Origin of the sequence: Spirosoma panaciterrae DSM 21099, assembly GCF_000374025.1 — a bacterium.
Lineage (GTDB): Bacteria > Bacteroidota > Bacteroidia > Cytophagales > Spirosomataceae > Spirosoma > Spirosoma panaciterrae.
Genome location: NZ_KB893200.1, coordinates 1 through 57671, shown reverse-complemented (window position 1 = coordinate 57671; position 57671 = coordinate 1). Strand labels below are relative to the sequence as shown.

The window sequence follows — 57671 nt, the reverse complement described above, 5'->3', positions numbered from 1 at the left end:
TTCATCTTTCTCCCGGCTCCAGGGCGAATCGCTGGCCCGAAACAATACCTCACTTTTGCCAACAGTCCCGCTTAAATCGGGCTTTAGTTCAATCTTTTCGATAGTCCCATTCAGGTTCTGTAACCATTCATAGCAATACACCAGATAGGGTTTCCTGTTTTTATCGACCCATAGCGTCCCGTCAAGCGTAGGCATGCTGGCAGGCAGATAGGTAGCATCCTGCATGGGCACATACGGCCCATCGGGTTTGTCGCTGACCAGCACATGGCAGGCCCGTCGTTCAATAGCCCTGCCTTTTACGGTATCAATCCTGACGGCCCGGTTGGTGAACGTAGCAAAATAATAGTACTTGTTCTGATACGGGTGAAGTTCGGCAGCCCAGATCATTGGATTAGGTCCCATCCAGGAGTTCGGGTCGGTTTGGGTAACCTTATAAGGCCCATCCCAAAGCTTCAGATTTCTACTTTTCCAAAGCAAGCCTCCGGTTCCCGTCATGTAGTACATTTTGGTTTGGCGATCGGCCAGAATAGCGGGATCACTCAGCCGAATGGAATCCAGCGGTACATTGGTTCTGACTTCCCGAGCCGGATTCACCTGTGCGTTTAGCGTCAGCGAAATCAATAAAAAGCCTGCAAAAACCAACCGGCTCGTTTTCATACATCAGTAAAACGGTTAAAATCAATTATCGCTAATAAAACAATCAGGGTGCCATTTTCTAACAATACACCCGTTTGTAGGCTTTAGATAATACGGATTCAATGCGTGGGCATTCTGTAGGTATCATCCTCCAATTTATTCTATATTCAAGAAATTTTTGACTCATAACGTTTTCTACCACTAGGCTGCTGGCCTGGCAAACGCGATGTAGACCTACCTATGATGAGTATGCAAAACCCCATAAGCACCCCGACCAGTTGGTCTGAAACGGTTTCTGACGCAGATTTCTGGTCGACGCTGGCCCAAACGGTACTGCCTCCCTATGTGAACACCTGCCGATGGTTTGCGGGGAAAGCCCGGCCCCAAACCGGATTTTCCGTAAAAACCCTTCACACCCTTCCGCTCGCCGATGGTGATGTGGCGTACCTGCTGATTCTGGAAGCTATGTATGCCGATGGTGTGCCCGAAAATTACCTGCTTCCGCTTTCCTTTATCCCCGATCAGTCTGTCCCACAACTCGCCGTGCAGCTCGCCGATATACCCGAAAAAGGCCGTGTGGGGGAGATCACGCTAAACGGACAATCAGGGCAGTTAATCGATGCTATTTACGATGAACGGTTCCGGCAGGTATTGTTTGCGTCCATTTACCAGAATCAGACCATTCCTCAGCCTGTTGGGCAGGTAAGCTTTCACCGGGGTAAAGGGCTGGACGAGGGCGACGATACCCTTCGCTCGCGTGTGTTACCCGTCGACTCAAGCAATTCGGCCATGACGTTTGGGGATAAATACTTCCTGAAACTGTATCGCAAACTTTTTGAGGAAACGAACCCTGAAGTGGATATGGTCGCGTTTCTGACGGACGAAAGCAATTTTCCGAACATTCCGGCCTTTGGCGGCAGCATCATCTGGCAACAACCCGGCCGCCCCGACGTTACGCTCGGTATGGTGCAACGCATGGTTCCGAACGATAAGGATTCGTGGATGCAAACCGGCGACTACCTGAATGATTTCCTGTATGGCGTACCGAACCGGATGTTTGCCATTCGGGAAGATGTGTTCGATAAAGTAGAACTGCTGGGCCGACGAACGGGCGAACTCCACTGTGCGCTTTACAAACCAGGAGCCGATCCTGCCTTTGCGCCCGAACCCTTTACGGATGAATACCGCCAGTTTCTTATCAAGCGATTCGAAGACCTGCTCGAACGTCGGTACACCCTCCTGATCGACAACTACACCAAACTCGACCCACAGGCCCAACGGCTGGCCTGGGTGTTTATGGAAGCCAAGGAAATGATCGATACCTTCATTGCCGACTTCCGTACCCGACCGCTTCACTCGCTGCGCATCCGTATTCATGGCGATTACCATTTGGGGCAGGTACTGGCTGTCACCAACAGCCAGACCGGGTCCGATTTTGTGATGATCGACTTTGAAGGTGAACCCGAAAGCACCATTGCCGAGCGTAAGATCAAACACTCTCCGCTGAAAGATGTGGCGGGTATGATTCGGTCGTATCACTACGCGGTTTCGGCCAAGCTTTTCAATTCGACCGAAACGGCCGGAATTGAACCCGACCATTTACAGCGCGTATCGGATCGTTGGTTTTACCTCATTCGCGATACGTTTCTGGATGCCTATCTGGATGTATTCGGCACTCCGCATCCGTTGTTCAAAAACAACAGCGAGATCAATTTCCTGCTCCTGATTTACCTGCTCGAAAAAGCCGTTTACGAATTGGGCTATGAAATTAGCTATCGCCCTTCCTGGGTGAAAATTCCACTGAAAGGCATCATCGACGTAGTGCGTGAGATCGAAAAAATTCGATTGAGCGACGGGGATGTGGTGCACGACGTGCCCATGCTGCAAACGGGATTGCTGCAAGTGAAACTGATCGAATAGGCCACCTTGTCTTTTGGGCTGACCTCTGAATCGTTTACAATCTGAACCAAGACCTTTGCGCATCCCACTTTTTTTCTAACTTTCCGACTCTGATTACGTTCACTAACGGAAGCTTATCAGGTTTAACCTATGGCAAAACGAAAAACTTCGACGGACTCGTCGCCTATACCCGACATTAACCAACCGGAAACTCCCATTCCCCCAAAAGCACCCAAACCCAAAAAAGCGCAGGCCGCCCCTACGCCACCTGTTGAAATCGAACAACCCGTCTCGACAGGGCCTTACTCCCGCTTTACTGAGTTCGATATTTACTTGTTTCGGTCAGGGAAGCACACCCGACTGTATGAGAAATTTGGCTCACATGTAGTGGATTATAATGGTGTAACGGGCACCTATTTCGCGGTCTGGGCCCCCTCGGCCCGGTATGTTGCGGTTATTGGCAATTTCAACGGCTGGGATAAAGGCAGCCACCCCATGAATGTTCGCTGGGACTCGTCGGGCATCTGGGAGGTATTTATTCCGCATATTGGCCGGGGCGAAACCTATAAATATTTTATCGTTCACGAAAGCGGTCGTGAGCTGGAAAAAGGCGACCCCTACGCCCACCAGTGGGAAGTCCCCCCCAAAACCGCTTCGGTTGTTTGGGATACTTATTACGAGTGGCAGGATCAGGACTGGATGGCCAATCGCCATACAAAAAACGCACTCGACGCACCCGTTTCGGTTTATGAAGTGCACCTATCCTCCTGGCGACGTGACCCTGGCAATCCCGACCGTGAGCTGAGTTACGGTGAAATTGCCGATGCACTGGTTCCCTATGTGCAGGAAATGGGCTTCACGCACGTGGAGTTTATGCCCGTTATGCAGTACCCCTACGCGCCATCCTGGGGGTATCAGATCACGGGGTACTACGCCCCCAGCAGCCGATTCGGTACGGCCCAGGATTTTATGCGGCTCATTGAACGACTGCATCAGGCGGGTATCGGTGTACTGCTCGACTGGGTTCCCTCGCACTTTCCGGGCGATGCGCATGGGCTGTACGAATTCGACGGCTCGCATCTGTACGAACACCCGGATATGCGGAAAGGCTACCATCCCGACTGGAAAAGCTACGTATTCAACTACACCCGGCCCGAAGTACGCTCATTCCTGCTCAGTAATGCCCTGTTCTGGCTCGACCGTTGCCATGCCGACGGCCTTCGGGTAGATGCCGTAGCATCGATGCTGTATCTGGATTACTCACGCAATGCGGGCGAATGGGAGCCGAATATGTTTGGCGGACGCGAAAATCTGGAAGCCATTTCGCTCTTTAAGGAACTGAATGAAGCAGTCTATAAAGAATTTCCGGATACACAGACGATTGCCGAAGAATCGACTGCCTTCCCGGGTGTATCGCGTCCGGTGTATACGGGTGGTTTAGGGTTCGGTATGAAATGGATGATGGGCTGGATGAACGATACGCTTCGGTATTTTGAACGCGACCCAAGCTACCGCAAATTCCACCAGGATGAGCTGACGTTCAGTACCATTTATGCCTTCACCGAAAACTTTATGCTGCCCTTGTCGCACGATGAGGTTGTGTACGGCAAACATTCGCTGGTGAGTAAAATGCCGGGCGACGAATGGCAGCGGTTTGCCAATTTGCGCTTGCTGTTTTCGTATATGTTTACGCACTCGGGCACCAAATTGCTGTTTATGGGTGGCGAATTTGGTCAAACGGCTGAGTGGAAGTTTGACACCAGTCTCGACTGGCACCTGCTCGAATATGCCCCTCATAAAGGCATGGCCGCCTGTGTAAAAGCCCTCAATCAGCTTTATAAAACCGAACCTGCTCTGTACGAACGGAACTTCTCCGCCGACGGCTTTGAGTGGATCGATACAACCGACCGCGAAAACAGCGTGATTACCTATTGCCGGAAAGGGAACAATCCCGACGATACGGTACTGATCGTTTTGAATATGACTCCCATTCCGCGTGCTCACTATCGGATAGGTGTCCCAGCGGCAGGTTCTTATAAGGAAATTTTCAATAGCGACGCAACGGAGTTTCATGGCAGCGGTGTGCTGAACGCAACGCCTATTGCCACCGAACAGGAAGCCTGGCATGGTCGCCCACAATCGATCCAGTTGAACGTTCCTCCACTAGGTGCTGTGGTGCTGAAAGCGTTGAAATAGGCTCTAAAATGGAGTGAAGAACAGGGCTTCACTCCATTTTTTTGTGCTCAGCCAATCATTTTGAACGTTCCCAGGTACATAGTTTGCGGAACTGACCACGCGAAGAAAAACAACAGAGCCTTAAGTCGGGTTAGGAAATACAGCGGTTCGCAGCTCAAAATAGTTGGTCTGTCAAAAGCCAGTTAGTAACAGATTAACCTGATAATGTCGAATCCATATAACTTTGCCTGCTCGAACAGCCTGATTTGTCTGCATGAAGAAAGTTCTGATTCCGTTTTTGCTCCTTATTTCGACGTATAGCTTTGCCCAATCGCCGGTAGCGGCCCGCCTTAGTAGTGGCTATGATTTGGGAATGGCTTATTCCACCGATCATTATCACCCATCCATTGCCTACTACCAAATGCTTAATGTAGGCGAACGAAAATTGTTCTCATTGGGTTGGACCCTGCGACTGGGTGCCTTTTACGGCGATAATCTGGATTATTACACAGCCCCGGCCCGCCTTACCCGCGAAAAATCGGGCTTTGCGGCCCTCGGCGCTCCACTTGTCGTCAAGAATATCGATACCATCCGGTACGATTATGTAACCATGACGTCGCTCAATGTTGGTGTTCGGGCGCAAATCAATCTGGGTAAGGTTGAAATTGGGGCCAGTGCCGATTTGTTAGGGTTAACCATCGGAAAATCGCGTACAGGTCGCTATAAATCCTCGACGGGACAATTTACCCTTCATTCGGCATCGGGTGCCGATTCGATCAACGTCTACTTCCAGGGGAACAATGTTTTTCAAAAAGCATCGCCCAGCCGCTTCAATGTACGTCTGTTAGGTGATAACGACATTGGTACACTGGCAACCGAAATCTATGCCCGTATTCATGTTTCGCAACGTCTGGCGGTCAAGGCAGGCTATCAATGGCTGGTTACCGAAACAACGGTATCCAACCGCGACGTTATTGCCAACAACAATCGGTTCCGCCACCGAGCCGGTATGGCGTATCTAGCCCTAACGTTTCCCATATTTTACTAAAGCGTAAACGTGCGAAAGAGAGAAAGCGTGAAATGCTGATGCAAGCTATTATCACGCTTTCTCTCTTTCGCACGTTTACACTTTAGATTAGACCTCGATCGGCTTTAAATCGAAGTAAGTTTGGAAAATAGCATCTCCAACGCTGTTGGTACGCGTCTGGAAATTATCGAGGTATTGGTGCAGCCCTGTTTTGAAGATATCGGCCGTTTCAGTGAACTCAATATCGGTTCTTAATTTCGACAACATCCGCTCGGCTGAATTCCCAAAACCCTGTGTGATGTTATTGCCCGAAATTTCATAGAGAGACAACTCGGCCTGCCGAATGCAATGAGCCACAGCCCGTGGAAACATTTTATCTAAAATCAGAAACTCGACAATGCTGGCTGGGGTCAGTGACCGATATTGCTGACGATGCATGTTATACGCACTAACGGATTTTAAAACTGCCGACCAGAGCATTAAATCAATGGTTGATCCAACCAGTTCTATTTCAGGCAAAAGGGTGAAATACTTCACATCCAGAAACCGGGATGTTTTATCGGCGCGCTCCAAAAAACGCCCCAAACGCCCGAAGTGCCAGGCCTCATTGCGGGTAATCGTTGCATCAATGATTCCGTAAAAAAGCTGTATGCTGTTTCGTATTTCCGTGAAAAAATTTTGCGTCTGGGTCTGTTCCCACTGCTGCTTGGGCGACGTATCACGCACCATCAGGTAGAACGTATTAAGGTGTTCCCACATCTCCTTAGAAATAACCTCCCGAATGGTACGAGCGTTTTCGCGGGCATCACTCAGGCAGGATACGATCGAGTTAGGATTGCGCTTATCGAATGTCATAAAATGGATGACATTCTCACGTGTAGGGTCTGAATAATATTTTTTAAACCGCTCATTATCAGCCGTAGCAGTCAGTAACGGTTCCCATTGCTGATCAACATTTGGCGGTAAATCGAGAGCCAGATTGAAATTCACACTCATGAAACGAGCATAATTTTCGGCCCGTTCAATATAGCGGTGCATCCAATAAACTGAGTTAGCAACGCGACTTAGCATAAAATATAAAGTTGGGGTAAAACCGGGTATTGCCAACAAAAATAGGGATTATAGCCGATTAACCAAGACGTTTTCATAAACGAAAATGGTTTTACCAAATTATTATCTATGCGTGTACATTATCAAATGAAGCTTCGTCTGGAGCAAAATCTGAGTGCCTACGACTCCTCTTAGGCAGTCGTCGCATCACCAGTAAATACCTGAAAGCAATTAACCACAGGTGATCTCAAAACGTACTAATTCATTGGCAAATAAAAATGTTTAGTTTGAAACGAGTGGATGTAGATGATGGAAACAAGCTGCCGCCAGAAGGCCCTTAAAAACCAATGCATGGCTAGATTAGGCTTATGGACTCGCTTAAAACCCGAAATTAATGCTTGATGATTCACCGGATTTGCCTGCTTAACGACAAAAGTCAGGCAAAAATAAATAGCCTCTAACTCTGTCCGACTAAACTCGTTCTCAAACTGCCGTGGGGCAATGCCCGGAAAAATAGCGTCTGGCGCTATTAACGTTTTGATGTACTGTTTAAGTAGTTCTATGTTGGGTTGAGTAGCCATCTTACATACATAAACTGGTGAGGTTAACGGTAAATATACTAAGCCTGGCCCACACATACCAATACGTAAGTACACTGTAAACCAGTTTATTTTCTATTTGGATAGTTATATATATACTATGTTAATCTTTACATACAAAAGAGTAAAGAGGCCACTTTTTAATGTAGATTAAAAAAATATTATACGCGCATTATCTATTCTATTTATTCATCTTTTCAAGGAAATTACAAATACATCAGGGCTGCATTTTTACACTTCCGCAGAAAAGTGTACTTTTGTGGGCTTGGCTTTATGGTGTAATGGATAGCATCACAGTCTTCGGAACTGTTGGTTGGGGTTCGAGTCCCTATAAAGCCACTAAGCACACAAAAAAGCCAGTCCTCAACGTGGGGCTGGCTTTCGCGTTTTCTTAACCTAAACTAAGTCCGTTTTTATGTATGATGCATGAAGTAATTACCCACAAAAATACATCATGTATCATATTTTACATATCAATTCTGTGCTCCTACCCGGTTTTGTTCGGCCGAGGTAGCTGAGTTGCGTTGACGGGCGTTCTTCACGTTCTGATTACCAAATCGATACGAGAAGGTTAGCATGATTCGACGGCTTTCCCAGCGCGATACTACCCGGAAGTTAATGTCCTGAACGACTGCCCGACCATTGAACTGATTCAGCCAGAATGGATCGCTCACGTTCAGCTTCAAACTACCCTTTCCATCCATCATTTTCTTTTGCACGCCTACATTGAAAGCGCCCATGGGCTGTGCCCGATAGAAGCCATATTGCGATGCCGAGTTGTACCATCCCGATACTTCGGCCGATACGCTTTTACTTAGAGTGAAGTTTTGCGAGGTGTATAAATTGTACGCTCCGATCTTCACTTCGTAAGGGGCTCCCGAATAATAGGTCTGGTAGTGCTGGTAATAGGCGTTAATGTTGTTCTGCATCCGCCACCATCTCGTAACCGTTACGGGGAAGCTTACATTCAGGCTCAGATTGTCCATGTTACCCAGGTTTTCGGGAGTCACGTAGGTGATATTCTCCGAAGCAATCTGCCGGGGCGTTTCCCGGTTGATGAAGTCCGATGTACGGCTAAAGCTCAACGAGGTTGTAAAGGCATTTTTGAATACGTGTGTCAGTTCAACCGCGTTGGTATATTGTGGCCGCAGAAACGGATTACCCTGCTGATAGGTGTATGGGTCCAGATAGAACACAAATGGGTTAAGGTTCTGGTAATCCGGACGGTCGATCCGGCGGCTATAGGAGAAGTTCAGGACGTTGTTGGTATCCAGCTGGCGCGATAAAAACAGCGTTGGGAACAGGTTCAGATAGTTCCGATCCACCGTTTGGTTCAGCGTTACCGACGTACCGATTGAGTGGGTATGTTCGGCCCGTAATCCCATCTGAACCTTCGTTTTGCCCACTTTTCCAGCGTAGTTTATATAACCGGCGTTGATATTCTCGTCGTACTTAAACTGATTTGAGCGACTGGCATCGGGCAACCATTTTTTGGTTTCCTGCTGCAAGGTATCATAAAGGCTATTGTTGTCGGCCTTTACATAGCTACTCTTCAGACCCATTTCCCATTTACCTTTCTTCGTCGGTAGTACATAATCCGTTTTGAAAGCCATGATATTGATGGTCGACGGCATGTTGTTCCGAACATCCTGGTTCAACCGGGTGGGAAGGTTGTCCGCATTAGTATAGGCAGTGCTTAAGTTGTTGGTATTCATACCGCCATAATGCACGTAGTCGGCGTCGATGGTCCACTCACGGCCTTTCCCCATGTCATATTTATAGTTGAGGTTCGTGGTGATGTTCGACATTTTGTTGCCCATGCTGGTTTGGGTAATGGCCTTACTGGTCAAGACCCGGTTATCGTCGCTGATCATGGTATTATTCTGGCCACCCGATTGCCAATTGTTCGAGAAACCATTTACCAATACGCCTATCGTGCTTTTCTGGTCGATAAAATAATCCATCCCTGCCTTGTAAGAATACCCTTCAAACTGGTTCGGCCGAAACGAATACTGGTCGAAATAGGTGTTCTTACCATTGAACGGAATCACCCGGTTTAACTCATTGCTTTGTGAGCTTTCACGGTTCACGTAACTATAATTACCAAAGAGATTGACCTTCCCCTCGCGATGGTTCAGGTTGATGGATGTGTTGAATTTCGGCAGATCGTCGCGGGCACCAGCCAGGTTTTTCACCCATCCGTACCCGGTCCCGATAATGAAGTTACCGTTGGTACCGAAGTTCTTATTTTTCTTCATTTTGATGTTGATGATCCCCGAGTTACCGGCCGCATCGTATTTGGAGCCGGGATTCGTGATAATTTCAATCGAGGCAATGTTATCGCTGGGCGTGTTTTTCAGCAGGTTCGATACTTCCTGCTGCGACAGGTACGTTTGCTTCCCGTCGATGTACACGATGACGCCCGCCTTTCCTTTCAACTGTATCTGGTCGTTCTGGCGGTCAATGGTCACACCAGGGGCTTTTTCCAGGACTTCCAGGGCGGTATTGCCACTGGCTACGATGCTGTTTTCAACGTTCATCACCGTTCGGTCTACCTGTTGCTCAATGAACGGCTTTTGAGCTACCACTTTCACTTCGGTCAGGTTTTTGGTCTCATCGACCATAGTCAGCATCGGCAATTCGAGAGCGGGCTGGGCTTCACTAATTTCGAACGGGGCACTATACGTTTTGCGGTATCCGATCTGTTGAGCCGCTACCAGATACCGACCAGCGCCAACATTCTGGAAGGTATATTTCCCGTCAATATCGCTGATCGATCCTTTTACCAGTGTAGAATCTTTCGCTTTTAGCAGCATCAGCGTCGTAAATTCAAGGGCTTTTCCAGCCGATGTCCCAACCTGACCATTGACGGTTCCCCGCGTCAGGGCCTGCCCAAACGTTGTTGTCAGGGTCAGGAGGCTAAGTAAGAGGAAGGAAAATATCGTTTTCATAGTATGTGTTGTTAGAAGGTCGCCTAATTCTTGTGCTTCAGTACATTGCAAAGGTAGGTAGTGGGTATCACAAAGTACCTGTTCTTACACAAGCGGTCTTAACGGCAGGATGAGTGGATTTTAAGGGGGATTGGTGTCCTGAAGAACGATATTCGTCGGAAAGACACACGAAAAGAGGGGTGTGTTGCACGCTAAAGGCAGAATTTAGCGGATTCATGAAACAATCTTCTTTTATTCCTATTCACTCTTGGAATGAGAATTTAACAGCTTCATGAATCCGCTAAACAGACCTTAAAATTTGAGACCGACAGTCCAGACACTGGCATCGGGACCTTCGCCAGCCTTGAAGGGGCTGCCTGGCTCATACCGACCAAATAATTTGGCATGGCCCCGGTAACCCAGCTCGGCGGTCCATCCCCAGCGAACTGGGTTCAGATTGAAGGAATTGTGCGTACGTACTGATGAGCCCCCTACAGGTTTTACTTTTGTGTAGCTGTCGAGACGAAGCCCTGCATACGCGCCTGCTGCAATTGAAAAGCCCGACTTGAAAGACAGGTTCAGCATCATGGGCAGATTAAGCTGCGTGGTTACGAGCTTCGACCGATGCAAATCAACATCCGACTGCTCGATGCCTAACTGGTTGTTCTGCTTGACCAGCATGTTTCGGCCTTCGAACATGAAGTTGTTCCAGGCTACTTCCGGGCCGGTTACCAGACGAAGCTTTGTGGCTCCACTAACCGCTATTGGAATCCGCATCTGCCAACCCAGGGCAATAAAGCGGGAGCCAACAGGACGAAACTCGTAGCCTGCCGGGAGTGTACCGCCCAGGCTATTGAGGCCAACATAGATGCGCAGATCGGAACGAACCCGCTCGTAGGAACGGTACGAGGTTGACTTGATGGTGGGAGTACTTACCGAAGTGGAGTCGGTTTGCGCGAACGAAGCAGTTGACGCAGCAATCAGGGCGGTGGCGAGGAGGTGTTTGAACGTGTTCATAGTGGTTGTATATTAAAGATTCAGGGTTTAGGAACAGAATTGGCTTAAGGGTTCAGGCGGTGGTCCGCGTTAGGTTGTATTCGTTTTGTGGTATTTGACTGGTAGATGTAAGAAACCTGAAGGCAGGTTGCATGAGGCTATAAAATTTTTAGAATTATTTTTTAACCACCGTCGGTCTACTACAATTATTCACTGACAATCAACTAATTAAACGACTAACCAGCCGTATAAATAATTCATTGGCTGCCTGATTGAACCCTACAACTAACTACCCGTCGACATCATCAGAAAGTAGGGCCGGGCTGCATGGACCTGATCGCCCATTAAAAAGCCACCCGCTGCATCGAGGCAAGGGGTGGCTTTTTCAGGCTAAATAACCTATAGAAGGTAGTGGCTAATGCGGCTCCGCAGAGACAATTGGTAAGTAGACAATAAAGGTAGCTCCCTGCCCAGGCTTACTAGTGGCTGTAATCGCTCCACCGTGATTGGTAACAACTTTCTCACAAATCGCTAGTCCGATACCTGTACCTGCAAATTCATTGCGGGTATGTAATCGCTGGAACACCTGAAAAATTCGATCAATGTATTTCTCATCAAAGCCTATCCCATTATCCGACACGTTGATCTGGTGATAATCGGGCACCAATCGTCCTGGCCGAACCGATGCAGACAGTTCCTGCGCTTTCACCCGCTCGGCCTGAATCGTTATGACAGGAACCGTTTCGGCTCTGCGGAATTTAAGCGAGTTGCTAAGCAGATTTTGAAATAGTTGCCGTAGCTGCGATTCATCGCCCGGTATCCTGGGTAGCGTACCTACCTGTATCTGCGCACCCGACTGCTCAATAGCTACTTCGAGCGTGTCGAGTACTTCTGCAACCACCTGATTCAGGCTCACAGACGCGGTCATCTCCTGACGGGTCGATATTCGCGAAAATGTCAACAGGTCTTTAATCAGCAACGACATGCGGGAAGCCGCTGTCTGCATTCGTTCCAGATAATCGACCCCATCGCCCAGTTCGTCTGTATACTGCGCTTTAAGGATGTCGCCAAACGACTGTATTTTCCGAAGCGGTTCCTGCAGGTCATGACTGGCTATATAGGCAAACTTCTCCAAGTTCTCGTTGGAACGTCGTAAGTCATAATTGGAAGCCACCAGTTGCTCGGTACGAGCTTCTATCTGTTCTTCGAGGCTAACGGCCCATTGTTTCTGCTCATGAATATCGGTAGCCGTACCTACCCATAGTACAACGTTACCCGATTCGTCGTGAATGGGGAGGGCTCGATTCAAATGCCAGCGATACATGCTATCGTTTCCACGCCGATACCGATTTTCAAGCGCGAATGTGGTGCCTGTACTCAGGGCCTGCTGGAACGTAGAACGGGTTAGCTCCCAGTCGTCGGGATGCACAGTGGCCTCCCACCCCTGATGCCTAGACTGGTCGAAATTGAGTCCCGTATAATCGTACCACCGCTGGTTGAAAAAGGTAAATTCTCCTTCGGGCGTATTGGTCCAGGTCATCTGCGAAATGGCTTCCAGGAGCGTGCGGAAACGCAGTTCGTTGGCTTCGATAAGTCGGCGGGCTTCTACCTGCTCGGATACGTCGATGGCCATATCCATAATCGCGTAGATTTCTCCGGCAGCATTGCGTAGTGGCTTATAGGTAAAGTTGAAATAGTAGGTTCCCATTTTACCATCGACCAGCAGCTCGGCTTTCGCTTCCTGAGCGCTATATTCAACGCCCGTTTTATACACATTGTCCAGAATATCCAGAAAAGGCTGGCCTTTCAGTTCTGGTAACGCTTCAGCCAAAGGCATTCCCCCTACATCGCCCTTCCCCCAAAGCTTCAACATGGCTTCGTTAGGCATATCGATGATCATATCCGGCCCAACAAATAAGCTGATCGCTACGGGAGCCTGGGCAATCAGATTTCGGAAACGCTGCTCGCTTTCCTGCAAAGCCAGTTTGGCTTTAACCTGATCGGTCACCTCTGTAGCCACCACCATAATGCCGCTCACCTCACCCGCTACATTATGAATGGGCGCGTACACAAAATTGAAATACCCCTGTTCAAGGTTTCCTTTTCGATAGAGTCGTGCCAGGGTTTCTGTGCCATAATGAGCAATCCCTGAGTCATATACCTGTTCGAGAAGCTCAATGAACCCCTGCCCTTCCAGTTCGGGGAGCGCCTTGATAAGCGGTAAACCAATGATGCTCTCATGCTTTCCCCAGATTTCGAGCATGGATTTATTGGCCGTTTCAACAACCATTGTTCGACCATTCAGTATACCAATGGCGACCGGGGCATGGGTAATGATATTGCGAATGCGTGCTTCACTGGCCCGAAGTTTGGCTTCGGCTTCTACACGCTCGTTGATGTCGTGGGCAATGATGATGATACTCTGGGTTTCGTCCTGAGCATCGGCTACCCGCGTCACATTCAACTGCACCCAGCGTATTGAGGAATCTTTATGAAAATACCGCTTTACCAGGTTGAAGTAAGGTCGTTTCCCCTGCACCACTTCTTCAAATAACTGGCGGTTCCAGGGTCGATCATCGGGGTGAGTAAGTTCGAAACTGTTCAGCGTACATAACTCCTCAACCGAATACCCCAAAAGCCGGGTATAGGCTTCGTTGGCCAGGGTAAAGTTGGCCTGTGTATCTACGAAGGCGATCCCCGTCGAAGTGTTGTTAAAAGCAATCGAAAAACGCTCTTCCGCTTCCCGCAGGGCTTTGGCTTTCTCGGTCTGCTCCGTCACATCCAGCACAATGCCCGTGACCCCGATTGGCTTTCGGTCGGCATCGAACTGGTACTGGCCCATTATTTTCACCCAATGAATGGATTTGTCGGTCCAGACAAATCGGGCTTCGTAATTGATAATTCCGGTCTGGAGAGCCTGCTGATGCGCTCTATCGCGAATCGGCTTATCTTCGGGATGGATATGTTTGATAAAGACGCTCCATCGGATGTTTTCGCTTTCATCTCCCAACAGAATACGACCGAAAGCTGGAGAGTAGCGGATTTCACTCGTCTGCAGATCGATCATAAATGATCCCGAGCCAGACCCCTCCAGCGCAATTCGGGCCTGCCGTTCGGATAAAGCCGCCTTTTCTTTCGCCAGCACTTCCTCCGTAATGTCTTCGGCAACGCCCGAAAATCGGTGCGGCTGCCCTGTATCGGAGAAGTAAGTTTGGCCAATAAAGCGTACCCAGCGAAGCTTCTGGTCATTTGCCCCAATCGTTCGGAAGCTCATATCATAACTTCCGCCCGACACAGGACTCAAGGCCCACTGCACGGCTTTTTCCACCCGTTCGCGATCGGCCGGATGAATAAAATCCAGCGTTCGGTCGTAACGGACAGCGTTTTCGTCGGTAAGTCCACAAAGCTCCTGGCATCGGCGGTCCCACTTGACAACACCCGACTGGGGGTCTAGCTCCCAGGTGCCCAACTGAGCCGATTGAAGGGCAAAGCGAAGTCGTTCCTCACTTTCGACGCGTGCCTGCTGCAGCATAACCTGCTCGGTTATATCCTGCATGGACCCAACCATGCGAATGGCTTTACCCTCTCGCCAGAGTACATACCCCCGATCAAGCACAATGGCATATGCCCCATCGGCTCGCTGAAATCGGTATTCGGCAGACCAGTTTTTGCCTCCCTCATCGATCACCTGTTGAATACCGGACACAACGCTTTCCTTATCGTCAGGATGAACATGCTTCGACCAGGATTCAAACCCATCCGCATCTTCCCCTTCCAGATCATACCCAAACAGTTGCGTATACCCCTCGTTCCACCAGATCGAGTTTGTTTCGAGGTCCCAGTGCCAAACGGCATCACGCGTGGCTTTAGTTAGTAGTTCGAACAGTTCACTGGTCGTTACTAAGTCGGTATTTGATGGTAAGTTTCCCTCAACCTTGTTAAGCATACCTGTACTAACTAATTGACCAAACAGCTCGCTCGGTACGTTTTATAGCGTCGAAATTGACGCCTGATTTCGGTCGTAAAGAACCGTCTCTTTCAACCAATTTCATTTTAGTTATTCAACCCAAAAGTCACTGATTGTGTTATCACTAACTTGATCCTGCAATATCTATGCTACATTCGTTCTGGTTCCAAAAACCTCAAACGGGCTCAACCTATAAATTGAAGTAGCTCAAATCGATTGCCGAATGGGTCACGAAAGAAAAACCGATCCCGGCCGTCGATGTCGGAAGAGTATTCAATGTCCAGGTTTTTCTGCTGAAGCATTTCTTTCGCTTCAGCAAGATTACCGACTTCAAAAGCCGGATGTCGTTTGGAAAAGCTCGTTCCTGCTTCCTCGCGTACATGCAGCTCAATGTCGCCCATCTGAAACCAGATCGCCCCACCCGGATGATTGCCCGGAATTTCGGTAAGCCCCACCACGTCTGTATAAAACGTGCGGGCTTCGACCGTAGCGCCCTCAGGAATACAAATTAGTACGTGATCTAATCGCTTAAATTGAATCATGATGAATACACTTACGTAATTGAGTGCATGAGCGATTGGGCAAATAGCTGATGCGAGCCTTATTCACACAATCACTCAATCATTAACTCGCTCAATAAAATTTCGGAGGAGGATTTAAGGTCAGATTTTGCCGTTGGTGCCAGTAAGGGTAAATGGGTGGCACTTCGCTGGCCTTATCCAGTTTTTTCAGTTGATCGACGGTCAGACGCCAGCCCACGGCAGCAAGGTTCTGTTTGAGTTGTTCTTCGTTTCTGGCTCCAATAATGATGCTCGATACCGTGGGGCGTTGCAATACCCAGTTGATGGCTACCTGAGCGATTGACTTTCCGGTTTCGGCAGCGATTTCTTCCAAGACATCGGTGATGGTATAAAACGTTTCTTCCGAAACGACAGCCTGCGGTACGGGACTTCCGCCTTCTACGACCCGGCCTTCCGTTGGTTTGGGTTTGCTCCGCCCATATTTGCCCCCCAATCGGCCACCAGCCAACGGACTCCAAACCAGTGCCCCCACCTGTTGGTTGATCCCCAGCGGCATCAGTTCCCACTCATATTCGCGATTCACGAGCGAGTAATATACCTGATGAGCCACATAGCGATTCCAGCCATATTTTTCCGAAACAGCGAGCGATTTCATCAGATGCCATCCCGAAAAATTGGAGCAGGCTATATACCTTACTTTTCCACTTTGAACCAGATCATCCAGGGTTCGCAGGGTTTCGTCAACGGGTGTATTTCCATCAAATCCATGCATATGATAGATGTCGATGTAATCGGTTTTAAGCCGTCTGAGGCTACTCTCACACTGCCGCAGCAAATGAAATCGCGACGATCCCTGGTTGTTTGGCCCCTCGCCAAACGTGAATGTTGCTTTACTCGAAATCAGCACCTTATCACGCAACCCGGTCAGGGCTTCTCCTAAAATTTCTTCGGAAAGCCCCTGCGAATACACATCGGCGGTATCGAAGAGATTGACCCCGGCATCCAGACAAAGGCCAACCAGTCGTTTGGCTTCATCGACCTGTGTGCTTCCCCAGGCTTTAAAAAATTCGGTACCACCGCCAAAAGTGGCCGTTCCAAAACTTAATACCGGCACATTCAGGCCCGATGCGCCTAATTGTCTGAATTCCATAGCTACTGACTATACTGCGTTTAACGAATTACACGGTTCTGATCGAGTTCTTGCGTAGCTGCAATTTGCAAACAGCTTCTGGTAAAAGAGCGGAAACGCATGAAAATTTAACATACGCTTTCTAGCCAGGCTGCTTCATTGGTCGACAGCCCATCTTATACAACCCAACTGCTCCGACTAGCCTGCAAATTAGTATTATTTCCATATACTTTTTCAATAGCATATTGATTATCAGACCACTACCTCACATGACTATTTAAAGAATTGCTTAAACAATTCACGTTTTCACTGCAAAAAGCAAGGCACTTTTTGTACTTTACCAATATTAGAAAACTATCTCAGGGTCTACTTTAGTTATTTAGCATAGAAACCAGATGCGTTTTATACGTCGAGTTCCATTCGCTTACCAATATTTACCAGCCTGCATCTGTTTCAAACGTCGGCTTTAAAATACACTGGCCGTCAATCACTTACTCCTTACCTCAGGCTAGAATAGGCCCACAGAGGCATCCTGACACCAGGGAATTAACACACAGAAATCATGAAATCCGTATATACATCAGCCCATTCCACTACAACAACCTCATTCTGGACGAATCGCTGGATGGCCACCCGTTTGGCACTTATTCGTTTTATTGATCGACATGCCCCAACTTTTGTGGGCTTATCCCGTAGCGCGACGCCCTTTGGCGGCAACTGGCTCATGGCCAATCGCTAAACGATTTTCAGGCTACACTATTCGTTTGTACGTCTAGTCCAGATATGGCTAGCTACGCATCTCTGCTGCTGTGACATGCGAAGTCGAATGGGCTGGCTCAGGCAGAGAAGGCGGTCAATAGGTTTAGCCTCCAATCAGGGGATACAAGACTAGCTGAATCAGATTGCTTAGTTTTCGACGCCAGCCTTTGTGGCCGTATCGGCACTACGCCCGCTGATGGCCGTAGCTGTTCGCTATTGGGTCGAAGCAATCGCCCAAATAGCCTGGGTCGAGTAGGTGTTTGTGCCACTACGCCCCCCATTAAACTTCACAACACATGAATCGTTTTTCGGTCATTTATCTGCTCAAGAAGCAGTATTACCATATCGATTGTGCCACTCATACCGAAGCGGATGCCTTACTGGAACAGATGCTTACGCAGGATGGCTACCGACCTATTGGCGTGTACGACGCCAAAACCGAGCTCTTTTACTGGGAGCCTACCCGCCAGCATCAGTACGACAAAGCCAGTATTGAAAAGCAGGGCAAACAGGGAACCCAGATGATTCGAATTGCCCAAACGCTGCGCCAGCGCGATGAAGCCCAGGAGCAACACGCCAATTCGATCTCACAGTTACTTCATGTAGATGACTAGTAAGACCTAACCTCATCCATCATGCAAACCAACACAAACGAAACACTAAATTCCCTGCCCACTTTACTGGCCTATCCCGGCTTTCTGGCAGGTTACCGAACCATCGACGAAACCGTCAACGATCACTTGTTCAGCAATTACCTTCGTGCGCTTATCCAGCAGGATATGCTGACGTCGGCGAGTATACCGGACCAACCGGAAGAGTCGATTGAAGCTTTTATTCGCCAGTTCACGAACCAGCCCGAGTCGCTCGCCAGTTTGTGTTCCGATGGGATTTCGAAACTTCCATTGCTCCTACTCCCAACATTGCTGGATGCACTAACCAAAAACGGCGACATTCATCGGATGGCTTTTTTATTGGCCGCCTACGGTCATTACCTGGCCGCTAGCTGCGACGACACAGAAACCGATCAGGCTCTAACCGAGTCAGGATTTCCGCAGGGCGACTGGGCTAAAATCACCAGCCCGGATACATTGGCCTTTTTGAGTATTTCAGCATTTGCCTCGGCACGCTTGCACAACTACCCCCACTTTGTGGCTATGTACAAATCGTACCGAACGCAAATTGCCAAATATGGAGTCGTTTTTCTGTTGAAACAAATGGCTTATAACCAGTTGGCGCTTCCCTGACATGGGGGCGGAAAGTAGCACGTTGACAAACAAAAATCGGTACCGAAAGCTTCGGTACCGATTTCTAAATACATCTGAATCCCTTTAAGAGGCCTTTCAGGACTTTTCATCGTTTATCATAGGTTAGCATAAGATTTACGGTCGTTCCGGGAGTTTGCCCAGAAAGGTATCGGTTATGACGCGTTCGTAGCCGGAGATAAAGTGGGGAGTCGACCAAACCCTGGAGCGCTCCCCACAATAAACTATATTACCAACCTAAAAAGGTTCGGCACTATTCGACCGACTCATTAAAATTCACTTAAATCTGACCCTCCACGGCTACGGCTCCCTGAAGCGTTCGGGGCTGACTCAGATCAATTCGGCAGGCCGTGCCGTTGACTGACGAATGCTTTTCAGGATCAGCTGTTCCGAAACGGTGGGCGTAGCACCACGTTGGGTAGCCACATAAGCTCCTGTAGCACAGGCAAACTCGAGGGTTTTAGCGGGCGTTTCGCCCTGTAAGGTTTTGTAGAGAAAAGCGGCCAGGAATGAATCGCCGGAACCGATCGTATCTTCCACCTGTACCGAAAATCCCGGATGTTCCGTAAACCCGTCGTTGTTCAACAAGATAGCTCCGTTTTCGCCACGGGTAACACATACGGACTTCAGCTTGAAACGGTCTCGCAGAAACTCCATGGCTTCCCGTTCGGGCAAGGGCGACGTATACCAGCCAATGATCTCTTCCAGCTCATTGTGATTGATTTTCAGAATATCTGCCTTTTGAAGCAGATACGAAACTTCCAGCGGTGTGTAATGAGGAGCCCGCAGGTTTACATCGAACACACGCAGTGCAACCTGATCGAGTAACTGGTGCAGCGTATTTCGCGAGGTCTGGCTGCGGGCCACCAGACTCCCGTATACCAGGATTGCTTTTTGATACAACGAACTCAGCGAGTCATCGTACTGAATATAATCCCAGGCTACGGGCTGCAATATTTTATACACAACTTCATTGCGGTCGGTCAGATTGGCCTTTGCAATGCCCGTCAGGTGTGTGGCCCCCAATTGTACATAAGCTGTGGGCAGGTGTTTCTCCCGAAGAAACTCCAGCAGTTCACGGCCAAGATCATCGTTGCCAACACGGCTGATAAGCTGGGCATTCATGCCAAAATTACGCAGGTGAACAGCCACATTCATGGGGGCACCACCCGGTTGCTTGCTGGTCGGTAAAACGTCCCAGAGAATTTCGCCAAAGCAAAGAATAGGTTGATTCATTGGTGTAAAGGTTTAGTGGACAACAAACGTTCTTTCAATCTGCTCCAGGCTGGTGCCTTTGGTTTCGGGCATCAGACGCAAAACGAATACCAGTTGCAATACCATCATGGCCGTAAAAAACAGGAAGGTGTTACCACCGCCAACCTGCTCGGCCAGATATGGAAACGTAAATGTAATGATTGCGGCCATTAGCCAATGCGTAAAGCTGCCCAGTGCCTGACCGCTGGCCCGTACTTCATTTGGAAAGATTTCGGAGATAAAGACCCAGATTACAGCCCCTTGCGAAAAGCCAAAGAAAGCGATATAGCCGAACAGCAGAAGCGGCACAGTCATCCCGCTGAAATCCTCGGTATAGAAGGCACGCGCCACCAATGCCAGGGTAACGATCAGACCCGCCGAACCGATTTTCATCAATGTTCGTCGGCCAAACCGATCAATCAAATTCATCGAGATCATGGTAAAAACAAGGTTGACAAACCCGATACCCGCCGACGAAAGTAAGGCCGAACTTTTGCCCAGGCCCGTCATTTCGAAAATTCGGGGAGCGTAATAGATAATAGCGTTGATGCCTGATACCTGATTGAATACGGCAAATAACACCGCGAGCAGGATTGGAGTTTTGTGCGTGGCCGAAAATAATCGGGTCGACCCTTCGGTATGGTGGTTACTCTGCTGAATGGCCACCATCGTTTTTTCGGCAGTGGCCGGGTCAATCATTCGGAGAACATCAAATGCCTGGGCTACATCCCCTTTCTTCAACAACAGCCAGCGCGGGCTTTCGGGAATATTCAGTACTGAAATCAGAAAGATAAGCGACGGCACAGCCTGTATCCCAAGCATCCACCGCCATGAGTCGGTACCCAAACCCTGGAGTAAAAAGTTCGACAGATAGGCAATCAGAATACCCAGAACCACATTGAACTGAAACAGGGCAACCAACCGACCACGCGATTTGGCAGGCGATATTTCCGTGATGTACATAGGGGCCGCCACCGACGAAGCCCCGACGCCCAAACCACCCAGAAACCGAAACAGGAGAAAAATGCTCCATCCCGTTGCCAGCGCTGTTCCGAGCGAAGCGACCAGGTAGAGAATAGCAATCCAGAGCAGGGTTTTCTTTCGCCCCAATTGCTCAGCGGGAATACCACCCAACATCGAACCGAGTACGGTACCAATCAGGGCAATGGAAACGGTAAGGCCATGCTCCCACACATTCAACTGCCATAATGACTGCAACGACTGTTCAACACCAGAAATGACTGCGGTATCGAACCCGAAGAGAAAACCACCCAACGCAGCCGTAATGGACCAGAAAAAGATGCGCTGTTTTTGACTCATGTTTACGGATATGAACCGGGTTTAGGAGCGATTCATGAGTCAAAGGTAGAGAGGAGCAATCGCGACAGACTTTCAAAATCTGTTCAAATAATTACAAATTACAAATAGACACCAAATAAATTGATTATCAATAATTTATCTAAAAAACTAAAACTAGTTATTATAAATATGTTACAGTAATTTTAGCTTTTGATTCGATACGATTTTGCCTTAACCTGGCCTACCCCTAAAACCCTATCCCTGCGCTTCAAACCGATACCCGACGCCATGAACGGCTACGATCCGAACTGCCGGATCTTCCTGAAGCAGCTTCCGTAAGCGAGATACAAACACATCCAGGCTCCGGCCCACAAAAACGCCTTCGTCTTCCCAAACCGATTTCAGGATAAATTCCCGTTCGGCTACCTGATTCGCATGGTCAATAAAAAACTGTAGCAACTTGGCCTCACGATAGGTCAGTGCATGCTGGTTAGTACCTACCTGAAGAAGTAGCGTTTTGGGGCTGAAACTCGATGTACCGAATCGTAATAATCCGTCGGAGACCGGAGCAGGGTTGGGCGACTCAGTTGGCGAGGGCGTGGATGGCCACTTTTGCCACACCACATACCCCAGTGCCGTAAGGCAGGTACCCAGCGCCAATACCCACCAGGCCATTACTGGCTGTGAAGGTTCTTCCTGTATACTATTGAAGGTAACCTGTAATGTATAGCAATCGGCTTTCTGATTCCGCCCTACACAGGGAACCTCGCCGACTCGGACCAGATCGTTGATATTGTATCCCAACTGCAATTCTCCACGAGCGCAGTCCAGCACCGCTACATCATAGTTTTCCCGAATGGCATGAACGGCAAACGACTCATTTAATAAGCGGGGAAGTTGGTTGTAATCGAATGCATGGTTCAACTGAATCTGAAACGTGCGTGCATCCCGCTGCTGAACAGGCAAAATTCGTGATGTATCATCTCCGGCCTTTTGCAACAAATGGTGCGCTGTTCGTCGGAGAGCAAGATTCACTTTCCGGGCAAAATGGAGCTTCTCCGTTGCCGAAACAGATGGGGTTAGCCCGGCAAACAAGATAATTAAAACGCCCGAAAGCATTAAGGCTATGGTTGTGAAGAACTGGACCGACTTACGCATTCGTGTACTTGTTAAAGTAGGATATACTGTTTTCGCTCGTCCGCGATTGGCTCACGGATTTTGAGTCCAACGTCTATGACACGGACTCAAAATCCCTGCCAACTGGATACGTGATCCCCTGCCGTTGCGCCTGCCACGCAAACTTCAGGTATCCGTGATGCATTCGCGGACGAGTCTGAATACGGTAAATTACATTAACATCCTGGCGAATACCAATTAAAGAGCCAATTAACCCCTTCTAGTCGAACAACCCGGCGAGCTGATTTATCTGCTGGCCGAACTGGGTCAATCACCAAATCGTCGCCCGGCCGAGCTACTTCCATCACGGGAGCTATATCATATACTTGCCGCCCGGTATCTGATGCTTCTTTATGAATCAGGATTCCATTCCGATACAGATAGATACGGAATGGAATTTTGACGGATTCATCCGACATAGGATCACCCGAAACCACAGATAAGTGCCCTCGGCTGTGAATTGAAAAGACATGTAAGTTCAATGGCTTTTCATTCAAAATGAGTGGATTGGTATAAAACTCCGGCTTTTCCTCAATGGCGGATACAGGAGCAGTGGTGGGCATGACCTTCCAGGAAGTAAGGCCAACCAGACCTAGTGCAATAAATAAGAATCTGTAGGTATTCATGGTATTAATCGCAATAAGATAATTAACGTACAAGAATTTCATTGTGAGGCAATGCATACTGACTGCCAACTGTGAGCAACACAATATAATCGCCTTTTCGACAGTTGGCCAATATATTCTGGATGTTAACCCGTTTGGTTTCCTTTCTCGAATACTGCGTCAGTGTCTGACTTTTATGATCCCGAATAGCAACCATAAACGGAATCGACTCGACGGCTTTACTTTGGGTAGGCGACAGTTCAACGGTATTGACCGTCAGCTCGCCAGTTGCGGTAACTGGAATACTGCATTTTCCTTTCGTGGTATATTGATCCACAATCATTTTGTTCCCCAGAAAAGCAGCCGAACAGGTGCTGAAGGTTTGCTGGCTCAAGCCGATGGTTGAGCCAGCACAAACCAATAGGGCGTTTAGAAGTATGTGTTTCATGCTGGTTAATTATTTATCCGTACCAGAGCAAATCTAGAGCCACCACCCACACCAGCCGGTAAAGCCTTGTAAAAGCTTGTAAACGAATTGTAAAAGTTACTTTCTTTTGGAGAAAACGCCCCCTTTTCTTTTCCAGCCTCCTGTAAACCAGCCCTTAAAGCCAGAGCCCCTGTCTACCAACGTAAATACCGTTGGTAGACAGGGGCTCTCTATTAGCACTTGAAAATTCTTACTTCTGAGCCTCTGGCTTTACATACAATTGAGGTTTTGGTGTAATGCACAGGGTGAGCCAGGTACGGCGCGCCAGCCGGAAAAAATAGGGCGTTAACAAAACCAGTGATGGCAACATGCCCATCAGATAATAATCCAGATCGACCTGAAAGCCTTGTACGACAATAAAGAAGGTCAGTAAAATATAAATGGTATAAAACGCATAACTCACAAACATCGATGTCCAGTAGAATCCGGGTTCGGGCATAAAGTTTTCACCACAGTGGGGGCAGTGGTCATGCATTTTATCGAAATTTTTGCTGAATGCGCTGTTCGTCACGAAGAAATCACCCTGATGACAACGTGGACACTTATTAAAGGCAATGCTGTAGAATCGGCTGTTGGTAAACATAGTTCTGGAGCAAAAGAGCAGTCGACACAAGACCGCTTAATGGCTGTTGCTCAGGCAGTTTTTATGCTACAAAGGTAGCCTGCACGGCATTGAGCATCCAATACAAACCAAGCAACGTATGGTACAAATCAACGATCCACCAAAAGGGATTGCCGAAACTCGGCCGGTGTCTGGCCCGTATGTTTTTTAAAAAAACGAACAAAGTACGAAGGGTCGTCGAAGCCCAGTTGAAAGCCAATCTCTTTTACCGACTGGGTCGTGTGGGTCAGTAATCGCTGGATTTCAATAACAATGCGTTCGTGGAGGAGTTGACTGGCCGTTTTTCCAACTACTTTCTTACAGATGTGATTCAGATAGTTGGGCGTTAGGTGCAGTTGATCGGCGTAGGTACTTACCTCCCGAACCATCAGAAACTGATGCTCAATTAACTCCTCATAGGCCCGAATCCGATCATATAAATGTGCATCCTGCCCTACCCATTGCTGGTTATAAAGTCGGTTGGCCGTTTCGAGTACGATGTGCAGATACGACAAAAAGACTTCCGTCCGATTAGGCCGACGTTGTTCATATTCATCATAAGCGTAGGTTAATAAATTACTGAACACAGGCTGTTGGTCGGCAACTTCCAGCAAAGGCTGATGCTGGTGCGAATGATAGAACGGATATTGCTGCAACCGATTCCCGTACCGGCTCCGAAAGAAATTGGCATCGAAGAACAGGTTGTAGCCCCGCGCATCGGCCGACAGGTTCCAGCTATGCACCTGTCCCGGCGTCAGAAAATAGAGTTGATTAGGCGCCACCGGGTATGTCCGAAAATCGATGGTATGGCTTCCACTGCCCTGAATAATCCACATCAGCAGATAAAACGTATGCGAATGTGACTTATCGATGCCTTTCACTTCCTGAACCAGTTTTTCCAGCCGCGCCATATAAAAAAGAGCTTCGGGCTCATGTCGTGGAAAGGAATGAAGCTTATAAACGGGTACGAACAATGACATAATCTTACTTTGTTGGAGTAAAATACAGAAGCCCCAGCGTTTTAATCGTGTTTTAACCCCCACTACACAGATAGTTTCCTCAACGCGTGTTTCGGTGGCCCTATGCTCTACAAGTATAAGTACTCTTTCGTCAGTTGGTTCAGCGCAATGGTTTACCTATTGCCAGTATCCTTTACCTTTTGCCAATCTGCCCAGAAAACGTTTAGTCATCTCACAGTCGACGAGGGTCTTTCGCATAGTAGTGTTTATGCGATTACGCAGGACAACCGGGGTTTCATGTGGTTTGGAACACGCGATGGGTTGAACCGCTACGACTCCCGCAATGTGGTGGTTTACCAAAATCAGGCCACCCACAAAAATAGCCTGGCATCCAATACGATCAATAGCCTACTGATCGATAAACGAGGTCGTTTGTGGATAGGAACCGCGAAAGGACTGGCGCTTTATCGGCCCGAACAGGATGATTTCCAACGTATGTTAACGGGTGGTTCGGCCACTCACGGCCTTCCCGATTCGACCATAAACTGGCTGCTGGAAGATCATCAGCAATCACTCTGGATTGGTACACAGGGGGGATTATACCGACTCAACCGTCAACAACAGCTTGAATCCTTAACCGAACTGCTCCAACATCCCCAAACGTTCCGCAATCGGTCGGTACGCACTCTATATGAAGATTCAGAACGTACCTTATGGGTGGGTACAACAAACGGATTACTGAAACTCCGGCCTACTTCTTCGGGAAAATTCCGGCTCACCAACTATTTCCTGGAACCAACCGATTCGGTGTACACGAACACCCTCAACAACATCAATGCCCTTGCCGAAGATCGGTTCGGTCGCCTGTGGATCGGCACGGAGGGGAACGGCATTGCCTTGTTTGATAAACAGCGCGGACGGGTGACTTCCTGGAATCCGGTGGCAGGTCTTGACCTCAACACACAAACCATCCGAACCATCCAGCCCGATGGTCGAGCAAACTTCTGGATTGGTACCATGTCGGGGTTACATATCGTTGCGCAGGATGGCAGCCACTTCCAGACGCTCACCAACCAGCCCATCGACCCAAATTCATTGGGCGACAATTCGGTACGGTCCATCTTCCGGGACCGGGATGGGTCATTCTGGGTTGGTACGTATTATGGTGGGGTTAACATGTATAGCCCATTAGCCCGGCAGTTCGGTTCCTATCACCCTGTCGACAAGCATGGCCGTACACCCTTTAAAATTGCCGGGCCCATCGTGCCCGCCCATGCCTCAAACCAGCTTTGGATTGGTACCGAAGATCGGGGGCTTTTGTTGATCGACTCCGACAAAACCATTCTCCACCATTACACCCACGATGCCCGAAATAGCCACTCTCTATCGAACGATAAAGTCAAATGCCTGTTAGCGGATGGCCCGAATGGACTTTGGGTCGGAACAATCAAAGGCCTGAATTACCTTGACTTCCGAAAGCAAACCATTACCCGGTATCTGCATGACCCCCATAACCCCCATTCGTTACCCAACGACCGTATCTATGATCTCAAACGCGACACGCAGGGAGGTATATGGGTTGTTACCAATCTGGGTGGCATTTGTCGATTTGTACCCAAAACGCAGTCGTTCGAGCGAGTAGGCCATAACCTGCCGAACATGTCGAACAATGTAACCACCCTGCTCTTCGACAGCCAGGGGCAAATGTGGTTCGGTAATGCAGGGGGATTATTGCGCAAGCGATCAGGCGAAAATAAAGCCGTTCGTTTCTTCCATAACGACAACGACCCGGGCTCCCTCAGTAATAACCATGTGATGTGCCTGCTCGAAGACCGGAAACACCGACTCTGGATCGGCACCCGCGATGGCGGATTGAACCTGCTTTTGCCGACTGGTCGTGCCTTTCAGCATTTCACAACAGCACAGGGATTACCCAGTAATACCATTTTTAGCATTCAGGAAGATCAGAAAGGCGGTTTGTGGGTCAGTACCGACAAAGGACTGGCGCAACTGGTAGCCGGACAATCGACGTTTACGGCCTATAATGTACACGATGGACTGGTCTGCCGGGAATTTACGTCTAATTCATCCTATCAGGACGCGACAGGGCACCTGTATTTTGGGGGCTATAACGGTATTGTGTACTTCCATCCTGATAGCATCCGTCGGAATACCACTGTCCATCCGCTGGCCTTTACCGGATTACGACTCTTCAATGAACCCGTTACCAGTCTGTCTTCCGACCAGTCGGGTATCGATTATCAGCAGGGTATCTCTCTCACCTATCAGCAGAATGTTTTTTCTGTCGATTTTGCCAGCTTTAACTACATCAACGCAGCCAAAAATCGATACGCCTACAAGCTCACTGGGTTCGATAAAGCCTGGAACTACGTAAGTGAACCAAGAGCTATGTATATGAACCTACCTGCTGGAGAGTATCTGTTACAGGTCAAAGGCACCAACAACGACAATGTCTGGAACGCAAATCCCCTGCAACTGAAAATTACGGTATTGCCCCCTCTCTGGAAAACCCCCTGGGCCTACGCGCTGTATGCGCTGACTTTTCTGGGTCTTTTACAACTTTGGTCGCGATTCAACCGGAACCGACTCCAACTGGCGCACGAGCTGGAAGAAGAACATCGGGAGAAGGCCCGTCAGCAGGAATTGCACCAGATAAAGCTGAATTTCTTTACCGAGATCGCGCACGAAATCCGTACCCCGCTTACGCTGGTAATGGCGCCCATTGAAGTCCTGAACGAGCGGTATTCGGCCGATCCCTTCATCCGAAAGCAGCTCTCGATCATGCGGGGAAGTACCGACCGATTGTTGCGGCTACTGAATCAGTTACTCGATTTCCGAAAACACGAAACGGGGAATATCCAACTACAGGTACGACAAACCGATCTGGTCGCTTTTTTGAGCAATAGTACCGATTCGTTTCGTGAACATGCTCGCGCCCACCAGCTTACGCTCACCAATGAATCCGAAATCTCGACGTTACCAGCCTGGTTCGATACCGGAGAGTTTGAGAAGGTAGTGTATAACCTCCTTTTCAATGCGGTTAAATTCACACCGGCTGGCGGCACAATTTCGGTCCGTTTACGGCGGGACTTCGCATCCTCACGAGCCGACGAACAGGCGGTCATTACCATCGAAGATACAGGGGCTGGGATTCCAGCGGGCAATCTGGATTACATTTTCAATCAGTTTTATCAGGTGGGTCATGCCCCCACCCGCGATTCCGGCTTCGGTCTAGGACTAGCGCTCAGCAAGCACATCGTTGAACAGCACAAGGGGCAGATTACGGTGGAGAGCCAGGAAGCCGAAGCCGGACACCCAGGCTTCACCCGCTTTATCATCCGCCTTCCGCTGACGCCCCCCGAATCGCTCCTACAACCGACGATGGGCTCGCCAACACCTCAACCAACGGTATTGGCTCCTCTCTCTTCTTTATTACCAACCGATCTGACAAACCAGCTCATACCTACCGCCGTTGTACCAGAAACTGGCCAGCCCCTAATTCTGGTGGTCGACGATCAGGAAGATATTCGGGCCTACATCCGCGATTTGTTTTCAGCAACCTATCAGGTGGTGGAGGCTGCCCATGGCGCCGAAGCCCTGGAAAAAGCGACTCAACTCCTTCCCGACCTGGTTATTGCCGATGTAGCTATGCCGATACTGGACGGTTTCTCACTGACAAATCGTATTAAGACGGATGTACGAACCAGTCATATTCCGGTGATTTTGTTAACCGCCAAAAATGCCGTCGACAATCAACTGACGGGCCTGCAAACAGGTGCCGATGATTATGTAACGAAGCCATTTCACCCGATTCTGCTGCAAACGCGGGTTCGCAATCTACTTCTGTTGCGAGAGCAGTTACGGGCTAAATATCATCAGCTTGTTACGCTTCAACCGCAGGTTCAGGAACTGGACCATCCCGACGAAAAATTCCTGAACCAGTTGATGACTACACTGGAAATCCACCTGAACGACGCGGAATTTAATGTAACGCGACTGGTGAGCGAAATGGGGATGAGCCGACCCGTGCTGTTCCGTAAAGTGAAAATGCTCACGGGCCTTTCCGTCATCGACCTGATCCGAACTACACGACTGAAAAAAGCCGAATTGCTGCTTAAACAACGAAAAGCCTCCGTATCCGAAATTGCCTTTGCCGTTGGTTTCAGCGACCCCAAATATTTCAGCCGCGCTTTCCGGGCACAGTTTGGCGTAACGCCGACCGAATACAGCCATCAGGCCATCGAAGAAGAAGTGGAAGAAGCCGAAGCGGTTTAGGCGTTGGCAGAAGCCTTGTCATTCCAATTACTAGTCACTCAAAACAACGGCTTCCTGTCATTCAGCTTTTTAGAGCGCAGCAACGCTTCCAGAAAATAATAGTCGGCATACACCAGCGGCACATCGATCTCGCTGGTTTTTGAGCCCGTACTATGCGCCAATAAAAAACCGTGGTTCTGCCCTATTGGCGATCGATAACCTGTTGCCAGACCGGCAATGATCTGATCGGCTTTGACCCGATACGACCCCTTCGGCACATACGTACTGAGTTCATACAAGGCCGAGGCCATGATCGCAGCCGCCGATACATCGCGGGGTTCGGATGGAATACCCGGTGCATCGAAGTCGTAATAAGGGACCAGATCGGCAGGCATGTGCGGATGGTTCAGCATATACCGGGCAATGGCTTCGGCCTGTTTCAAAAATTGCGGATCTTTTGTTTCGCGGTAGCACATCGTATAGCCATACAATCCCCAGGCCTGTCCCCGCGACCAGGCCGATTCGTCGCTGTAGCCCTGATGCGTATTTTTCTTGATCACCTTCCCCGTCAGTGTGTCATAATCAACCACGTGATACGAGCTGTTATCCGAACGGTAGTGGTTTTTCATCGTCGTTTTGGCGTGGGTTACAGCGATCTTATAAAAAGTAGAATCGCCCGTCAGGCGGGTGGCAGCAAACAGCAGTTCCAGATTCATCATGTTGTCGATAATGACCGGACACTGCCAGACGTCTTTATGATGGTCCCAGGAGCGGATAATCCCGGCAGTAGGCTTAAACCGCTTTATGAGTGTGCGAGCCCCCTGAATAATAACGGCTTTATCGTTGGGATCGCCCGTTAGCCGATACCCGTTGCCATAGCTGCAATAGAGTTTAAAACCCATGTCATGCGTTCCGGCGTTCATTTTCTCACTTTCCAGATTGGCCGTATAGTGCCGGGCGAGATCGGCCCATTCACGCTGGCCGGTGTATTCATACAGATACCAGAGTTCACCCGGAAAGAACCCACTGGTCCAGTCGCGGGCGGGTACGAGTTGCAAAGCGCCTACTTTATCCAGCGTCCGGGGCGATACTAAAGTCGGTTTTCTACTGGCTGATTCCTGTGAAGCCTTTGCAACCTCTGCCAGCATCAGTCGGGTTTGCTGTTCGGCATCCCGGAAAAGCGATTTGATGAGCGAATCCGGCACAAAGCCCGGCAGTAGACATATCGTAAGGAACAGGGCGAGAAATCGTCTATTTGTTTTCATTGGGGTTCGGTTAACCAGATAATCGGATTACGAATGGGCAGATTACGAATTACTTCTTCGACCTGTGGATTATGCTCCAGCTTTTTCCAGGTATCGAGCCAGTCTCTTTGCGCAAAAGCAACGGCACCGAATACCAGAAACGGTTGGGCTACGGGCCAGTCGTTCCAATACATCACATCGGGCTTTAACGGCCAGCTCGATTTATCCTGAACAAACGGATGCAGGTATGCAATACCTTTCCGAATGCCCCGTCCATCAGGCGTTTGGTACGTCCAGAGATTGTCGGATGGCGTCGATAAAATCTGGCAGATGGTCGTCATGGCATCCAGGTTGAAAAGCGAATAGCCGTAGGGTTTGGTTCGGCGAAGTTCCAGTGGAAAGCTACCGTCAACTGCCATCTGATCGGGCAGCAATATGGTTTTGTACCGATTCCGGCAGAACCTCATCAGCGAGTCATTGTTAGTTAATCGGGCGAAAGCCGCTACCTGCATCACCCAACAAGTGCCATGATTGTTTTTGGCATTCATCTCATCTTTCCCATAGGGATGCGTGGTTAGCCAGGTCAGATACTCCGCAAACCAGCGCCGAATAGCCGCTACGGTTGCTTTATCCGCACGTTTGGCCTTTTCCAGCACCCGAACACCCTGCGCCACTTCCATCAGATGAATCGTATCAATGATCCCAATCCCCCGCCCTGTTGCTCGCCCTTTGATTGCCTGTGCATAGACTAAGGACGGATTCATGCGCGTAGCCGGATCGACAAACCAGGCCGTCAGGTGCCGAAATGCCTGACGAACATAGGCTTCGTCCTTGGTCAGGACATAAGCTGACGCCAAGGCCCCAACAATCCGACTAAAGCGAATCATGGCCTGTCGATGGGCCACAAAATTGTCGGGGTTAGTCATGCCATCGCGCTGAATATAGGGGCCTTGCGGGTTAATCGTATCCGGCCACCAGTAATCCCCTTCCGAAAAGAAATCATGCTTCCCTCCTGCACTTCGAGGAGAGGTTTGCGCTGTCACGGTGATGGGTTGCTGCTGCATGGCCCAACGGGCTTCGGCCAGCGCCACCGATTTTAGTGTAGCCAGTACCACCGCCCGTTCCGATGGTTGAGCGTAAACGGTCGTTAGCAGGCACGACCCAATGACGAAGGCAAGAAACCGAATCAGCGTATACATAGCTTCATAAATGATCTGACGGCCCAATACTACTACAGCATCAGGGAAAGCATATAAATAAGGAGCGAGATGAGCAGCATGAGCGACCCAGCCTCGGCTATCGTTATCGTAAACTTGTCTTTTTTCACCCGCCTTTTTCGCTCATCGTTTTACTGCTGCAAGTTTAGCATCACCCACGGGTTTGCCCATTACGCCAACTGTTCAAAAAAGAGGACAAATCGTTCGGCAGGGTTAAAAAGCGTTCAAAGAGGTGGACAGACCGTTCGATTTAGATTATTCCCATATTTTTTATTCACATGCCGTCTAATATTGCCCCATCAAGCAATTTTTAAGAACCCTTTATTGCTATGCGTAAACCTTTATCTTCCAAATTTCTGCATTTGGTAATGTACGGGTGGCTGCCGCTCCTGCTGCTGTACGGAGACGTTTGGGGGCAGACTACTCAAAGCTACCGATTTAATGGCCGTGTTCTCGATGAAAAAGGGACTGGCTTACCCGGTGCAACCGTTGTGCTGAAAGGCGATGCCAAGTCTGGAACCACCACTGATGCCGACGGTAAATTCACGATCAACCTACCTACGGGCGGAGGAACCCTGGTGGTATCGGCCATCGGGTATCTGGGGCAGGAGGTCACCGTTACGAGCCAGACTACGCTCGATATTACCATGGCTCCCGACATCAAAACCCTGAACGAAGTGGTGGTAGTCGGGTACGGTACGCAGAAGAAAGAGAACCTGACCGGGGCTGTTGCAGCTATTACCATCGACGACAAAATTTCGAGCCGGGCGGTTGCCAACGTATCATCTGGATTATCAGGTTTAGTGCCGGGGTTATCGGTTCAGCAGTCGACGGGGCAGGCCGGGCGTAGTGGGGCCTCGCTGATCATTCGGGGGTTGGGTACGGTAAACAACTCCGGGCCGCTGATCGTGGTCGATGGAATGCCCGATGTCGACATCAATCGGATCGACATGAACGATGTAGCCAGCATTTCGGTTCTGAAAGATGCGGCTTCGGCATCGGTCTATGGGTCGCGGGCGTCGAACGGGGTTGTGCTGATCACGACCAAAAACGGCTCTCAGAACAAGAAAGCGCAAATCAACTACACGGGCACTTACGGGTTATCGCAGCCAACCAATTTCTACAACTACTTTGCCGACTATCCCCGTTCGCTGACTATGCACCTGCGGGCATCGGCGGCCGGTGCGTCCTCTACTACTTATCGCTACGGAACGGTTGAGGAATGGCTCTCGAAAGGGCTGGTCGACCCCATCAAATACCCCAATACCGACTGGTGGAAAACCATTCTGCGCGACCACGGCCGGATTCAGACGCACAACATTTCGGCATCGGGCGGGAACGACAAGATGAACTTTTACCTGTCGGCCGGACTCTACGACGAACTGGGCGTCTTGATCAATCACGACTACAAACGGTTCAACACCCGCTTCAACCTGGACTATAAAATCCGTGATAATGTCAAAGTGGGTATCCGAACAGATGGTCAGTGGTCGAATCAGAAGTATGCCAACTCGGAGGGGTTCATCACGTACTCAGGTACAGCCGGTTATGACATTCGCTACGCCATTGCGGGGATTCTGCCGTATAACTCAGCAACGGGTCAGTATGGGGGCATCATGGCGTATGGCGAAGATGCGTTTGCCCGTAACATGCTTTCCCAGTTCGAAGTTAACCACAACTTCCGCGATCGGCAGGAGTTCAACGGGAACCTATATGGCGAATGGACGCCCATTACAGGACTGACTGTTCGGGGTGATTATGGCCTTCGCTATTACAACCAGTTTACCAAAAGCTATTCCGACCCCACCGACGAGTGGAATTTCCAGACGGGTCAGTTAGCCCGAACCCTGGTCGCGACTAGCGCGGGGATTAGTAATGCCGTTAACTCAGGCTATAAAACGCTGCTTCAGGGCCGGATTACCTACAACAAAACCCTATTTGGCAACCATCAACTCAGCCTGTTGGGTGCTTATACCGAAGAATACTGGTTCAACCGGAATCTATCGGCCAGCCGTCAGGACCGGATCAACCCACTCCTGAGCGAAATCGATGCCGCACTGACGACTACCCAGGCAGCCGGGGGCAACTCCGATGCGGAAGGGCTTCGGTCGGGCATCGGGCGGATCAACTACGTGATTAATGATAAGTACCTGTTCGAGGTCAATGCCCGCTATGATGGGTCCAGTAAGTTTCTGCCGGGCTTCCAGTACGGCTTCTTCCCGTCGGCTTCGGCAGGCTGGCGTTTTTCCGACGAATCTTTCTTCAAACGGTTCTCGTCGGTAGTATCGTCGGGTAAACTACGGGCGTCGATTGGTAAACTGGGGAACAACTCCGGCGTAGGTCGGTATGAGCAGCGGGACATCTTCAACCTGACCAACTACATCTTCAACGGTAAGATTGTGAAAGGGTTTAGTTCGGCCAAGATCATCAACGAAGACTTCTCCTGGGAAGAAACCAACGTAACCAACGTCGGTCTGGATCTGGGCTTCTTCGGTGGCCGACTAACCAGCGAACTGGATCTGTATCAGAAGTTGACCACAGGTATGATCCGGCCTTCGTCTCTATCGACGTTCCTGTCGGGGTACAATGCCCCACGGGTAAACATCGGCAAGCTCCAGAATCGCGGGGTTGAACTGAATGTAACGTATCGGGCTAAAATCCGGGATGCCAACGTAGGCGCCACCCTGAACTTTGCCTACAACCGGAACAAATTGCTGGAATGGAACGAGTTTCTGAGCAAGGGCTACACCTACCTGAATCTGCCCTATCACTTCGCTTACAGCCGTGTGTCGACGGGCATTGCCCAGTCGTGGGAAGACATCGCCAATGCGCCTTTTCAGGGGCAGTACTTCTCCCCCGGCGATATTCTCTACAAAGATTTGAATGGTGACGGACAGATTACCGACGAAGACCGACAGGCCCAACCCCAGTTTAACCGCGATCAACCTGTCTCGACGTATGGTTTCAACCTCTTTGGCAACTGGCGCGGCTTCGATGTCAGTATTCTATGGCAGGCCGCCACAGGTCGGAAAGATTTCTGGCTGGAACCGTTCAACCAGGTCAACGTGCCCTCGGCCCGGAACGCGTTTCAGGATTACCACTGGTACGACACCTGGACTCTCGACAATCGGGGCGCTACACTGCCTCGTCTGCTAACCGGATCAGGAGGAAACAACCAGGCCGAGTCGACGTTCTGGCTGGATGACTTTAGTTACCTGCGTCTGAAGAATATCCAGGCGGGCTACAACGTCCCCAGCAAATACGCAAGCCGCATCGGTATGAGCCGGATTCGGGTCTACGTCACCGCCGAAAACCTGCTCACGTTCAGCCGGTACCGGGGTGTCGATCCCGAAAAAAGCACCAGCGTGGCCGATGCCGACAACAACGACGACCCGTTCCCGCTGCTGAAATCGTATTCGTTCGGCCTTAACCTCAGCTTTTAGTTTTCACGCATGAAACGACTGACATCTTTATCTCTTCTGCTGGGTCTGGCATTCCTCATAACGGCCTGTACCGAAGACCTGCTTGAGCAGGTTCCTACGACCCAGCTTTCGTCAGATTTATTCTGGAAAACGACCGACGACGCCATTTTTGCCGTCAATGGTGTATACGAAGCCAACCGGACTACTTTCGACCGCGACTACTATTTCGATGGAGCCGGGGAGTTTGTCCACACACGCGGCACCAGCAACAACCAGGGTTCGTTTAGCCCAGGGCCTATTGGGTCAAGCGGCAATTTCGGCTTTTTGTGGAGCGATTGCTACCGGGCCATCAACCGGGCCAACTACGTACTGGGCAACATCAATACCTTACGGGCGAATCTGAAATCTCAGTCCGATCTGGCCCTGATGAATCGGCTCGTTGGTGAAGTGCGATTTATCCGGGCACTGAATTATTTCCGACTCATCGATCTGTGGGGCGATGTCCCGTTTTTCAACAAGAAGCTGGACGGAAATGCCGAAGCGTATACGCTCACCCGAACCCCGCGTGCTGTCGTGAAAGATTCGGTTCTGGCCGATCTGAGCTTTGCGGCCAATGTGCTCCCCGAAAGCTATACGGGCGACAACCTCGGTCGGGCCACCAAACTGGCAGCCTGGGCGTTCAGCGGCAAAGTCAACCTGTTCTGGGCCTGCTGGATGAAAACGGCAGGCAACAGTGCCGATGCCCAAAAGCATTACACAGCCGCTGCCGCTGACTTCAAGAAAATCATCGACAAGAACATCCCGCTTTTCCGGGGTGGCGATCCGGGGCCCATTGACAATCCAAATTACTGGCACCTGTTTCAGTATTTCAACGAGTACGATCCCGAAATTATCTTCTCAGTGCAGTTTGGTGGGCCTTTGCTAAGCCAGGGTGAGGAACTGATGCGCGACTTCGGTACCCGCAACACGGGCAATGCCCAATGCTGGGTAGCGCCTACGTTCCGGCTGGCCAACCGCTACCAACTTATCAGCACGGGTGACTTTGCCCCACCGCTGGTTCTCTCGAAAAATACGACCCAAACCAACAGCGCAACCAATCCGAAATCGTACGTTGGGCGTGACTATCGGATGCGGGCCACTATGCTGTGGGACGAACAGAAAATGCTCCGTCTCTCGACCGATGGCCTGACTGTACAGGATAGCATCCCGTTCCGGTTCGGTAGCCGCGATGGGGTAACGTACATCAACTACGATGGCGCTCCGGCCGGGTATATTTTCCGCAAGTGGGTTCGGCAAACGGGTGGTATCGGACGTAGCGACGGCCCGCAGGACATTTACATGATGCGCCTGCCCGACGTGTGGCTGATGTATGCCGAAGCCGTCAACGAAGTCAACGGAGGCCCTACGGCCGAACTGTTCACTCTGCTCGACCGCATCCGTCGTCGAGGTAACTTACCCGCATTGAACCAGGCCAAATTTGCGACAAAAGCCGAGTTCTTTAAAGCCATCGAACAGGAGCGCATTATAGAGCTGGTTGGCGAAGGTCACCGCTTCTTCGACATCCGACGGTGGCGCAAAGCGGAAGAAATCTGGCCCGCACCCAGCGGCCAGGTCCTTTACGACTCACAGGGCACCCGTATCCGCGACGAGTTTGTGAATGCCCCTGATCGGAACTACCAGCGGTATTACATCTTCCAGATTCCAACCGGAGAGATCGAAGTCAACTCGAAAATAGTCCAGAATGAGCCCTGGCTCTAATGCGTCTTAAGCCGACAACCTTACGATTATGAAATCAATATCTTTCTATACATTCTTGGGTATGCTGGCCCTCGTTGGCCTGCTCTCCTGCGGCAAAGAGCCCATCGACGAATCGGGTTTGCTGATCACAGGCCGCAATCAGTGTTTCATGACCTTTTTTGACCTGCTCGGGTCCGATCACCGGACGGTACTGGTCAGTGGGCAGACCGTTATCGACACCACGGCGCTGACGGTTACGGCGGTGGCAAAATTTGGCACCAACATACAGCGGGTAAAGCCCTATTGCAGTGTTGTGACCGACGCGATTGTGGAACCCACTATGGGCATCTGGACCGACTATACCCAGCCCCAAAAATATACAGTCGTGTCGGGCAATCGGCAGGTGCGTAAAACCTATACCGTAACCGTTACGGTCCAGAAATAACCCATAACCCTTACGCAGACTATGAAAACGATCACATACTCCGTTTTATCGGTTTTGGGAATCTGGATGCTCACCACGGGTTGCCAGACCAAAGACGTAACCCCCGACTCGCTTCGTAACGATCTACTCAAAAAAACCACTGGTCCAGCCGTTGTGGGCGACCGGATTGAGTTTGCCTATGCGTTGGGCACCACCGAAGGCGACCTCCAGAATGTAAAGGCCGAAGCGACCATCGCAGGGGCTACAGGAACGGGTTTCAGTGGGTATTCCTGGTATACCAACCGCAATACGGGCGTCGATCAGCCGGTTCAGACGGCTACCGATACCGTAACGAACGGGACCGTTTCGAGTGCCAAAATCATTGATGTCGCTACCAACAAGGCCGTTACGCTTCGGTATTATTATTATCCGGGCGAAGACGCCAAAGGCAAAGACGTATCCTTCCGGTTCAGTGGCACCTCCTCGAGCGGGAAGGAAGTTAGCTATCAGTCGCCGACGTACCGCATCAGCCGGATGGATATGAAACGATCCCTGGCTTTGGTCGATGGTGCGAAAGCCTATGTGTCGATTGCCGATATGGCCGTGTATACTAAAGCGGAGGTGGAGCAGAACAATCTGGCCAGCAAAATCGACTTCGTATACATTTATCGGGCTACACTCGGTACGGGCAATTATGCGTTTGGTCATGCGATTGTTGCTCCGTCCAACGTCGATTACCTGAAAGATGTAACCCTCCCAACTGGGCTAGCCAAAACCCGTACGGCCATCGATAAACGGGTGGATGTGAAAGACGCCCAACTCCGGGGTACAACTGGTTTCGACGTGTACATCGACGATCTGGATTTGCAGCAGACCACTTTCCCCAACGCGGCTGATTATGCCTATGGTTTTGCTGCCGACCAGGGTGCGTTTGTCAAAACTGCCGACGGAGCCTACGCGGCCTATGTGTATGTGAATTCGGTCAACAATGGCAGTAAGTCGATGACCATCAGCATAAAGCGCTTAAAATTAAATTAATTGTAGGTTTAGAACGGGCAACTTCCTGAGAGTGCAATCTTTCAGGAAGTTCTGATTTTTCAGCCTTTATACTCACGAAATCTTTTATCCTTTCGACCGTAGGGGAAACCTCAAAGTTCCTAATTGGTAGGATTGAGATTTCCCCTACAGTCGAAAGGACAAAAAATCGATACAGAACAGCCTTCGTTATGAACCGTTCCTCTTTTCTGCTCAGCTGCATCCTCTCTGTTTTGACAGGGATCAATGCCATTGCCCAATCGATTCCGAAGCCTTCTACATTCTTGAATGCCAACCTATTAAAAACGAACAAAGAATTAATTCAGAAAGGTGATCAATCGCTGATCGCTGCCCGGAACAAACTGCTCAAACTGGCCGATCAGGTACTCACCGAGAAAGCACATTCGGTGGTTGAAAAAAGCAAAACGCCCCCTAGTGGCAATAAGCACGACTATATGAGTGTCGGTCCCTATTGGTGGCCCGATTCAACCAAACCCAATGGGTTGCCCTACATTCGAAAGGATGGCCGGATCAACCCCGAACGGTTTGCTATTCAGGATGCCGAGTATTTGAAAGACCTCTGCCGAAACGTAGAGATATTGGCCGCTGCCTATTATTTCTCCGGTAATGAAATCTATGCCGGTCGGGCTGCGGAGTTACTGCGAATCTGGTTTCTGAACCCCGATACCAAAATGAACCCGAACCTGAACTACGGGCAGGCCATTCCGGGCATTACCGAGGGGCGCGGCATTGGCCTGATCGATACGCGGGCACTGGCCAAACTGGCCGATTCAGTTCAGCTACTGAAAGACTCAAAAGCCTGGACATCCGCCGACCATGCCGCGCTGCAAAACTGGTTTCGGCAGTTTCTGGACTGGATGCTGCACAGCCCTATCGGCAAAGACGAAGAAGACGAACACAACAACCACGGCACCTATTATGACGTTCAGACCCTTGCGTTTGCGCTGTTCCTGGACGATAAAAGGCTGGCGAAACAGATCATCGAACAGAAAACGATGAAGCGGATTCAGAGTCAGTTGAAAGCCGATGGCAGTCAACCGCATGAACTGGCTCGAACCCTCTCCTGGGACTACTCGGTCATGAATCTGAAAGGTTTTTTCATTCTCGCTCAATTGGCCGATGCTATTCCTGTCGATCTGTGGCGTTACGAAACACCCGACGGGAAAAGTATCAAAAAAGCCTTTCTGTGGATGCTCCCTTATGCCGAAGGCAAAAAAGCCTGGACATCCCAGCAAATCAAAGCTCTGCATCCCGAAGAATTCCGGCCGCTAATGATTGTGGCATCGGCAGTTTATGCCCCAACTGAACTGCCTCCCCTACCCAGTCAGGTAAACCAGCCCGACGATAGCCTTTTTCTGTTGACGCATTCTCTGTTTTAAAAAGCGGTTCCTACTCGTATGAAACTTTTCCTCACATGGCTCCTCCTGCTGACTGGCACAACCTTTGCACAAAACCAGAATCTGCTGAGTGGCAAATACACGACCGATGATCTCAAAAAAGCCCTGATTCCACAGGCACAATGGGCCCCATTTCCGAAACGGGACAACCGGGCGGGCTGGGCCAAAGCTGATCAGGAAATGCTGAAAGCGTACGTTAAAAAAGCCGAATCGTACCAGACCTACCAGTGGCCGAGTATCCCCGCTACGAAATCTCTACTGATCGAACGAACGGGCAACCGAACCGACTACGAAGCCATCAGCTTTAAAAAGCGCGAAGTGCTGGGCACGCTGCTCTTGGCTGAGATTTACGAAAACAAGGGCCGTTTCATCGATCCGATTGTCGATGGGGTGTGGTCCATATGCGAAGAATCGTTCTGGGGTGCGTCGGCTCATTTACCCAAAGGCAAAGCGTATCTGGGATTGGTCGATGTGTCGCAACCATTTGTCGATCTGTTTGCCGCCGAAACCGCTACCTATCTGGCCTGGGTCGATTATTACCTGGGCGATAAACTGGATGCCGTTTCGCCACAAATTCGCAAACGCATCTACAACGAAACCAACTACCGCGTTTTTCAGCCGCTAATGAATAAGCCCCACGGCTGGATGACCAAAACTTCGGCTGGTCGGCCACCCAACAACTGGAATCCCTGGATTTGCTCCAACTGGCTCAACGCGGTTTTACTCCTCGAAAAAGACGACGATAAGCGAGCCGCATCCGTTGCCAAACTGCTGCACGTGCTCGACGAATTCCTGAATCCGTACCCGCAGGATGGCGGTTGCGATGAAGGACCAAGCTATTGGGGCGCTGCGGCTGCTTCACTTTTCGACAACATCGCCATGCTCAATACAGCCAGCAACGACGCGTTTCAATACGTGTATGCCGATGAGAAGTTTCGAAACATGGGCCGGTTCATCTATCGTGCTCAAATCAGTGAAAAATACTTTCTGAATTTCGCCGATGCCGACCCACAGCCGGGTATGGCCGCTACTATGATTTATCGCTACGGAAAAGCCATCAACGACCCCGATATGATGCGGTTTGGTGCCTATTATCGGCAACCCGAAGATGGCTCCATCGGTCGGTTCCATTTTTTCCGCAACTTCTATTCGCTGTTTATGCAGGATGAGTTTCAGAAAGCAACGAAGGGTCTACCGCTTCCTAAAGATGTCTGGTTGCCCGATCTTCAGGTGTTTGCCGCCCGCGATCAGGCCGGTACGACCAACGGATTTTATGTGGCGGCCAAAGGAGGTCATAACGACGAAAGCCATAACCATAACGACATTGGCAATTATGTGGTCTACTATGATGGTCAACCGCTGTTGATCGATGTAGGCCGGGGAACCTACACGGCTAAAACGTTCAGCAGCAAGCGATACGATATCTGGTACAATTGCTCCGACTACCACAACCTGCCCACCATCAATGGTCAGAATCAGCCACCCGGCATGTCGTTCAGAGCCAGTAATGTGTCGTACAAAACAGATAAGGCCGGTACGCAATTTGGCGTCGATATTTCCAAAGCGTATCCGAAAGAAGCCGGTGTCACTCGCTGGCAGCGGAACATCCGGCTGAATCGGGGTAAGGGCGTTCAGGTAGACGATGAGTTCAGTCTTCAACAGGCAACCCAACTCACCCAGCATCTGATGACCTGCTATCCCGCCGAACCTGGAAAACCTGGCGAACTGATTATCCATTATGCCCCAAAACAGGGGAAAGCGCAGGATTTCGTGGTGAAATACAATCCGAAACAATTGCAGCCATCGGTCGAAAAAGTAAAGCTGGAAGCACCCGAAGATCAGGGTATTATTACGAAATGGGGCGATACTATTTACCGGATTAACTTCACCGCACTCGCCCCCAAAACCTCAGACAAGCTCAATTTTGTGATTGCCCCGAAGTAAAGCCATTCCTTTATCCCAACCCCTAAAGGGGCTTTGACTTGATAATAGTAAAGCTCCTTTAGGGGTTGGGGAAGCCGGATAAACCGTTAGGCGTTCATAGCCGCCAGTGCATCAGCTGGGGATGTACGCGCCAGTTCATACAATTGGGCCGTGCGACCAACGTGAATTTCATACTCGTTATTTTCAAGCGCATGAAGTAAATCGGCCGCTACTACCGACGGGGCAATCCCATTAGTCGCTCCACCAATCTCCTGCGAAAAGTCAGTATCAACAAGTGGTGGCATCAGTTCAAACACTTTAGTAGTCGTACTTCGCTCCAATGTAATCCGCAATGATTGAGTGTAGGAGTGCAAAGCGGCCTTGCTGGCCCCGTAGGTCGCCAATCGATGATTGGGCGCAAAGGCAACAATCGATGATACATTGACAATGGCAGCTTCGTCTTGTTTGTTCAACAAATCAACTAGTTTTTCAGTCAGCCGAATAACCGATAGATAGTTGGTCAGCATTTCTTCACCCGCCTTTTCAAACGCATTGGCCTGAGCAGCTTGTGGATAGTAGAACGCTTTCCCGGCGTTATTGACCAGAATGTTTAGGGTAGGAAACTCCGTGTATAGCTGATCTACCAGGCGGTTCACATCGGCCTCATTCGTTACGTCACTCACAATCGCCGTTACGTTCTGGAGTTGAGCGGCTGCTTTTTTCAGGCGGCTTTCATCGCGGCCGGTAATGATCACATGGTTGCCTTTCTGATCGAACAGTTTGGCGATTTCAAAACCGATACCGGCACTTCCTCCCGTAATCAGGACTGTATTCTGAGTCGTTTTCATGGCTGTTAATTACATTGTCAATTTTCTTTTAAAATACCAATTGGTATTTTTTGGTTCAAAAATTTTTAACTTTTCAATTGATCAACGAGCATCTCTACCGTTTTCAGGACTTTCGCCAGACTGGATGGATTATTGGTTGCTTTCGCAATCATAATCCCCCCTTCGATCAGAGCGATCATCGACAAAGCCATTTGTTCCGGGGTTACATTCGGTCTGAACTCCCCGGCGTCAATGCCACCCCGAATCAGATCGACAAGGCGTTTTTTCCAGGCTTCAATGGCTTTGGCAGCACGGTCTTTGAGCAGGTTATTCGTATCGTCGGCATCGATAGCGGTATTTAAAATCGGGCATCCACCTTCAGGAAAAGGCGTTCCGGAGTACCTATGGTAGATCTGGACGTAAACCATCAGCTTCTTATGAAACGTCGTCTCCTGAGCCAGCCGTTGCTGAACGATCTGATTGATTTTGGACAGGTTATAGTCAAAACAGGCCAGGGCTACTTCTTCTTTACTGCCAAAATTGCCGTAAATACTGCCTTTCGTCAATCCGGTCGCTTCGGTCAGATCCGACAGCGACGTTCCGGCATACCCTTTTGTATTGAAGATACCCGCCGTCGTTTCGACAATAAACTGACGGGTCCGTTCTGATTTCGACAATTCATTTTTCATAGTGTAAATATACCAATTGGTATTTTATTTTCCTACCTTTGCCCAAACTTTATGAGTCAGTTAGGCGCTGTTCTTCTTACAGGACGACTACCGGCAAAGCTGACCGTTATACCTACCATGTTACACCGAGTTGTTATTACCGGAATTGGTGCCTTGACACCTGTGGGCAACGACATTCCAACGTTCTGGGCGAATGTTCTGGCGGGTCGCAGTGGAGCCGCGCCCATTACCCATTTCGACGCTTCGTTGTTCAGAACGCAATTTGCGGCTGAACTTAAAGAATATAATGCCTCCGATTATTTAAATCATGCCGATACCAAACGAACCGACCGATTTACCCAATACGCCTTGATTGCTGCCGACCAGGCCATAAAAGACTCTGGCTTTGCGTTGTCTCAACTGGACCCGTTCGATGTAGGCGTTATTTGGGGAAATGGCCAGGGGGGTATGGATGTGTTTGAAGAACAGGTAACGGAATACGTAAAAGGCAACGGTCAGCCGCGCTTTAGTCCGTTTTTTGTCCCGAAGCTGATTGCCAATATGGCGTCGGGCATGATCTCGATTCGCAATGGCTTCATGGGTATCAATTACACCACCGTTTCGGCCTGTGCTACCTCGAACACGGCCATCATGGATGCCTTCAATTACATCCGGCTGGGCAAAGCGAAAATCATCATAACGGGCGGATCGGAAGCCCCAATTACGCCAGCTTCATTTGGGGGGTTTAGTGCCATCAAAGCTATGTCGACCCGTAACGATGAGCCAGCAACCGCATCCCGCCCGTTTGATGTAGCACGCGACGGCTTTGTGATGGGCGAAGGTGCGGGAGCCCTGGTCCTGGAAGAATACGAGCATGCAGTGAACCGAGGGGCTGTGATCTACGGCGAAGTCACGGGGGCAGCCATGACTGCCGATGCATACCACATGACGGCCACGCACCCTGAAGGGCTGGGAGCCGCTAAAGCCATGCAACTAGCGCTGAACGAAGCGGGTTTGACCATTCAGAATGTGGACTACCTGAATCCGCACGCGACCTCTACGCCCGTCGGCGATTTGTCCGAAATCAAAGCGATTCTTAAACTGGCAGGAACACCACCACCCTCCCTGCACATCAGTGCGACAAAATCCATCACGGGTCATTTGATGGGAGCTGCGGGTGCTATCGAAGCCATTATTTGCCTGTTGTCGATGCGCGACAATGTGATCCCTCCAACCATTAATACAACAGAACTAGATTCGGCCATTCCTAAGGATGTATCTATTGTGCTGGGGGAGGCCCGACCAGCCCGTGTCAACACGACCCTAAGCAATGCCTTTGGTTTTGGTGGGCATAATGCAACGGTTGTCTTTCAGAAGGTATGAGAACGTTTTTCCCAAAACCCCTAAAGGAGACTTTATCCAAGTGCAGGAAAGGCTCCTTTAAGGGCTTTGGGGTTCTGGTGGACTGTTTTGCTGAAAACAGTTCGTCTCTCTGACCAACAGATTGCCGAGTTTGTGTTAACTTTGTGCCCTTTTTCCACAAAAAATGGCACCCATTTCCTGCGGCATAGATTTTGGCACGTCGAACACCAGTGTAGCGATTGCCAGCAACGGTACAATTCAACTAGTCCCCGTCGAGCAAACCCATGTGACCATTCCCAGCGCGTTGTTCTTTCAGCGCGTCGATAACCGACCGTTCTATGGTCGGGCGGCTGTTCGTATGTTTTTCGACCGGGAAGATGGGCGTTTCATGCGGAGTTTGAAGCGGGTGCTGGGTACGTCGCTCATGAAACAGGGAACACTGGTGAACGGTGCTTCCATGAATTTCCCGATCATCATCAGCTCGTTTCTACGGCACATCAAGGCTAAAGCCGATGCGGAAGCGGGTCAGGAAATTGAGCATGTCGTTATGGGCCGCCCGGTTCATTTTGTCGATAACGACCCGGATGCCGATGTCCGCGCTCAGGCCGAATTACAGGCCATTGCCCAGCGAATCGGGTTCAAGCACATCGAATTTCAGTTTGAACCCATTGCGGCCGCTTTTGCTCACGAGGTTCGGATAAAAGGCGAAAAGCTGGCAATCGTGGTCGATCTGGGCGGAGGAACGTCCGATTTTACAGTCATCAAACTATCGGACCAATACATTCATAAGCCCGATCGATCGTCGGATATTCTGGCGAATACAGGAGTCCGTATTGGCGGCAACGACTTCGATAAAGAACTCAGCCTGTCGGCTATTATGCCCGAAATTGGCTATCGTAGCACGTATGGGCCTAAAAATCTGGAAGTGCCGCTAAAACCGTTCTTTGATCTGGCCGAGTGGAGCAAGGTAAACTTTCTGTATACACCCAAAACCATCATGCAGGTTCGGCAACTGCTCCATCAATCGCACGATAAGGCGCGGTATCGTCGGTTGTTGCAGGTACTCGAAGATGAAACCGGCCACTCGCTGCTGGCTACCGCCGAAAGTGCCAAAATTGCCCTATCCAGCGAGCCCGTTCATACGGCCACCTTCGATTTTATTGAAGAAGACTTTTTTATCCCGATCAAACGCGAGCTTTTTGAAGAATCCATTCAGGAGGATGTGGACAAAATAGCCGCTTCGGCCCGGCAGTGTCTTCAGGAAGCCGGTGTTCGAAATGACGCCATCGATTTAGTGATTCTTACGGGCGGGTCCACCGAAGTCCATTCCGTCCAGGTTGCCTTTAAACAATTATTCCCCAACGCGGCCATTGCCGATCAGAACAAACTGTCCAGCGTGGGATTAGGGCTGGCCTACGATAGCCAGTATAAGTTTGGTCAAGCGATATAACCTAACGGTTACTGTTTCAGGATTCGCCTGGCCATTATTTGGCCATTTATCTGAATCTGGAGAATATAGGTTCCGGCTGGGTACATGCTGAGCTGGATTGTCGACGTATCGCTTTGAAACGCCTGTTGTTCCAAAGTTTGCCCGTTCAGATCGGTTAGCCATAAGGAGGCATTGGTTTTTAGGCCCGGATACCGAATACGGGTCGTTACGGCGTTGGTTGCCGGAACCGGATACACCTCAATACGTCCATCCTGTGATGGATCATCGACCCCCAATAGCGGCAGAACTGAGACAACAACACGGTCCGTATTGACACTGCCTTTGCACCCATTCGTAACCGCTGTTAACTGATAGGCCGTTGTTTTTAAAGGCTTTATACTAATCGTATAAGGGCTGGTGGTGGCCTGAACCAGTTGAACGGCGCCTGCTCCGATCGCTGTGCTATCGTGGTATGTAACTTGCCAGGGGGCATCGCCCGTGAGGGTTACCGACAACGAGGCCGACTGCCCTTCCAGAATCGTCTGGCTCCCGGTAAGGGTGGCCGTTGGTGCGGCAAGCACCTTGATCGGTAAGGTTGCTTTAGGGCCTTCGCATCCAAACATGGTCTGGCTTACCAGAAACGTAAAAGAGCCCGCTTTGTCGGTCGAAACCGTAGGTGCGGTTGTCAGTAGATTTCCGTTTTGGTCATACCAGATCAATCCCGTACCCGTTGCTGTAAGCGCTTGTGGCGTTGTAAACTGGCAAACAGCTTTTGAGCTGACCGTTGGTGCCGATGGCAAAGCCTGTATGGTCACAAGCAAGATGGATCGGGTGCTTTCGCAGCCGTCGAGTGTCTGACTGACAAAATAATTCTTCTGACCAGCCTGTGTTGTACTAACCGTCGGTGCAATTGATGAACCTGTTCCTCCTCCCGAACTATCGTACCATAACAGGTTATAGCCACTGGCCTGGAGTGCAGGTGCCGCTGCATTCTGACAAACCAGAATCGACTTTACAGTTGGGCCAGGAGGCACCTGCTTTACGGCAATGGGCAGGGCTTCACTTTCGGCATAGGGTGAGCTACTCACAACTTTCACCTTAAAACTACCAACCACAGGCCCATCCACCACTACAGCACCCGATATAGCGGTCAGGCTCGTTCCCTGCTCAACGGCAATACTCCTTCCACGCGCAAAGTTTCCCGTTATATCCGATAGCAGCAGGGAGAATTTGTTATCGGCATGAAGAGTGCCATAGGTAGTAAAGGGAACCGTAATCACTTCGCCTGAGCAAAAGCCGGTTTCAGGAACGCTGCCTAATCGGATAGCAACCGCATCGACATCCGCCGTAAAAATAAACGCTGGCGCATACGCGGTATTGGGCCCACCCTTGAAGTATAAATTCTGCACGTCGTAGATCGGCATCCATTTGTATTGCACATTGGAGCCATAAGTGACCTTGATCAGAAAATTTCCATAACGCATGGTCCAGGGGAAGCCACTCGACGAAGGGCGAAAGGGATTCGTCGGGAAGGTATAGTTGCCCGTCCCATCCGTCGTTACGGTCACGACCGGGGTAGCGGTCACAGTAGCGGAGTACCAATCGACTGGATATACCTCGATCGTTGCGTTGCTCAAAGGAATACCCTGCTGATTGGTTACGTTTATACCAATGGTATTGGGGAAGGGCCGGATGACCCATTGATCTCCTTCCAGCGGTCTGTCGGCCGTTGAGTTCAGCAGATTCGTGGTGTGCTCATCCCAGGTAATGTTGCCATAGGGGTAGTTCATAATTGAACTGACTGGCTCAAACGATTGGCCGTTCACCGGATTCTTCGTCCCATCTACCTGTAGCGCGTAGATATCGATAGCCCCCCGGGCATGGCCAAACTCATGCGTCAATCCATCCGTAGCATAAGACGCAAATGGCCCATCCCATTCGTTCCACCCCCAACTGTGGTAAATCGTTTGCGTACCTCCATACCAGCCTCCGCCAACGGTGGGTGTCGTAAATTTACCATCAACAACTACACAATACTGAAACCTTGGGTGGCTACGAAACACTTCATTTTGAGCGGGGCCATCAAACACGTACACCGAATCAACATGGAAGTTATATAGTCCATTAAAGCTAGGGGAGCTGTTGAAATTGGCATTGACGGTTGCCATCTGAGCCGCCACAATGTCGTTGATCGACTTAGCATACGTTTTCTGAAAGTAGTCTGCCGTTTGCTTTTCAACCGCAACAACCACACTAAACGCCCAGGTTGGCTTTGCCAAAGCAGACCCGATGGAATAGCCTACCAACAGACATATCAGCGTGTTGATCAGACGAAAGCGAATGCGGCCCGATACGTGCATAAAACGTAGTAACTTGAAGAAATTTGTCGTGAATGGCTCCATACGCTGATGACTGCGAACGAAATTAAGATCAAGCCAGGCAATAGTCAGAACCGCAACCATCCAGACGACCTACATTACCTGACTCAGCGACTCAAAGATGGCAGAGGCCACCGTATGCCTTTATGATAGCGATCAACCAATGAATTGATTATCATCAGAGTATAATCCGCAATCTGTTCAGCAGCGTCGTCTGATTACCTTTCGCAGAGCCATCAGCCCGTCACCGTCAAAATTACCCAATCAGTATGAGTAGGTTAGGCTCATTCACGATTTTTCCTCCAAAGAGCCCCCCATGACTACTCTCAACCCGCTACGGCGTTCTTTTTTTACCGTTTGCTTTTCCGTCGCTACGGTACTGAGTGCGCCCGTTTACGCTCGTCTTGTCCGTATCGAGATCACAAGTCGCCAAACGCCAACGTTCGACGGAAACGTGTTTGGCAAGGTAGGAGCCTATGAAAAATTACGCGGAAAAGCCTATGGCGAACTTGACCCAGACAGTCCGCAAAATACACTGATTACTGATCTCAAACTAGCTCCCCGCAACGCCAGAGGGATGGTCGAGTATGCCATGGATATCTATATCCTGAAACCGATTGATCTGACCAAAGGTGCGCACAAGCTCTTTCTGGAAGTCAATAACCGGGGGGGGAAATTAGTTGGCGGTTTTAATAAAAGTAGTGGCGGCAATGACCCAACCACGGCCGCTGATGCAGGTGAAGGCTTCCTGATGAATCGCGGCTATACGCTCGTCTGGAACGGTTGGGACCCCTCGGCAGCGCCCGTCAATAACAATCTGACCATCACTGTCCCTGTCGCTACCCAGGCCGATGGCTCCCCTATTACCGGGCCTTCGTACGAATACATCGTGTACGACAACGCAACCGCTAAAGGGTATACGCTGGCGTATCCGACAGCCACACTGAATAAAAACCAGGCTACGCTTACCGTCCGACCGCATCTGTCCGACTCGCCAACGGTGGTGCCGACTGATGGCTGGGAATTTGTCGACGACCGAACCATCCGGCTTTTACCCGCTGGAACTCCCTTTCAGCAAAGTGCGATTTATGAATTCAGCTATACGGCCCGCAATCCGGTAGTAGCAGGTATTGGATTTGCCGCTACCCGTGATTTTGTATCGTTTTTACGCTATGCCACGACCGATGATGCCGGAAACCCCAACCCGCTGGCCAACGACGTACAGTTTACCTATTCGTTTGCCATTTCGCAGCCTGCCCGCTACCTGAACGATTTTCAAACCCTCGGTTTCAATGCCGATGAACAAGGGCGACGAGTGCTGGACGGTATCGAGAACTGGCTGGGGGGCGGCAGTGGCATTGGTCTGAATATTCGATTTGCGCAGCCCTCCCGAACCGAACGAAATCGGCAAAACCACCTGTATCCCGAAGCCCTTTTCCCCTTTGCCTACCCCGTACTGACCGATCCGTTTACGGGTAAAACGGCTGGCCGACTTGGTGCCTGCCAAACCAGCAACACCTGCCCTAAAGTCTTTGAAGTCAACTCGGCCAATGAATATTGGGTGAAAGCCGCTTCGCTCCTGCATACCGATCCCAAAGGCAACGATTTACCCGACCCCGACAATGTCCGCTTCTTTCTGGTATCGGGCGCGCAACATGGGGCCGGAAACGGGGCTTCACGGGGGCTATGTCAGCAATTTCAGAATCCGACCAATGCCGAACCTCTGTTGCGGGCCTTATTCGTCGCCCTCGACGACTGGGTTACGAAAGGCATTGTTCCCCCTTCAAGTGCTGTACCAAGGCAATCGACCGGAACGGCAGCCGTAGCCCTCCCGCAACCCGGCTCCCAAACGGGCCTGATTCCCCAGGCTACGCTAGGGTGGCCGACCATTCCTGGCGTTACGTATACAGGGCTGATTACTACCCGGTATCAACTCGACTTTGGCCGGTCGACGGAGCAGGGGATTCTCGCCATCAACCCTCCCAAAGTAGACGGCCGACCTGTGTATACCAGTTTTGTGTCGAAAGTCGATGCAGACGGAAACGAGATTGCAGGTGTACGTTTACCACCCGTGGCTGTTCCGATCGCCACTACCACGGGTTGGGCGCTCCGTCGTGCCGAATACGGAGAAAACGAAGGGTGTGAGGGTGCCGGACAACAGATCCTGTTCAAGGCAACGAAAGCCGAACGGCTAGCCGCCAGCGACCCACGCCTTTCGCTGGAAGAACGATACCCGTCGCATAAAGGCTATGTAGAGGCCGTAAAAGCTTCGGCCCAGCGCTTGCAGCAACAACGCCTGCTCTTACCTGAAGACGTTCAGCAGTACATCCGTGATGCCGAAGCCAGTACGGTGCTGAAGTAAGCATCCATCAGGCTTCTATGGGTGATTTTCGGTACTCCGAGGGTGTTTTCTTCGTATGCTGTTTAAAGAAGGTAGTGAAATAAGCGGCTGAGCTAAATCCCGTTTCCGTGGCAATTTCTGTCATGGATTTGTTGGTTTCCCGCAACAAGAATTTAGCCCGCTTCAGCCGAATATCGTTGATGTAGTCGATCACGTTTCTATCCAGTTGTGCCTGCACTTTCCGGTATAGCTGCACCCGAGAGATTCCCATTTCACGGCTTAATTTCTCAACGCCAAAGCTCGAATCACTTAGATTATGCTCGATGAGCCGGGTCAATTCATTCAGGAATTTCTTTTCTTCCCGACTGCCTCCCGACTGGGAAACAAAATCAGAGGCAAACCGCTGCTGGCCTTTTTGCCGATTGGCCAGTAACGTACGAATGGTTTCGACCAGGTAGATGGCATTGAAGGGCTTGGTCAGATACATATCGGCCCCCGCCCGAACGCCATCGATCTGATGCTCCATCTGTCTATTTGCCGTCAGCAGAATAACCGGGATATGGGCAGTTCGCATATCCGCTTTGACTCGCTGCGTCAGTTGCAGACCATCCATACCCGATAGCATGACATCGCTGATGATCAGGTCTGGAATCACCTCCAGCGTCCGTTCCCAGCCTTGCTCGGCGGTAGGTTCGGCAATAACCTCGAACTCGCCCCCCAGCCGCATTGTCAAAAACGTTCGAAGATCATCGTTATCTTCGATCACCAGCAGGGTGCCTGCTCGTTTCGACAAGGGAAGAGAAGCAGGTTGCAATGACGCATCAGCATCTTCATCAATCGGCAAACGGGGCAATGTGCGCTGGCTACTCGCGGGTACGATCTCATCGGACTTAAGATGACTGTTGCCCAGCGGTAGCAAAATCGTGAATGTCGTTCCTTCGCCCTGCGTCGATTGTACACTGATGTCGCCCCGATGCAATTGAATAAACTCCATCGACAAGGCTAATCCAATCCCTTTCGCAAGGTTAAATGGCTGGCTGCCACTATAGAACAGATCAAAGGCATGGTCGCGCTCATCGGACGACATTCCCTGGCCATTATCCGCTACCTGAATACGTATCTGATCGGCTAATAACTCCATCCGAACATGAATCAACCCTCCTCTGGGGGTGTATTTGAAGGCGTTCGAAAGGAGATTGAACAGCACTTTATCGAGTTTTTCGGCATCGAACCAAAGCAGTAACCTATTCAGGGGGGTTATCAGTTGCAGGTCGATCCGCTGCTTCTCGGCCTTCCGCCGAAAGTCGAATACAATCTCGCGTACAAACGCAACCAGGTCCTGCTCACTGGCTCTCAGGTGCTGTTTCCCCACATCCGACTTACGCAAATCGAGCATCTGATCGACCAGCCGGAGCAACCTATACGCATTTTTCTGCACCAGCGCCAGGCCATTTTTCAGCTCATGAGGAGCTATACTTTTCTTACCCAGCAAATCTTCCGTTGGTGTCAGTATCAGGCTCAGTGGCGTATTGAACTCATGGGAGATGTACGAATAAAACCGCAGTTTTTCTTCAGTAGCCACCCGGGCCTGTTGCGACACCCGCTCGATTTCGTCTTTCTGATCCAGTATCTCCTGATTCTGTTTTTCCAGTGTCTGATACGCGATCTGCTTGGATCGGTACAAATACAACGCCCAGCCCCCCAGCAACAGCGCAATCAGCAAAGTAGCCAGAATCAGGTACAACGTATTCCGCTGTGAGGTATAGGTTTGGGTAAGAGCCTCTATCCGATGACTTTGCCGTTCAATGTCCGACTGTTGCGCCAGCAACTTATCGCTCTGCACTTTCAAGGCGTATACATTCGACGCATCGACCTGAATCGAGTTTAAGATCTGTTCCCGATTAACGGACTTGCCTTCCAGAATCCGAACGGCCGTTTTTATGGCCTCTTCGCCACCTGTCGGATAGAGAAAGCTCGCTTTCAGAACCCCATTTGTCACGGCCTGCATTCCGGCACTGGGCCCCGGTAACGCATCGATTCCTACGAAGTTGATCTGTTTTTCCAGCCCGGCCTTTCGGTATACTTCGTAAGCGCCCATAGCCATCACATCATTATGGGCAAAAAGCAGGTCGATATTTTTCAATCCATCCAGTTCCGAGGCTATCACCCGCCGAACGGTATCGCGCTCCCATTGCCCATTCAGCTCTTTGACCACCTCAATGGCCGGGTATTTCTGCAAAATCTCCTGCAACCCCTTATGCCGCTCCTGGGCGGGCGACGAACTGGGTAAGCCCCACACCTCAACGATACGCCCCCGGCCTTTCAACTGATTGGCAATGAACGTTCCGGCCATCCGACCCAGTTGCAGATTATCGCCCCCGATGTAGGCATTGTACGACTCGGAGTCGATCTTACGATCCAGCAGAATAACGGGAATACCCTGCCTGAAAACCGATTCGATAACCCTGGCAAAGGGCTTACTTTCGTTAGGAGAGATAATGAGCAGGTCGATTCCCCGCTCTACCAGCGATTGTACCTGACTGATTTGCCGACTGGTACTATTGCCCGCGTCTTCGTAGAGAAGCGTATAGTTCGGATGAAACCCCAGTTCCCGCTTCACATCGGTTAGCATGGTTTTCCGCCACTCATCGCCCCCGGTACACTGCGAAAAGCCAATGCGGTAGGTACGCGTCTCGGGTTTCGACTGGCACCCGCTCACGAAGAGCCCAACGATCACCAGCAGCCAGCTACTCAATAGCCCCACAGCTACACGCTTGCTCGTAGCCGACGTGCAGCACCTGGCAGACCACCCGGCAGAATCATGCATAAGAGAAAGCATATGGTACTGACCAAATATAATGTATAAGAAATTGAATGCAAAAGACGAAACGAACTTACGGCCTATAGCCCCAGGTGTTACGTGTCTTGTAGTCGGAAGCTCCCCGACATTAAAAATTTTTAATGCTAAGGCTTTTATTTATTGTACTTTTGAAAGCAGCCTTTTTTTGAGTTGAATGGATAACCCAACCCCGCAAACTACCCGTTTAGGTTTGATTCAAACTGAAAAATTCAGCAGTTAAACCCTTGACGATAAGCAAAATAACTTTACACATTTATGCAACAAAAGATTCGCCGGGAAGACGCCCTCGCCTATCATGCCAAAGGCCGTCCGGGTAAGCTTGAAGTGATTCCGACTAAAGAGTATAGCACCCAGACCGATTTGTCGCTAGCCTACTCACCCGGAGTAGCCGAGCCCTGTCTGGCCATCGCCGAAAACCGCGAAGACGTTTATAAATACACCGCCAAAGGCAATCTGGTGGCCGTTATCAGCAACGGAACCGCCGTTCTTGGTCTGGGCGACATTGGCCCCGAAGCCAGCAAACCCGTTATGGAAGGCAAGGGGCTACTGTTTAAAATTTATGCCGACATCGATGTGTTCGATATTGAACTCGACACTAAAAACGTCGATGAGTTTGTGCGGATGGTCAAAATTCTGGAACCGACCTTTGGCGGGGTCAATCTAGAAGACATCAAAGCACCCGAATGTTTTGCCATCGAAGAGCGGCTCAAAGCCGAACTAAACATTCCGATCATGCACGACGACCAGCACGGAACAGCCATTATCTCGGCGGCTGCCCTGCTGAATGCGCTCGAACTGGTTGGCAAACGAATTGACGAGGCTAAAATTCTGGTCAATGGGGCCGGGGCTTCAGCTATCTCCTGTACCAAACTGTACATAGCACTCGGTGCCAACGTCGAAAATGTGGTTATGTGCGACAGCAAAGGGGTTATCCGGGCCGACCGTACTGACCTCGATGAGCGTAAACGGTTATTTGCTACCACCCGCAACCTGCACACCCTCGAGGAAGCCTTTGTCGGAGCCGACGTATTTATTGGGTTATCGAAAGGGAACACCGTCAGTCAGGATATGGTATGCTCGATGGCGGCTGACCCTATTGTGTTTGCGATGGCTAACCCAACACCCGAAATCAGCTATGAAGACGCGCTCGCTGCCCGGCCCGATGTGATTATGGCAACGGGCCGTTCGGACTATCCCAATCAGGTCAACAACGTGCTTGGGTTCCCCTACATTTTCCGGGGGGCGCTCGATGTGCGGGCTACCGAAATCAACGAAGCCATGAAGCTGGCGGCCGTTCATGCCCTGGCCGATATGGCGAAAAAGCCCGTTCCTGACCTGGTCAACATGGCCTACGGAACTGACAACCTGATGTTTGGCCGAGGCTATATCATTCCTAAGCCGGTTGATCCCCGACTACTCGAAACCGTGGCACCAGCCGTGGCTAAAGCGGCTATGGAATCGGGAGTGGCCAAACAACCCATTACTGATTGGGAAGCGTATGGGAGTCAGCTTGCCCGGCGGCTGGGTCAGGATACACGCATTTCGCGGGTGATCAACAATAAAGCCCGCACTAATCCCAAGCGAGTCGTTTTTGCCGATGCCGAAAACCTGAGAGTGCTAAAAGCGGCTCAGCAAGTGAAAGATGGTGGTATTGCACACCCTATTTTACTGGGCGAAAAAGCGGTTATTGAGGAGATGATCGCACAAAACCACCTGGACCTGAGCGATGTGCCGATCATTACTCCTCGTAAGGAGCAGGAACTGGTCGAACAATTTGGCGAACTGCTTTATAAAAAACGGCACCGGAAAGGCCTTACAGCCGTCGATGCGCGAAAACGGATGCTATCCCGCACGCATTTTGGAGCCATGATGGTTGAAACGGGGCAAGCCGACGCGCTCATTTCGGGGCTTACGCACAACTACCCCGATACCATTCGCCCGGCGCTACAAGTGATTGGCAAAGAACCGGGGGTTCGAAAAGTAGCGGGTATGTACATTCTGCTTACGAACCGGGGGCCGCTGTTTTTCTCCGATACGACGGTCAACATGAATCCTACTGCCGAAGAAATCGTAGAAATTACGGAACTAACCGCGCGGGCCGTGGAACGATTCAATATTAAACCCCGCATTGCGCTGGTCACGTATGCCAACTTCGGCAGTGCCAAGGGTGAAGATGCCGATAAAATGCAACTGGCCGCCGATCTGCTGCATCGCAAACACCCCGATATGGTTGTGGATGGCGCTATGCAGGCGCACCTGGCTTTCAACGTCGACCTGCTCCGACAAAATTACCCACTCAGCAAGCTGGTTGACGAAGGCGCCAACACCCTGATTTTCCCCAATTTATCGGCCGCCAACATTGCTTACAACCTAATGCGCGAAGCAGCAGGCCCAAGATCAGTTGGTTTCGATGCCATCGGCCCCATCCTGCTCGGAATGCGCAAACCCGTGTATGTACTGCAACTGGGTTCGTCGGAGCGGGAAATTGCCAATATGGTTGCCATTGCGGTAGTCGAAGCGCAGAGTGTCAGTTGACGTTCCCATATACCGTAAGCCCTCCCGAAATGAACTGATCGTTCGGGAGGGTGTGCGAATTTAATGCACTGTAAATTAAGTTTCTTTATATTTTAGGTTTACTGGGTTGACCTTCACATACTGCCGGTTCAAGGTATCCCTGGCTTTGTCGACAGTGAACTGCCAGGTAATCTTAACCTGCTTCTGATTGCGTTCCTCCGACCAAATCAACACGTGCTTTTCTAACTCGTCCTGAGTGGGTATCCGTCGATTCAAACACTGACGGGACAAAGCCGAAAACTCCACCTCAATCATGTTCAACCACGAACCGCACTTGGGGGTATAATAAAGCTCAAAACGAGTCGCCAGTTTGGCTGCTTCCCCAGCCGATAGACACTCATAAAAGGCGTTGGGCGTGTGCGTGTTCAAGTTGTCCTGCACCAGCCTGATTTTGACCGCATCAGGGTAAGCCGCTGCTACTTCCTGCATGAATGCGGTGTATTCTTTTTTTGTCCGCTGCCTATAGACCTTCATCAGTCGCTTACCCGACAAGGGTTCTATCGCCCCCATCACCACACAGGACCCATGCTTACTATAGGCATAGTGCTGTTTGGCTACCTGATCCGGGCTACAAGCAAGCCCCTCGACCACTTCGCCAATCAAAAAGCACGGGCGTTCATCGAAGCAGACTACTGGAAAGGCCCCATCGTACACCAGCGCATATAAGAGCAGCAAGGTCTCCAGTCGGAACACGTACTCACTGTTGATCTGGCCAATACACCATTGCCGTTTTAGATGGGGCTGTAACTCGTTTTTTTCAGAATCGTTCCAGCCTGGGTATGAGACAGATGCTCACAATACCCTAACTCAACGACTCGATTGGCCAACAGCCGTAGCGACCATTGGCTATGCCCATCCGGTGATTCACTACAAGCCAGAGCCGTTATTTTAGCCCGACTCTGGCCACTGATTTCCATAGGTCGACCACTGCGGGGGGCATCCTTGAGGAAGGCTAGTTGGTTTGTTTGGTACTTGCTAGCCCAAGCCGAAACCGTGTTGTAGGTGCTATCTATGGTCTTAGCGACGGCTTGAAAGGTTTTACCTTCGTGGAGTTCCAGCAAGGCTGTAGCTCGTTTGAATGTTTTAGCAGGCAAACTACCTTTGCTTAGGAGTTGGCGCAGGTGATTCCGATGCTCCTCGCTCAGGGTTACGTGTTGCTTTTTCATGGCCCTAAAATATAAAGAAACTTAATTTACAGTGCATTTA

General features: G+C 50.2%; 39 protein-coding genes and 1 tRNA gene (1 of these 40 running past the window's edge). 18 read left to right on the top strand and 22 right to left on the bottom strand.

All coding sequences use genetic code 11. From position 1 onward, the window contains the following. A protein-coding gene (locus tag B153_RS0123930) for a glycoside hydrolase family 43 protein (RefSeq protein ID WP_020599282.1) crosses the window boundary here: on the bottom strand, positions 1-657 show its 5' portion. Its footprint begins 351 nt before the window's first position; only the first 657 of its 1008 coding nucleotides appear in the window; its start codon is at positions 655-657; its stop codon lies beyond the left edge, outside the window. A 222-nt stretch (positions 658-879) separates the two neighbouring features. On the opposite strand from B153_RS0123930, the gene B153_RS0123925 reads away from it, so the two are divergent. The 3 genes from B153_RS0123925 (at position 880) to B153_RS0123915 (ending at position 5758) form a co-directional block, all read left to right on the top strand. Then, entirely contained in the window at positions 880-2556 is a 1677-nt protein-coding gene (locus B153_RS0123925; protein WP_020599281.1) for a putative maltokinase, read from the top strand. Positions 2557-2685: 129 nt separating this feature from the next. After that, a complete protein-coding gene (glgB, locus tag B153_RS0123920) occupies positions 2686-4731 on the top strand; it encodes a 1,4-alpha-glucan branching protein GlgB (protein ID WP_020599280.1) in 2046 nt (681 codons plus the stop codon). A gap of 253 nt (positions 4732-4984) precedes the next feature. After that, complete coding sequence (locus B153_RS0123915; RefSeq protein ID WP_020599279.1) at positions 4985-5758, top strand: hypothetical protein; 774 nt, start codon at positions 4985-4987, stop codon at positions 5756-5758. Positions 5759-5845: 87 nt separating this feature from the next. Here B153_RS0123915 and B153_RS0123910 read toward each other — a convergent pair whose 3' ends face one another. Then, positions 5846-6808 carry an alpha-E domain-containing protein gene (locus B153_RS0123910; RefSeq protein WP_026262403.1) on the bottom strand — a complete coding sequence of 321 codons (963 nt, stop codon included), beginning with the start codon at positions 6806-6808 and terminating at the stop codon, positions 5846-5848. A gap of 845 nt (positions 6809-7653) precedes the next feature. Here B153_RS0123910 and B153_RS0123900 point away from each other — a divergent pair. Further along, a tRNA-Arg gene (locus tag B153_RS0123900) sits at positions 7654-7725 on the top strand. A gap of 134 nt (positions 7726-7859) precedes the next feature. On the opposite strand, the gene B153_RS0123895 is transcribed toward B153_RS0123900, so the two are convergent. From B153_RS0123895 to B153_RS0123875, 5 genes are all read right to left on the bottom strand, one after another. Next, complete coding sequence (locus B153_RS0123895; RefSeq protein WP_020599276.1) at positions 7860-10337, bottom strand: outer membrane beta-barrel family protein; 2478 nt, start codon at positions 10335-10337, stop codon at positions 7860-7862. Positions 10338-10628: 291 nt separating this feature from the next. Continuing rightward, positions 10629-11333, bottom strand: coding sequence for an outer membrane beta-barrel protein (locus B153_RS0123890; protein ID WP_020599275.1), 705 nt, complete (start codon positions 11331-11333; stop codon positions 10629-10631). 394 nt (positions 11334-11727) lie between these two features. Further along, positions 11728-15258 carry a PAS domain S-box protein gene (locus B153_RS36875; RefSeq protein WP_020599274.1) on the bottom strand — a complete coding sequence of 1177 codons (3531 nt, stop codon included), beginning with the start codon at positions 15256-15258 and terminating at the stop codon, positions 11728-11730. A gap of 206 nt (positions 15259-15464) precedes the next feature. Further along, the gene (locus tag B153_RS0123880) at positions 15465-15821 is read right to left on the bottom strand and encodes a VOC family protein (RefSeq protein ID WP_020599273.1); all 357 of its coding nucleotides are present in this window, start codon (positions 15819-15821) and stop codon (positions 15465-15467) included. A gap of 91 nt (positions 15822-15912) precedes the next feature. Beyond that, a complete protein-coding gene (locus B153_RS0123875) occupies positions 15913-16950 on the bottom strand; it encodes an aldo/keto reductase (protein WP_020599272.1) in 1038 nt (345 codons plus the stop codon). A 541-nt stretch (positions 16951-17491) separates the two neighbouring features. Here B153_RS0123875 and B153_RS37830 point away from each other — a divergent pair. The 3 genes from B153_RS37830 to B153_RS0123860 all read left to right on the top strand — a co-directional run bounded on the left by B153_RS37830 (position 17492) and on the right by B153_RS0123860 (position 18932). Then, positions 17492-17668 (top strand): hypothetical protein, encoded by a 177-nt coding sequence (locus B153_RS37830; RefSeq protein ID WP_157634808.1) that lies wholly within the window; start codon positions 17492-17494, stop codon positions 17666-17668. A 316-nt stretch (positions 17669-17984) separates the two neighbouring features. Then, positions 17985-18302, top strand: a complete 318-nt coding sequence (locus tag B153_RS0123865) for a hypothetical protein (RefSeq protein ID WP_020599271.1) — start codon at positions 17985-17987, stop codon at positions 18300-18302. 21 nt (positions 18303-18323) lie between these two features. Continuing rightward, entirely contained in the window at positions 18324-18932 is a 609-nt protein-coding gene (locus B153_RS0123860; RefSeq protein ID WP_020599270.1) for a mannitol dehydrogenase family protein, read from the top strand. Positions 18933-19280: 348 nt separating this feature from the next. Here B153_RS0123860 and B153_RS0123855 read toward each other — a convergent pair whose 3' ends face one another. The 7 genes from B153_RS0123855 to B153_RS0123825 form a co-directional block, all read right to left on the bottom strand. Next, positions 19281-20186, bottom strand: coding sequence for a carbohydrate kinase family protein (locus B153_RS0123855; RefSeq protein ID WP_020599269.1), 906 nt, complete (start codon positions 20184-20186; stop codon positions 19281-19283). A gap of 12 nt (positions 20187-20198) precedes the next feature. Next, positions 20199-21524 carry a sugar porter family MFS transporter gene (locus B153_RS0123850; protein WP_020599268.1) on the bottom strand — a complete coding sequence of 442 codons (1326 nt, stop codon included), beginning with the start codon at positions 21522-21524 and terminating at the stop codon, positions 20199-20201. Positions 21525-21758: 234 nt separating this feature from the next. Then, positions 21759-22661: a helix-turn-helix domain-containing protein gene (locus tag B153_RS0123845; protein ID WP_026262401.1), complete on the bottom strand. Its 903-nt coding sequence runs from the start codon at positions 22659-22661 to the stop codon at positions 21759-21761. A gap of 194 nt (positions 22662-22855) precedes the next feature. Beyond that, complete coding sequence (locus tag B153_RS0123840) at positions 22856-23305, bottom strand: hypothetical protein (RefSeq protein WP_157634807.1); 450 nt, start codon at positions 23303-23305, stop codon at positions 22856-22858. Between the two features lie 22 nt (positions 23306-23327). Further along, on the bottom strand, positions 23328-23732 hold the full coding sequence (locus B153_RS0123835) for a hypothetical protein (RefSeq protein WP_020599265.1): 405 nt from the start codon (positions 23730-23732) through the stop codon (positions 23328-23330). A 229-nt stretch (positions 23733-23961) separates the two neighbouring features. Next, the gene (locus tag B153_RS0123830; protein ID WP_026262400.1) at positions 23962-24354 is read right to left on the bottom strand and encodes a DUF983 domain-containing protein; all 393 of its coding nucleotides are present in this window, start codon (positions 24352-24354) and stop codon (positions 23962-23964) included. A 128-nt stretch (positions 24355-24482) separates the two neighbouring features. Next, positions 24483-25352, bottom strand: a complete 870-nt coding sequence (locus tag B153_RS0123825; RefSeq protein ID WP_020599262.1) for a helix-turn-helix domain-containing protein — start codon at positions 25350-25352, stop codon at positions 24483-24485. A gap of 102 nt (positions 25353-25454) precedes the next feature. Here B153_RS0123825 and B153_RS0123820 point away from each other — a divergent pair, with 102 nt between their 5' ends. Beyond that, positions 25455-29627, top strand: coding sequence for a hybrid sensor histidine kinase/response regulator transcription factor (locus B153_RS0123820; RefSeq protein ID WP_051097334.1), 4173 nt, complete (start codon positions 25455-25457; stop codon positions 29625-29627). Positions 29628-29665: 38 nt separating this feature from the next. Here the strand turns inward: B153_RS0123820 and B153_RS0123815 are convergent, their stop codons facing one another. Both B153_RS0123815 and B153_RS0123810 read right to left on the bottom strand, forming a co-directional pair. Beyond that, the gene (locus tag B153_RS0123815; protein WP_020599260.1) at positions 29666-30871 is read right to left on the bottom strand and encodes a glycoside hydrolase family 88 protein; all 1206 of its coding nucleotides are present in this window, start codon (positions 30869-30871) and stop codon (positions 29666-29668) included. Further along, a complete protein-coding gene (locus B153_RS0123810) occupies positions 30868-32049 on the bottom strand; it encodes an alginate lyase family protein (RefSeq protein WP_040761939.1) in 1182 nt (393 codons plus the stop codon). The genes B153_RS0123815 and B153_RS0123810 overlap by 4 nt, the downstream gene beginning before the upstream one ends. A 347-nt stretch (positions 32050-32396) precedes the next feature. Between B153_RS0123810 and B153_RS0123805 the strand changes: the two genes are divergently transcribed. The 6 genes from B153_RS0123805 (at position 32397) to B153_RS0123780 (ending at position 42047) form a co-directional block, all read left to right on the top strand. Then, positions 32397-35510 (top strand): SusC/RagA family TonB-linked outer membrane protein, encoded by a 3114-nt coding sequence (locus B153_RS0123805; RefSeq protein ID WP_020599258.1) that lies wholly within the window; start codon positions 32397-32399, stop codon positions 35508-35510. 9 nt (positions 35511-35519) lie between these two features. Further along, positions 35520-37247 carry a RagB/SusD family nutrient uptake outer membrane protein gene (locus B153_RS0123800; protein WP_020599257.1) on the top strand — a complete coding sequence of 576 codons (1728 nt, stop codon included), beginning with the start codon at positions 35520-35522 and terminating at the stop codon, positions 37245-37247. Between the two features lie 28 nt (positions 37248-37275). Then, a complete protein-coding gene (locus B153_RS0123795) occupies positions 37276-37671 on the top strand; it encodes a DUF5018 domain-containing protein (RefSeq protein ID WP_026262399.1) in 396 nt (131 codons plus the stop codon). Positions 37672-37692: 21 nt separating this feature from the next. Next, positions 37693-38688: a DUF4466 family protein gene (locus tag B153_RS0123790; protein ID WP_020599255.1), complete on the top strand. Its 996-nt coding sequence runs from the start codon at positions 37693-37695 to the stop codon at positions 38686-38688. A 188-nt stretch (positions 38689-38876) separates the two neighbouring features. Beyond that, positions 38877-40085 (top strand): alginate lyase family protein, encoded by a 1209-nt coding sequence (locus tag B153_RS0123785; protein WP_020599254.1) that lies wholly within the window; start codon positions 38877-38879, stop codon positions 40083-40085. A gap of 18 nt (positions 40086-40103) precedes the next feature. Next, entirely contained in the window at positions 40104-42047 is a 1944-nt protein-coding gene (locus B153_RS0123780; RefSeq protein WP_020599253.1) for a heparinase II/III domain-containing protein, read from the top strand. A gap of 86 nt (positions 42048-42133) precedes the next feature. Here the strand turns inward: B153_RS0123780 and B153_RS0123775 are convergent, their stop codons facing one another. After that, on the bottom strand, positions 42134-42874 hold the full coding sequence (locus B153_RS0123775; protein WP_020599252.1) for an SDR family oxidoreductase: 741 nt from the start codon (positions 42872-42874) through the stop codon (positions 42134-42136). A gap of 65 nt (positions 42875-42939) precedes the next feature. Continuing rightward, the gene (locus tag B153_RS0123770) at positions 42940-43542 is read right to left on the bottom strand and encodes a TetR/AcrR family transcriptional regulator (RefSeq protein ID WP_020599251.1); all 603 of its coding nucleotides are present in this window, start codon (positions 43540-43542) and stop codon (positions 42940-42942) included. 117 nt (positions 43543-43659) lie between these two features. Here B153_RS0123770 and fabF point away from each other — a divergent pair, with 117 nt between their 5' ends. After that, positions 43660-44904: a beta-ketoacyl-ACP synthase II gene (fabF, locus tag B153_RS0123765; protein ID WP_026262398.1), complete on the top strand. Its 1245-nt coding sequence runs from the start codon at positions 43660-43662 to the stop codon at positions 44902-44904. A 163-nt stretch (positions 44905-45067) separates the two neighbouring features. Beyond that, on the top strand, positions 45068-46333 hold the full coding sequence (locus tag B153_RS0123760; protein WP_020599249.1) for an Hsp70 family protein: 1266 nt from the start codon (positions 45068-45070) through the stop codon (positions 46331-46333). Positions 46334-46341: 8 nt separating this feature from the next. Here the strand turns inward: B153_RS0123760 and B153_RS36870 are convergent, their stop codons facing one another. Beyond that, a complete protein-coding gene (locus B153_RS36870) occupies positions 46342-48714 on the bottom strand; it encodes a T9SS type A sorting domain-containing protein (protein ID WP_157634806.1) in 2373 nt (790 codons plus the stop codon). A gap of 292 nt (positions 48715-49006) precedes the next feature. Here B153_RS36870 and B153_RS0123750 point away from each other — a divergent pair, with 292 nt between their 5' ends. Continuing rightward, positions 49007-51052, top strand: coding sequence for an alpha/beta hydrolase domain-containing protein (locus B153_RS0123750; protein WP_020599247.1), 2046 nt, complete (start codon positions 49007-49009; stop codon positions 51050-51052). Between the two features lie 7 nt (positions 51053-51059). Here B153_RS0123750 and B153_RS0123745 read toward each other — a convergent pair whose 3' ends face one another. Further along, entirely contained in the window at positions 51060-53858 is a 2799-nt protein-coding gene (locus B153_RS0123745; protein WP_020599246.1) for a substrate-binding domain-containing protein, read from the bottom strand. A 288-nt stretch (positions 53859-54146) separates the two neighbouring features. Here B153_RS0123745 and B153_RS0123740 point away from each other — a divergent pair, with 288 nt between their 5' ends. Next, the gene (locus B153_RS0123740; protein ID WP_020599245.1) at positions 54147-56426 is read left to right on the top strand and encodes an NADP-dependent malic enzyme; all 2280 of its coding nucleotides are present in this window, start codon (positions 54147-54149) and stop codon (positions 56424-56426) included. 75 nt (positions 56427-56501) lie between these two features. Here the strand turns inward: B153_RS0123740 and B153_RS0123735 are convergent, their stop codons facing one another. After that, a complete protein-coding gene (locus B153_RS0123735; protein WP_026262283.1) occupies positions 56502-57173 on the bottom strand; it encodes an IS630 family transposase in 672 nt (223 codons plus the stop codon). A 23-nt stretch (positions 57174-57196) separates the two neighbouring features. After that, the gene (locus B153_RS0123730) at positions 57197-57631 is read right to left on the bottom strand and encodes a helix-turn-helix domain-containing protein (protein ID WP_020598441.1); all 435 of its coding nucleotides are present in this window, start codon (positions 57629-57631) and stop codon (positions 57197-57199) included. Positions 57632-57671: the final 40 nt, after the last annotated feature.

Excerpts from the sequence above, each read along its gene's own strand:
- B153_RS0123925 (WP_020599281.1), top strand. The coding sequence starts at position 880 with ATGAGTATGCAAAACCCCATAAGCACCCCGACCAGTTGGTCTGAAACG.
- glgB (WP_020599280.1), top strand. The coding sequence starts at position 2,686 with ATGGCAAAACGAAAAACTTCGACGGACTCGTCGCCTATACCCGACATT.
- B153_RS0123915 (WP_020599279.1), top strand. The coding sequence starts at position 4,985 with ATGAAGAAAGTTCTGATTCCGTTTTTGCTCCTTATTTCGACGTATAGC.
- B153_RS0123910 (WP_026262403.1), bottom strand. The coding sequence starts at position 6,808 with ATGCTAAGTCGCGTTGCTAACTCAGTTTATTGGATGCACCGCTATATT.
- B153_RS0123895 (WP_020599276.1), bottom strand. The coding sequence starts at position 10,337 with ATGAAAACGATATTTTCCTTCCTCTTACTTAGCCTCCTGACCCTGACA.
- B153_RS0123890 (WP_020599275.1), bottom strand. The coding sequence starts at position 11,333 with ATGAACACGTTCAAACACCTCCTCGCCACCGCCCTGATTGCTGCGTCA.
- B153_RS36875 (WP_020599274.1), bottom strand. The coding sequence starts at position 15,258 with ATGCTTAACAAGGTTGAGGGAAACTTACCATCAAATACCGACTTAGTA.
- B153_RS0123880 (WP_020599273.1), bottom strand. The coding sequence starts at position 15,821 with ATGATTCAATTTAAGCGATTAGATCACGTACTAATTTGTATTCCTGAG.
- B153_RS0123875 (WP_020599272.1), bottom strand. The coding sequence starts at position 16,950 with ATGGAATTCAGACAATTAGGCGCATCGGGCCTGAATGTGCCGGTATTA.
- B153_RS37830 (WP_157634808.1), top strand. The coding sequence starts at position 17,492 with ATGAAATCCGTATATACATCAGCCCATTCCACTACAACAACCTCATTC.
- B153_RS0123865 (WP_020599271.1), top strand. The coding sequence starts at position 17,985 with ATGAATCGTTTTTCGGTCATTTATCTGCTCAAGAAGCAGTATTACCAT.
- B153_RS0123860 (WP_020599270.1), top strand. The coding sequence starts at position 18,324 with ATGCAAACCAACACAAACGAAACACTAAATTCCCTGCCCACTTTACTG.
- B153_RS0123855 (WP_020599269.1), bottom strand. The coding sequence starts at position 20,186 with ATGAATCAACCTATTCTTTGCTTTGGCGAAATTCTCTGGGACGTTTTA.
- B153_RS0123850 (WP_020599268.1), bottom strand. The coding sequence starts at position 21,524 with ATGAGTCAAAAACAGCGCATCTTTTTCTGGTCCATTACGGCTGCGTTG.
- B153_RS0123845 (WP_026262401.1), bottom strand. The coding sequence starts at position 22,661 with ATGCGTAAGTCGGTCCAGTTCTTCACAACCATAGCCTTAATGCTTTCG.
- B153_RS0123840 (WP_157634807.1), bottom strand. The coding sequence starts at position 23,305 with ATGAATACCTACAGATTCTTATTTATTGCACTAGGTCTGGTTGGCCTT.
- B153_RS0123835 (WP_020599265.1), bottom strand. The coding sequence starts at position 23,732 with ATGAAACACATACTTCTAAACGCCCTATTGGTTTGTGCTGGCTCAACC.
- B153_RS0123830 (WP_026262400.1), bottom strand. The coding sequence starts at position 24,354 with ATGTTTACCAACAGCCGATTCTACAGCATTGCCTTTAATAAGTGTCCA.
- B153_RS0123825 (WP_020599262.1), bottom strand. The coding sequence starts at position 25,352 with ATGTCATTGTTCGTACCCGTTTATAAGCTTCATTCCTTTCCACGACAT.
- B153_RS0123820 (WP_051097334.1), top strand. The coding sequence starts at position 25,455 with ATGCTCTACAAGTATAAGTACTCTTTCGTCAGTTGGTTCAGCGCAATG.
- B153_RS0123815 (WP_020599260.1), bottom strand. The coding sequence starts at position 30,871 with ATGAAAACAAATAGACGATTTCTCGCCCTGTTCCTTACGATATGTCTA.
- B153_RS0123810 (WP_040761939.1), bottom strand. The coding sequence starts at position 32,049 with ATGTATACGCTGATTCGGTTTCTTGCCTTCGTCATTGGGTCGTGCCTG.
- B153_RS0123805 (WP_020599258.1), top strand. The coding sequence starts at position 32,397 with ATGCGTAAACCTTTATCTTCCAAATTTCTGCATTTGGTAATGTACGGG.
- B153_RS0123800 (WP_020599257.1), top strand. The coding sequence starts at position 35,520 with ATGAAACGACTGACATCTTTATCTCTTCTGCTGGGTCTGGCATTCCTC.
- B153_RS0123795 (WP_026262399.1), top strand. The coding sequence starts at position 37,276 with ATGAAATCAATATCTTTCTATACATTCTTGGGTATGCTGGCCCTCGTT.
- B153_RS0123790 (WP_020599255.1), top strand. The coding sequence starts at position 37,693 with ATGAAAACGATCACATACTCCGTTTTATCGGTTTTGGGAATCTGGATG.
- B153_RS0123785 (WP_020599254.1), top strand. The coding sequence starts at position 38,877 with ATGAACCGTTCCTCTTTTCTGCTCAGCTGCATCCTCTCTGTTTTGACA.
- B153_RS0123780 (WP_020599253.1), top strand. The coding sequence starts at position 40,104 with ATGAAACTTTTCCTCACATGGCTCCTCCTGCTGACTGGCACAACCTTT.
- B153_RS0123775 (WP_020599252.1), bottom strand. The coding sequence starts at position 42,874 with ATGAAAACGACTCAGAATACAGTCCTGATTACGGGAGGAAGTGCCGGT.
- B153_RS0123770 (WP_020599251.1), bottom strand. The coding sequence starts at position 43,542 with ATGAAAAATGAATTGTCGAAATCAGAACGGACCCGTCAGTTTATTGTC.
- fabF (WP_026262398.1), top strand. The coding sequence starts at position 43,660 with ATGTTACACCGAGTTGTTATTACCGGAATTGGTGCCTTGACACCTGTG.
- B153_RS0123760 (WP_020599249.1), top strand. The coding sequence starts at position 45,068 with ATGGCACCCATTTCCTGCGGCATAGATTTTGGCACGTCGAACACCAGT.
- B153_RS36870 (WP_157634806.1), bottom strand. The coding sequence starts at position 48,714 with ATGGAGCCATTCACGACAAATTTCTTCAAGTTACTACGTTTTATGCAC.
- B153_RS0123750 (WP_020599247.1), top strand. The coding sequence starts at position 49,007 with ATGACTACTCTCAACCCGCTACGGCGTTCTTTTTTTACCGTTTGCTTT.
- B153_RS0123745 (WP_020599246.1), bottom strand. The coding sequence starts at position 53,858 with ATGCATGATTCTGCCGGGTGGTCTGCCAGGTGCTGCACGTCGGCTACG.
- B153_RS0123740 (WP_020599245.1), top strand. The coding sequence starts at position 54,147 with ATGCAACAAAAGATTCGCCGGGAAGACGCCCTCGCCTATCATGCCAAA.
- B153_RS0123730 (WP_020598441.1), bottom strand. The coding sequence starts at position 57,631 with ATGAAAAAGCAACACGTAACCCTGAGCGAGGAGCATCGGAATCACCTG.